Consider the following 50,131-nt stretch of genomic DNA (forward strand, 5'->3'; position numbering starts at 1 on the left):
TTTTTTGAAGCAATTTAATAACTTCGTCCCTAATGATTTTTTTCATTCTTAAAGGCTGGTTTGATGCTTGGTCGCTTCAAAATTCAGCCTTTTTGTTTTACATAGCAATTATCTTCGGGTACAGTAGCACAATTCATTTTGTTATATAAAATTTCAAGCGGTTCTTTGCATTCTTTTGTTTTGTTGACTTTGTAAATGTTTGAATAAATTCCTGCTAATTGTTCTATCTTATGTTCATTGTTTGTCTTGTTTACGATTTCAAATAATAGTTTATAGTCGCCACTTTTGTAGTTAGAAACCAAAATTTCTAAATAGTCAATTGGATTTTTAACGGTTTGTATTTTGTCCATAGCAAAGTTTCTAATCTCCTTGCTTGTCAACTGTTTTAATGCGTCAATTGCGTTTTCAACTATTCTGTTATTACTTGTCCGCTTTTGTTTTGCTAAATCTAAAATTATTTGACTGTCGTATGGAAATTTGTAAAAGTCAAAAATGTCTAATAGTTTTTCGATGTTAGATTTGTTGGTTTCGTCAATCAGTTGTTTAGCTACTTGATTTATTTCTTCGTCAGTTAAATTTCTTTTTTTTCTAAATGAAATAAAAGGTTTACTGTTCAATACTTCGTCAATAATGTCTTTGTATTTTGTAGACTTGGTTCTGTGATTTCCTTGACTTGCCTTTGTTCGTTTTATGTTATCAAGATAAATATGGATGAACTTGTTCGTCTCGGCTTTCTTTTTAAGTTCTTCAGAAACCTTTATTTTTTTGTTTTCTTCTTGAAAACGTTTGATTATCCAATCGTCTTGCCAATCGTCAGGATTTTGTTCAATGTGTTTTCCAAACTTTTCGGCAACGTAAAACAATCCATTCAGTCCGTCAAGTTCTAATATTTCATAGGCACCAACCCAATCAGAACCTTCAATCGTATTGTTTAAAAATCTGTCGTAAATCGCTTGTTTTACTTCGGTGTCGTTTTGTTGAGCGTAAAGTTTTGCAAGTGCAAATAAATGTGTCAAATTCCAAGTGTCATCTTGTTCAGTTGCCAAACCTTGTAAAACAGCTTTGCGAATTTTGTCTTGATGGTTTGATATAGAAATTATGTCAAAAATATATTTAGCTCTGTCGCCTTCACTTTGTCCGTCATAAGCATAAATATTCAAAACACCCTTAATAGTGTGGTTTGAAAAGTCAATTTTTGGATTTTCTCTCACTAATAGATACGCTTCGCCTGTCCCACGTTTTAGTGAGTTTAAAAATTGTCGTTTTATGTTTGCTGTGTCGGTCATTTAAAATGGCAGGTAACATCTGTATATACGCTATTTACAGCGTATATACCTCCAAAAGGAAGGGTATACACCACCGCCTACCCTCAAATATAAAAAAACAGCCGGCTGTTTCCAACCGGCTGTCCTTAAAACGTAGTAGATTCCTACGGAATGATAAAAGTACCTTAGCGCTTCTCGCCCGACATTTGTCCCGTCTTGGTGGCGGGGGTGGTGGCGGGTGCGTTTTTCACGTATTTGTCCAACCAGCCGTTCATTTCGTACAGCATGTGCAGGAGCGATTCTTTGGCGGTGTAGCCGTGGCTTTCGTAGGGCAAAAACACCAACTTGGCCGTGGCACCCATGCCTTTGAGTGCGTTGTAATACCGCTCCGACTGAATCGGGAAGGTACCTGTGTTGTTGTCGGCTTCTCCGTGGGTCATCAGGAGCGGGGTTTTTACCTTGTCCACGTTCATAAACGGCGACATTTTATTGTACACATCTGGTGCTTGCCAGTAAGTACGCTGCTCGTTTTGGAAGCCAAACGGTGTCAAAGTACGGTTGTAAGCGCCCGAGCGCGCAATGCCCGCTCTGAATAAGTTGCTATGCGACAATAGGTTGGCCGTCATAAATGCGCCGTACGAGTGGCCGCCTACGCCTACGCGGCTGGCATCTACCACGCCAAGGCGTACGCCTTCGTCGATGGCGGCTTTGGCACTCGCCACCAACTGCTCTACGTAAGTATCGTTAGGCTCTTTGTCGCCTTCGCCCACGATGGGGATGGAGGCGTTTTCCAATACGGCGTAGCCCATGGTCACAAAGGCAGCGCCTGTCCAATAGCTGATGCGGTTAAACTGGTATGGCGAGCCGTTGACCTGTCCGGCGGCGGCGGCGTTCTTAAATTCGGCAGGATACGCCCACAGGAACGTCGGTAGCGGACCGTCTTCTTTTTTATAGCCGGGAGGCAGCAGCAACATGGCCGTCAAATCCACGCCGTCGGGGCGTTTGTAGCGCAGTTGTTGCTTCTGAATGCCTTTAAATTGCGGGTACGGATGCGGGAAAAACGTCACTTGCGTCAAAGCGGGTTCGGCCGCTTTTTTGCCCTTTTTGGGCGCAGGTTTCAGGTTACGGATAAAATAGTTCGGCTGCTCTTCCTGCGACTCGCGCGAAGTGAGAATCAAACCTTTTTCGGCGTTCAGAATGCTGATGGGGCGCTCAAAAAACGGTGCTTCTGAGCGGAACAAACGCTTGGCCTGCTTGGTGGTGAGGCTATACACATCTACAAACGGACGGTCGCCTTCGGGAGAGGCACCTTGGCCCGTGAGGTAGATTTCGTTGGCAGCCGTGATGTCAAGCACGTATTCTCCGTAGGCATTTTTCTTCAACTCGGGCGTGCCGGGGTTGTTGTAACGGTCTTCCGACGAGCGGTCAAACAATACGACAGGATTGGCAGGATTGCTTGGATTGACCAATTTGGTGATGATTTTGCGGGTGGCGTTCCAACGCTCCGAAAACAAAGCCGTTTGGTCATTGCCCCAGGTCACGCCGCCAAAACGATTGGCCGCCGCGTAGATTTCTTTGGCTTCGCCATTGAAAGGCGCGTCCAACGTGTACACCACGTCGCGAATGGCAATTTTGCGCTTGGGGTCGCCGCCGTCTTTGGCTTCTACCCAATACACCGTTGCGGGCGCGTCGTTGCGCCAGTTGTGGTTGCGTTGTCCCGATGGGGCGGCATCCTGTCCCCAAGGCACATTTTCCTGCAACGGAATGTCCGTCAGGGTTTTCACCAATGCGCCAGCGGCGTCAAAAATGTCTATTTTAGAAGGAAAACGGTTGACCGTTACCAGATAAGAAAACGGACGGTGAATGCTCTCAATCATGACATAACGACCGTCGGGCGAAGGGGCGGCGGTGGCGATGAGGCCCATATTGCCGATTTTTTGCACGCTGCCATCGAGTCCAAGCTTCATTGTTTGGGCCGTGGCGTAGTATTCAAATTGCTTTTCGTCGGCGGGGCTTTTCAATAAGTCCTGATAAGTAGCGGCTTGGGCCTTGGTGCCGAGGTTTTCCTGAACGGTCGGCCCTGAAGGTACGCGGCTGATTTCGGGAGCAGCACCACGCTCGGCGGGTATTCCTCTGACGATGAACGATTTGCTGTCGGAAAGCCACTGGTACGGCACGCCCAATACGGCGTTGAGGGCCACATCGCTTACTTTGGTGGCCACGGCGGTGGCTACATCGACTACGTACAGCTGAATTTTGGTGTCGGTCGTGTGCGTAAAAGCGATTTTGCTGTCATCCGGCGACCATTGAATCGAGGAAATTTGCGCATTGGCGGGCAAGCCCGTTACCTGAACGTCGGTGGCATTGGCCGAAACCTGACGTAATTTAAGGTTGTTGACGTACACCGCCCGGCTTGGGCCGTTGGTGGCGGGGTTGATGCGCAAACCAGCGATTCGGTACTCGGGTTGTGAAAGTTCGGCAATGGTCGTAGTGGCGGTGTTTCGTTCTGAAATCAGCATCCATTGACCTTTGCTGTCCACGCTCACCGTTGGGGTAGGCGGGGCGGTGACCAAATCGGCTAGGGGTTTGGGGGGCGTCTGGTAGCCGTCTTGCGCAAACGTAGCGTAGGCACAAAGGCACCAGATAAACAGGAGTGGTTTTCTCATTGATTTTAGTTGGTTAGAAGTGTGAAATTATTAGAAATGTGAATGGAAATAAGACTCAAAGGATAATTGTATAAATTGTTGTTGAGCTTCAGGTAATTGGTTTGTAATTAATGACTTAAATGATTGAGGGCTTTCCATGATTGTCTTCCTCAAAAGCGTAAAAGGGCGTTCATTGCTATGCTTTTCTTTTTCCAAATCTTCAAAAATTGCATAGATCAACTCTATAAATTGTGGCTTTGAAATTGTTTGCTTGGATAGTAAGCTAAAGGCCAATTTGAAATGTTTTAAAATTGGGAAGATTACAGCTTCCTGCCTTTTACGTAGCAATTCTTCTCGATTTAGATTGCAAATTCTAATTGTTTCCTCTCCTCGTTTGTTGGAGCCATCTAAGCCTGTTAGAGCAATTCCGCGTTTTTTTTCATCTATTTGAAAACTTAAATACTCTTTTGGCTCGTCAATTTCGGGATGTAATAAATAGGGTTCTTCATTGATTAATGGTGTATTGCGGGCTACGCATTTTTCTAAGTCAAGTACTTGGTCTGTATAGCAATCGGGTAACCTAACGTGTTGGTTCTTAATCGGAAATTCGAAAGATTTAGATTTATTACACCCGTGACAACTCGGTATCAAGTTAGACCATTCATAACACAACCAAAAGTAGCCACCATGCTTGGGGAAGTACATAGTACGACTCTTGGGACGGTAATGCTCAATTTCGGTAGAGGTAAAATCCTCACAATAAGCACATTTGCCGTTATATATTGCTTCGAGTGCTTCAACAACTTCTTCTTTATGTAGCGTTCCATCGTCGTTCCTGATTTTTCCCCGATAAATATCGCTGTTTATCAGGTTTTTATCGGTTTCAATGGCCTTCAAAAGGTCAGCTAATTCAGGTAAAGTCAAAGAAGCAGGCTTCTGTACTAAGTCTTTGTCTACTTTTCTCATTACTTTTTGAGCAGACTAAGCAGTTCATTTTTGTTTTCTTCCGTAAGGTATTCATCAATTTGCTTATCCAATTGATCATTCAACAGTACCTCCTGATAGGTCTGCTCACTTCGTATCATGGTATCGTCTGATTTACTTTCGGGAATCAGTTCCTGAAAGCCGAAAATTGGCGACGTCAAAATGGCATTTGGAGTCAAAACGCTGAAATCAACGTCCAGTTTTTCCACTTCAATCCCTTTTTCACGGCTTCGGGTAACGTGTAAAATCACCGTTTCGGGTGGTGCTCCCAACAACGGAATCGGGCTGTGGGTAGAAGCAATGAATTGAATTTTGGGAAACAATTCGGTCAGTTTTTGCACAAACAGTTTTTGATAATTGGGGTGTAAGTGCAATTCTAATTCGTCAATGATGACAATGCCTTCTAAATCAGAAAGTTTTGCAACGTCCTGTTTGGTTGAAAGGCGGTAAATCATGTCCCCAATCATGGCAATGATGTTGCGGTAACCCGCCGCCAACTGCGTAAAGGTTACGCCTTCATTGACGAAGTTGCCTTCATCGTCTTTTTCAAAGTATTTGACTTGAACGGTCTTATTCGACGTTTCTATTTCAATCTTGGCCAAATTGGGCATCAACGTTTGAAAAACATCCACAATTTGCTTGAACTCATCTGGGAAATAGGCTTTTGTATCTTTGAGGCGTTGTTCTACATCTAGTAAAACTGAATCGGTATTGAACAGGCTATATGAAGACGAGCTTTGCTTTTCTATATCTTCTTTGGTGGTAAGGGCAGAAATTTGAAGCCGAGAGGAACCGTAAGTGGCGAACTGCAAACTATAAATTTGAAGGTTTTTTACAGGTTCATTAGTTATTTTTGCTTTGTAATTTCCTTCCCAATATTTCAATTCCCATAAAGTATCTGAGATAAATAGGGATAGGCGAATGTAAGATACTTCTGGAATTAATTGGTTTATCAATCTATCGTAACGACCATTTAATCCTGCTGCAATTGCCTGTAAAATAGAAGTTTTGCCAAAACCATTTTCTCCAGTCAAAAAAATCCAACGGGTGTTTCTAGGAAGGTTTTCAATCAAAATATGCTTTACTCCTTTGAAGTTTTTGACTTCCAAGCTATTAAGTGAAATAGGTATCTCGTTGATAGTGCTCATTTTGATTGCTTTCAGGAGTGCAATTTACGAAAATGATAAGATTAGGGCCTTTTTTTAAGTTCTTTACTGGTTCGCCCAAAAAAGCCAAATTGCTTGCCGAGTTGTTCTTCCATGTCGCTTAGTTCGATTTTGAGGGCGTGGATAGACAACGAAATCTCCCAGATTGACAAACTCAGCGCGCCGATTTGTAACAATAACGCCACGAAAAATAATACCTGCGCCACAGATTGATACTGTAAATAGATGAAAAGCATCGAAACCGCGCTCAACAGCAGGCTCGTCACGATGATAAATTGAATATTTCGGATAATATGCACCCGCCGATGAAGGTGTTTGATTTGCTCGACGTAGTTCTCATCGGGGCTTATCCGAAATTTATCGTGCAATTCACGAATCAAACTGGCGATGGCCAAGTAGCGGTTGGTGAAGGCAATCATCATCAACGAAACAGTCGAAAATAAAATAGCGGGAGTACTGATAGCGAGTTCCATACCGAAAATGGGAGTTAATAAAGCACGATAATAACGACTTTTTGCGGATAGTGTGCCTTCTTTGTGTACTTTGCACTAAAAAAATACCCACTGTTAGCTTCTGCAATTGTTATGCTCGAAAACGTCTTTGATTCTCACAAATTTAACCTTTGGAAAGCCAATTTGTTAAAAAACGGCCTTGAAATTCACCACATTGAGGAAAAATTTACCCGCCACAATGGCCACGGCGATGCGCTTTTTTCGCTGTTGATGCTGGACGCCACCACGCCCGAGGGCGACAAAATTCCCCCCATTTGCTTCTTGAAGGGCGAGGTATTGTGCGTGTTGGTGTGTTTGATTGACGAAGAAACCCGCGAAAAATACTTGTTGCTGGTCCGTCAACGCCGTATATGCGACGGCTCGCTGACCTACGAGCACCCTGCCGGAATGCTTGACAGTGAGTCGGATGCGGTCAAAGTGGCCGCCAAAGAGGTATTTGAAGAAACGGGGATGACGGTTGAAAAAAATCAATTAATTCGCTTGTTAGATTACCCTGTCTACCCTTCTACTGGCACGAGCGACGAAACCATGTACTATTTTTATTGCGAGCTCACACTCCCCAAAGAAAAAATCATGAGCTACGATGACTTGTTTATGGGAGAAGCCTCTGAACATGAGCGCATTGTGACGGTGGTGTTGCCTTTTACCGAAGGGCATCGCCTCATCAACAATGCCAACGGTATTTTGCTCAATTTTCTCTATCTCAAAGCCGTTGGAGATTGGGATTTATTGAAAAAACTGTAGACGATGGCATGGTTATTTAGGGATAATTTGTAAATTGTTATGTCCTTTTGGGCGAGTCAACACCATTTGGCGATTAGAAACAAAAAAAGAAGCATGAAAAAGATTAAAGAAATAGCCTCAAAATACAACGTAAGCGAAGAAACCGTTTCTTCATTATTGGCAGGACTCAAGCTGTCGGGCGGTCGTCAGGTACAATTCAATATCCCCGAATTGGGCGGTATGGGCCAATGGCAGGGTGGAATGGTCATGATTGGCGATATGTTTAACAATAGCCTAAAGGCCAAAGTGGCTGAGTTGTGTGCTGAGCTTGCACCGCTCTCGCAGACGTTGGCCGAAGAAGAAAAGGCCGCCGCTCCCAAGAAAGGCAAGACCGATAAAAAAGCCGAGAAGGAATATTCGTCGCCCGCGTTTAGTGGTAGCCAAAACGGCAGTAAATACGCTTACTTCGCGGCTGAAAATGTGCTCGTTGTTGAATTGGAGCAGGACGGTAAAATCACCAAATACAGCACCAAAGGATTTCCGCTCACGGGCGTGCAGCAATCGCAGGACAACGGCGGTCGTAGCCTCAGTTTTACCTATCCCGGTGGAACCGTTACGGTAAAAGATTTGAAAAAGATCAAGTAAAAAGCGCCCTCAAGCCAGCCGCCCCGAAGGTTGGGATTTTGCCCAACTTCTCGGGGCGGTTTTTGCATAAACCAAGGTGGATTTGCTATACTTGCATTCGGTTGCTCCATGCGGCAGCCCAACGACACAATGGCAGCAAAATATCCGGGGCTTTTCTTTAGCGATTATTCCCTTCTTTGGCAACAGATCAAACGAATCATCGGGGCGCACAAACATTGGCTCTACGTGGCTGATGAACAAAGCGTGAGCAGCGTGAAAGAATTTTTCGAGGTTGAATTGGTTGATAATGAAGGAGATGTTGTTTCGTCAGGAGAGTTTTTTTTGCGGGAACAAGTCGTGCGCGCAAAACCCGTAGTGAAAGCATTACAGGCCCACATCAGCGCCATCCCCGCAGAAGTGCAAGCGGATTCGGTCTTCTTTTTTGAAATGACGTGGGCGGTCAGAACGCCCTCGGGCGATATTTATTTGCGAGAACTGCACGAAGCCTTTCAGGAACTGTTGGTTTCGTACCCCGTCACCATCGTGTGCGTCTACAACGAGTCGGTGTTGTTGGACGAACAACTGCTTTTGGGCTTGTTTTCTCATCCCGAAATTTACACCCACGAGGGACTCAAAGCGAATCCGTATTATTTGCCACCCCGCATTATTAGAAAAAATCAACTCAAACCGCGCTTCAACTACTGGCTTTCCACCATTGATACGCATCAGGTGGTGGATGAAGTACAGGTGGCGGTGGAGACAAACGACGAAAAACAGGCGTACCCTTTGGAGCGGCCTTTCCAAACCATGACCGCCCAAACCAACGAAGGGCGCTGGAAAATCAGGTGTTTGGGAGAAGTTCGGATTTACCGCGAAAACGGCCAATTGATTGACTGGAACACCAAAGCGGGTGCTACGCGCAAATTAAAAACCCTGTTTGCTTTTTTGTTGATTCGCGGCGAAAAAGGGGCTAATACGGAAGAATTGGCCGATTTGCTCTGGTCGGAAGCCGACAGCACCGAGCAGTCACTGAATCGTTTGTACCACGCCATCCGTTTTTTGCGGCTCGTACTTAACGGCCACGATGATGCCTCAAAACAGTCTTCTTTTATCGTGCATCAAGGCTCAATGTATTATTTACGATTGCCGTACGACAGTTGGATTGACCTGCCGATGTTTCAGGAGTTGTGTTTCAAAGGCAATCAGCACCTGAAAGAAGGCAATTTGGAGCAATGTAAGATTTGCTACGAGTCGGCGGAGCGGCTTTATACAGGCGACCTTTTTATGGACATTCCGCTCAAGTACGTAGAGAACAATGAAAATGATTGGTGCTGGAGCAAACGCACGTGGTACCGCGAGATGTACTACAAACTTCTATACAGTTTAGCAAAAATTCACCGGCAAATGGGGAATCTTTCGCTGGCGATAAACTACTGCGATAAAGCCCTCGGCGAAAATCCCAATCTGGAAGAAGCCCACAAGGAAAAATTGCTGGCATTGGCCGAATCAAAGCGATTTGACGCCCTGCACCGACAGTACCGAATCTATACTGAATCGCTCAAAAAATTCAATATCGGAGCACCTTCGGAGGAAATCAGACAATTATATTTGAATCTTTCTAAAAAGAATTAAAATACTACTAAAAAAACCAAAGAAAAACCAAAGGATTGTTTTCTACATTTGGGTATGTTTTGAAAGTCAACACAAAAAACAGTTCCCAATGAGCACCTGTCCCTATCACAAAATAAGCGAAGAATTCAAGCCTTTTGACCTCACAAATCCTTTTCCCTTTTACAAGAAATCGAGGGACGAGCAGCCCGTATTTTACAGCCAAGAATTAGGGTACTACGTCGTGACCCGTTACGAAGATATCAAGGCGGTGTTTAGCAATTGGAAAACCTACACCTCCGAAAATGCACAATCGCCGTTTAAACCGATTGCGCCGAAAGCCAAAAAATTAATGGAAGACCAAGGCATGATTGGTCTGTCGGGCCTGTCGGGACGCATCCCACCCGACCACACACGTATACGCCGCATCGTTAGCATGGCTTTCAACCTGAGTCGCTTCAAAAAGCTCGAACCGGGCATCAGGGCGTTGGCCATTGAGATGATCGAAAAGTTTGAAAACGAAGGCCACGCCGAAATCGTGAAGCAGTTGGCGTATGATTTGCCCGCCTTGGTGATATTTATGTTGTTGGGGGTGCCCAACGAAGATGTGCAGCAGGTAAAAAGCTGGGCTGAGAGCCGCTTGTTGATTACTTGGGGCGATTTGACGGAAGAAGAGCAGTTGGTTCACGCACAAAATATGGTGAGGTACTGGGAATATTGCCAAAACTTGGTAGCACTGCGCAAAGAAAATCCCACCGACGATTTGCCAGGAGATTTGGTGCGGTTGCAAGCCGAAGGTCACGAAATCAGCGACCGCGAGATTGCGGCGATTTGCTACAGTCAGCTGTTTGCGGGCCACGAAACCACCACTTCGTTGATGGGCAATGGCATCCGCGAATTGCTGCTCCATCCCGAAAGTTGGAAAGCCATCTGCGAGAATCCAAGCCTGATTCCCAACGCGATTGAAGAAATCCTGCGGTTTTCGCCGTCGATTGTTTCGTGGCGCCGAAAATCACTGGAAGACAGCGAAATCGGGGGCGTGACCATCCCAGCGGGTTCCAATTTATTGTTGGTGATGGGCTCCGCAAATCGCGACGAAGCCAATTTTGAAAACGGAGAAACCTTTGATATTCAACGGCCTAACGCCAAAGAGCACCTATCGTTTGGCTACGGCATCCATTTTTGTTTGGGTTCGCCCTTGGCAAAACTCGAATTTAAGATTGTGTTGGAAGAACTGACCCGCAAGATTCCGCACCTCACCATTAAAGAAAATCAAGCCTTTCAATTTGCCCTAAATACCTCATTCAGAGCGCCCGTGGCCTTGGAAGTGGAGTGGTAAAAAAGCAGTCAAAACCCTTTTCGTAAAATGAAATACACGTTGTTTTTTAAAGAAGCTTTGCCCGAAGAATATTATTTGTTGGGTGGCAAAGGGGCAAGTTTGGCCAGCATGAGTGCCGCTGATTTGCCAGTTCCCGTTGGTTTTTGCATTACTACCCACGCTTACGCTGACTTTTTGCACGGTTCGGCGCTTGCCGAGGCTATTTACGAAAAAGTAAACGGCATTGATTGCGCCAACGTGGCCGAATTGGATAAGATATCGGAAGAAGTGCGCGGCTTATTGTTGGTAAGTCCGTTGCCTTCCGAAATGGAGCAGAGCATCAAAGCTTCGTATCACCAACTTTGTACCCTTGCAGGAGCCACCAATGACCTGCCCGTGGCGGTTCGGTCGAGTGCCACCGCCGAAGACCTGCCCGATGCGAGTTTTGCGGGACAGCAGGATACGTATCTGTGGGTGGTGGGAGAGGAGGAAGTCATCGAACACGTGCGCCGCTGCTGGGCGAGTTTGTACACCTCGCGTGCCATCAACTACCGTCGCAATCAGCAAATCAAAGAAGACGAAGTGCTGATGAGTGTGGTGATTCAAAAAATGGTCAACGCCCGCACCGCTGGCGTAGCCATGACGCTCAATCCGACCAACGGCGACCGCTCCAAAATCGTCATTGACGCTTCTTGGGGGCTGGGTGAGGCGGTGGTTTCGGGAGAAGTAACGCCCGATAACTTCTTGGTAGACAAGGTGATGATGGAAATTCTTGCGTCAAATATTCAAAATAAACATATCGAACACGTCCCCGATAAAATAAACCGTCGGGTGCTGACGCGCGAGATTGTGGACGAGCGAGCCACGCAGCCCAGCTTGAGCGAGGAGGAAGTGAAAATCGTGTGTCGGATGGCAAAAATTATCGAAAAACACTACCGTTGTCCACAGGACATTGAATGGGCGATTGATGCCGATTTGCCCGCTGGTCAGAATTTTACGCTTCTTCAAAGCCGCCCTGAAACCGTCTGGTCGCAGAAAAAAGCCCCCGCCGCTTCCTCCGTCAAAACGGGAATGGAGGGCATTTTGAACACCCTTATGAACCCTTTAGCAAGTAAAAAATAAACCGCGCTGACGAATCGAGCCGTTGGAAATTCGTCCGTAACTGTTCACTTTAACCTTTAATCATTCGTAATTATGCCTTCTCAAAAATTCATCAGTCCTTACGACCACAAAGCGCCCGAAGGAGCCGAAGGTTGGAAGGAATTGTACCCCTACTACATGGTATTTCAGGATAACCTGAAACAAAACGAAGAAGCTAAATTTTTCTTTTGCGATTCGCAGCACTGGCCCAATGTGTTTAAGCCTTTTGATGCCATTACCGTCGAATTTGCCGTAAAATGCCTGAGTCAGTACAACACGCGCCAGTGGTTGATACCGCCCGCCAACGGAATTGACTTTAAAATTCACAACGGATATTGTTACATGAGCCCCGTGGGCGTAGCGCCCGAATTAATCGGTGACCGCGTGCCGCAATTTTTGGAACGCGCAGGGTATTATTTCATGAATTGGAATGATTTGCTCCAAAATTGGCATAAAAAAGTAAAGGGTGTTATTGATGAAATGGAAGCCGTAAAATTTGAGACGCTTCCAGAAGTGATTGATATGGAATGGGTTAAGGGTGGTGTTGGGCTTGACCCAACTTACTACCTGATTCAGAATTACGATAAAATGATTGATTTGTGTTACAAAACATGGATGTATCACTTCGAATTTCTGAACTTAGGCTACGCGGCTTACCTCGATTTTTTTGGTTTTTGTAAAGAAACTTTTCCAGGCATTCCTGATTTGTCGATTGCTAAAATGGTGCAGGGCGTGGAAGTAGATTTGTTCCGTCCCGACGAAGAATTGCGCAAATTAGCCAAATTGGCGCTTGAATTGGGCGTGGATGAGGTGGTCGCCAATCAAGAATTGACGGCGGCGTTGGAAGTGTTGAAAGCAACCGAAAACGGCCAAAAATGGCTGGATGCTTGGGAGTTGGCCAAATATCCGTGGTTTAATTTTACGACGGGTAACGGATTTTACTCGACCGATAAATACTGGATTGAGCACCTTGAGATTCCTTTTGGCTACATTCAAGATTATCTGAAACGTTTGCAAAAAGGCGAAATTATTGACCGTCCGACGGAGGCAATAGCCGCCGAAAGAGACCGAATCACGGAAGAATACCGTGACTCTATTGCCGACGAAGAAGGTCAAGCAGCTTTTGATGCCAAAATCGGCTTGGCGCGGGTGGTATTTCCGTACGTCGAAAACCACAATTTCTACATTGAACACTGGGCAATGTGCGTTTTCTGGCGCAAAATGCGCGAACTAAGCGCGGTGTTTGTGCAAGCAGGGTTTTTCAGCGATATCAACGATATGTTCTATTTCCGTCGCGAAGAAATTCACCAACTTCTGTTTGACTACGGTCGGGGTTGGGCCATGGGCGTGCCTTCCATCGGTCCCGATTATATTCCGACCGAAGTGGCGCGTCGTAAAAAAATCATTGATGCCCTTTCGACCGCCGCGCCTAAGCCCGCTTTCAATGAGCCGCCCGCCTTGGTGACCGAACCCTTCACGATTATGCTTTGGGGAATTACGTCCGAAAGTGTGCAGGGATGGTTGCAAAGTGGCGAAACCACCAATCACCTCAAAGGAATGGCGGCTTCGGCGGGCAAAGTGGAAGGCATTGCGCGGGTCATCAACAGCCCCGACGAACTGGGCCTTTTGGAGCAGGATGAAATCTTGGTGACGCGCGTAACGGCGCCGAGTTGGGCCCCTGTTTTTGGTAAAATCAAAGCCACCGTGACCGACATCGGCGGCATGATGTCGCACGCGGCCATCGTTTGTCGTGAGTACGCTCTCCCAGCCGTAACGGGTACAGGTTCCGCCACTACCACCATCAAAACGGGCGACAGAATCATGGTCAATGGGTCAACGGGAGAAGTAATCATCCTTGAAGCTGCCTGATTTTAATCTTTAATCTATTTTATAAGAATGTTGATTGTGAAGGTGTTAGGTGATAAAAGATGCGTCGTAATATCCGACACAGTTAACATTCTATTTTTACCGCTATTTCTTATCTTAACGTATTAATGAACAACTACGCACATATTCTCAAAGCGGCCGAAAAGTACATGCGGGTACGAAAAAACGACGTTCATATCCCGATTTCTTTTCACTACGCGATGAAACTGGCCGAAAGCTACCCAAACGCCGACCGCGAAGTGGTGGCGGCGGGAATCATTTTGCATGACATTGGCTGGTTTTCGATTGACGAAGATGATATTTTCAAAAAAGGCTTTCAGACCGAAAATTACCTTCAAAGCGACGTGCGGTATTTGCACGAATCGGAAGGCGTGCGGCTGTCGGCAGAAGTGCTGAGGCCCTTGGGTTATTCGGAAGACTTTATTAAAAAAGTGCAAACTATTATCGACGGTCACGACACGCGGGGGTTTGCGCGGTCGGCCGAAGATGAGATTGTGCGGGATGCCGATAAGCTGTGGCGGTTTACGGTCACGGGCGTGAGTATTGCCTCCGATTGGTTCAAACAGACCCCTAGTCAATACTGTGCGCGTTTGCTCACCGATGTGGTGCCGCAGTTGCACCTGCCCGAGTCGATTGAAATGGCGAAGACCGACTTGGTCGAAACCGAAAAAATGCTTTGTTGCGACGTAATCTAAACGAATGGAAAATTATATAAACGGGAAATGGGTAAAACCGCATTCGGCCCAATACGCCGATGTGCTCAATCCTAGCACAGGCGCTGTTATCGAAAGGTTTGCGTGCAGCAATCCTGAAGATGTCAATGAGGCACTGGAATCGGCAAAAGTGGCGTTTAAATCTTGGAAAAAGACGCCCGTTGCTCACCGGGCCAAGTTGCAGCACCAAGCCGCGCAATTGATGCGCCAACACGCCGACGAACTCGCCCGAACCATTGCCAACGAACTCGGCAGGCCGCTGGCGGGCTGCCTGACGGAAATCAGCCGCAGCGCCGATTTGTTTGATTTTTACGCCGAAGAAGGACTTCGCTTGAGAGGAGAAGTGCCATTGCATAACCTCGAAGGCGAAAAAGCGCTGATTGTGCGTGAGCCCGTTGGCGTGGTGGTGGCCATTACGCCGTTCAATTACCCGATTACGCTGCTGACCATGAAATTGGGCGCGGCGCTGATGGCGGGCTGTACGGTGGTGTCCAAACCCTCAGAAGATACGCCGCTTTCGACGCTGAAACTGGCCGAGATTTTTACCGAAGCAGGCTATCCCGAAGGGGTTTTTAATGTTATCACTGGCTACGGTTATGACATTGGAAATGCGCTCATTGAGCACTCAATAACGGCCAAAATCGCCTTTACGGGCGGTACGGGTACGGGGATGCGCATCGGGGCGTTGGCGGCGGCGCACAATAAACGCGCTACGCTTGAATTGGGCGGTCAGTCGCCGGCTATTGTGTGTGCCGATGCGGATTTGGCCGTGGCCACCCCCGCCATTGTGCGCCACGCTTTTGCCAACAGCGGTCAGTTTTGCTACCGCGTCAATCGTCTGTACGTGCATGAGTCCATTTATGCCGATTTTCTGGGTCAAATGGTAGCGTTGACCGAAAAACTAACCGTGGGGCATCCGTTTTCGGGCTGCGACATGGGGCCGATGGTGAATCAAAAAATTTACCAAAACAGTGAAAATCAGGTGCAAGACGCCTTGCAGAAAGGCGCACTTTTGAAAACAGGCGGCCACCGATTGACGGGTGAACAGTACGACAAAGGTTGGTTTTTTCCACCCACGATTTTGGCCGATACCAACCACTCTATGCACATCATGACCCAAGAAACCTTTGGGCCCGTGGTAGGTGTGATGCCTTTTCAGACCAACGAACAGGCCGTTGGATGGGCCAACGATTCGGATTTTGGATTGGCAGCTTATGTGTTTTCGGAACAACTCGGCACGGGACTGCGCATGGCAGAGTCGCTCGAAGCGGGCTCGGTTTGGATCAACAACATTCACCGTTCGTACCACGATGTGCCGTTTGGTGGGGTAAAACAAAGCGGAATCGGGCGTGAAAAAGGCCGCTACGGCATCGAGGCGTATACCGAATTAAAAACCATTTACCTGAATTACTAGATGTTGCGCCCTCAAGACATCCCGCTTTGGGAAGTAGCCAAAATCCATCTGAACGTTCGTAACAACGACGAACATACGCTGTTTGCGTACGTGCTGGTGACCCAATTGCTGGAAAAATACCCAGAAGCCAATCCAGATGTGGTGTTGCCAGCCATTCTTTTTCACGATACGGGCTGGTCTAAAATACCGAAAGACAAGATTTTACACGCGTTTGGCCCCAATAATAAATACCCCGAATTGACGCGTCAACATGAGTTGGAAAGTGTCGCAATTGCACAAAAAGAACTGCCCGTTTTAGGGTTTCATCAACCACAAATAAACGAAATCATCGCGCTCATTGACGGGCACGATACCACCAAACAGGCCCGCTCAGTCAACGATGCGGTGCACAAAGACGCTGATAAGCTCTGGCGGTATACGCCGCATGGCAACCGCATCATTGGCGAGTGGTTTGGCATTGGGCAGGCCGAAGTACTGGAGATTTTGGAAAATTTTGTATGGCCAACGTTCCTAACCGACGAAGGAAAAAGGCTTTCTGGTCTGCTGTTGGAGTTGGCAAAATTGGACTTGAACTTAAAAAAATACGTAGCCCATGTTTGAGCTAAAAGATAAAATAGTTGTCATTACGGGTGCGGCGGGTGGACTCGGTCGGGCCTTTGCGCAGGCCTTTGTTGCCCAAGGAGCCAAGGTCGTTGTTTGTGATAAAAACTACGCAGGAGCGCAAGAAACGGTACAAATGCTAGGTGGAATGGCCCTTGAAGTGGACGTAACCAGTGAGCAATCCGTGGAAAAAATGGCGAATGAAGTGCTGGCTACCTTTGGTAAAATTGACATTTTGGTCAACAACGCCGCCATCTATGCCACCATTCAACGTAAGCCTTTTTATGAACTGACGGAAGCCGAATGGGACTTGGTGCTTGACGTCAATTTGAAAGGCGTCTGGCTGGTGTCAAAAGCCGTTTGTCGGTCGATGCGCGCCAGTAAATACGGAAAAATTATCAACATTTCTTCGGCAACCGTTATGAGTGGGTCGCCCAATTGGTCGCATTACGTGGCCTCCAAGGGGGGCGTCATAGGCCTGACGCGCTCGATGGCCAAAGAACTGGGTGATTTCAACATCAACGTCAACGCCATTGCGCCCGGCTTTACACTCACCGAAGCCAGCTTGGGCCTGATGGAAAATGCCGCCAACTACGGGGTAGACCGAGGAGCCATCAAACGCCCGTCAACGATGGAAGACATTGTGGGCACGGCCCTCTATTTGGCTTCCTCTGCCGCTGATTTCGTAACGGGCCAAACCATCGTTGTAGACGGTGGTAAGCAGTTTATTTAGCCAACGGCCCTGTCCATAAAATATTCTTTAATGAAATTTATTTACCGTAACTATCTGTAATACAATGCCAAAAGTAATTTATATCGAAAACAACGGAACGGAGCACCAAGTGGATTTGCCGTTGGGGGCTACCTTGATGGAAGGCGCCGTTCAGAACGACATCAAAGGAATTGTGGCCGAATGTGGCGGCTCGTGCATGTGCGCCACCTGTCATATTTACGTGGATGAACAATTTATGGGGCTTTTGCCTGACATGGAAGAAGAAGAAAACGAAATGCTCGAAGGCGCGACCTCCGAGCGCATGTCCAACAGTCGTTTGGGGTGTCAAGTACGTATTTCCAACAAATTGGACGGGGTCATTGTCCGTATTCCTGAAAAACAATGAGTGCAAAAGTCGTCATCATCGGTGCCGGGCACGGGGGGTTGCAGGCGGCCGCGTCGTTGCGGGAAGAAGGATTTGAGGGGGAAATGGTGTTGATTTCGGAAGAAAATGACCTGCCCTACCAGAAACCGCCGCTGTCCAAAGGCTATTTGCAGGGAAAGCAGTCGGAAGAAGCCATTTTGTTTCGTTCCTCGCATTTTTTTCAAAACCACCAGATTGACCTTCGGTTGGGGGTCAATATCGCTCAACTCGATACGGTGGGGCAGTTGGTGATTACGAAAGAAGGTGAGACCATCGACTACACGCATTTGATTTTAGCGACGGGGGCCACCAACCGCAAATTGACGATGGAAGGAGCCGCCGACGTGCTTTACCTGCGTACCTTAGCCGATGCCAAAGCCATTGCGCACCGACTCGAAACGGCGCGTAAAGTCGCCATCATTGGCGGTGGGTTTATTGGCCTCGAATTGGCCGCGTTGGCGCAGGAGAAAGACAAAGAAGTGAGTGTTATTGAGGCGCAGTCGCGTTTGATGGAACGGGTGCTACCCGCGGTTATCTCTGATGTTTTCCAAAAAACACACGAGCAAAACGGGGTTCAAGTACACCTGAACACTCTGACAAAATCCATTGATAATCATTGTGTTATGTCCAAAGATGGTAAAAAGATTGAGGCCGATTTGATACTGGCGGGCATTGGGGTTATACCCGAAACATCGTTGGCGGAGGAGGCGGGAATTGCTTGTGAAAATGGCATTTTGGTAAACGAATTCCAACAAACTTCGGTCGCCAATATTTACGCCATCGGCGATTGTGCCAATCATTACAACGCTTTTGCCCAAAAAAGACTGCGGTTAGAATCGGTTCAGAATGCCGTTGACCAAGCCAAAACGGCCGTAAATCACGTATTGGGCAAAGCCCAACCTTACCATGCGGTGCCGTGGTTTTGGACCAATCAATACCATTTGAAACTCCAAATGGCGGGAATTTCGGCAGGATTTGACCGCTATGTACTGAGGGGCGATGTCGACGCCGACAAGTTTTCGGTCTATTATTTCCAAGAAAATCGGTTGATTGCCGTTGATTCGCTCAACCGTCCCGCCGACCACCTCAATGCGCGTAAATTATTGGCGGCCCAAATAAGTCCTACCGACGCACAAATCGGCGACTTGAATGTGAACCTGAATCAATTGTTGGGTTAAACTCGCAGGCTCATTATTTAGGGTAAAACCTGCTTAATTTTTTCTAAACTCGCTCGGAGCTACTCCTGTGTATTTTTTAAACAAACGCGTGAAATAGGCGGGGTCTTTGAAGTTTAGAAAGTAAGAAACCTCTGATATTGAGTAGGTTGTGTTGAGTAAATATTTTTTTGCTTCGTTGATTAAATATTCGTGTACCACTTGCAGGGCAGATTTTTGTACCAAATTTTGACAAATTCGATTGAGGTGAACGGCCGTAATGTTCAACTCTTTGGCGTACTGATTGATGGATTTTGACTCTTGCAACGACTGTTTGATGCTCTTCTGAAACCCCTGAAAATACTGCAACGTTCGATTGTCAGAAGTGGTCATGGGGCTGCTTTGGGTGAGGGCCTGTCGGTAAATCGTCAGGAATAATAATTGAAAAAGGGATTGCAAAACCGCCTGTTTTTCGGGGTTTTCTTCGAGTAATTCCTTCATAATCTCCGTTTTTAGGAATAAAATTCGGTTAAATGCCGAATCGTCATCGGCAAAAGATAGCTGTTTTAAGCGACTGATTTCGAGGCCGATTTTGGGGGAGTTTTTGAAAAGACTTTCTAAAAATGACTCCGAAAACGTAATGACCTCGCCCACAATTTCTGGCTGAAACATAAACCCATGCAACGTATTGGCGGGAATGGTAATCAGACAGGGGCTTGCAATCGCAAATTCTTTGTTTTCAGACCTCAAAACCCCACTTCCCAATTGAATGATAAATACCTGATACAAATCGGTATGCAGGTGCTCGTGAATTTCCCAATCATAGATTTTACTCCTGGTTTCCAATAATTCATGGTGGATAAAATTGGGCACCAACGGCGAGCGATTGTCGCCGTATAAACCTTTAAAATTGACAAGCCCTTTTGGATTCATGTTATGTTCTGAAAATGCAAGAATAAATATAGACTATTATCTTAGAAAATGCATCTTGTAAATGATATAAACTTGATAAAATGTTGTTTTTTAGATATTTGTAATGCAATTTCTCTTTTTGCCTAATAAAATTTGTTCGTATAAAATGTTTGTTTTATACAAGTAATATTTTAATTAATCCAAGAATTTATTTAACATGACCCATACCTTTGTTGGACTGAAAAAAGAAACTACCTCCTCAAAATTGTACTGCAATGAGCCAACTCATTTATAATACTTTCGATTATGAAGTCCAGCCGCCTCGGCTTGCTCCCGATTATAAATCGACCGTACTGCGTGCGCCTAGCAAGCCGTTAGTCGTCGTAAAACAGTCACTTTCGGAGTTGACAGGGCCTGTTTTCGGAGATTTTAACTTGGGCGAATTTGACCATGACCTGACCAAAAATTCCATTAAAAATGGCGAGCCGATGGGCGAACGCATCGTGGTGCATGGCAAAGTGATGAATGAAAACGGGCGGCCGATTCCTAATACATTGATTGAGATTTGGCAAGCCAACGCGGCGGGCCGGTACGTCCATAAAGTAGACCAACACGACGCACCGCTCGACCCTAATTTTCTGGGCGCGGGGCGGTGTATGACGGATTCGGAAGGAAACTATCGGTTTTATACCATCAAGCCTGGGGCGTATCCTTGGGGCAACCACCCCAACGCTTGGCGGCCCAACCACATCCATTTTTCGTTGTTTGGGGCCAATATCACCAACCGTTTGGTGACCCAAATGTACTTTCCCGGCGACCCGTTGTTGCAGTACGATCCCATTTTTCTGGGCGTGCCGCCCAAAGGACGTGAGTTGTTGATTTCAACTTTTGATTTGAGCATCACCGAGCCCAATTTTGCGCTGGGATACCGTTTCGACTTTGTTTTAAGGGGGCATCAGGCCACCCCGTTTGAAAATGTATAATGAATTTAACGCAACAATTGTCATGCTACAAACGCCTTCCCAAACCGTTGGGCCCTATTTCGCGTACGGACTCACGCCCGAACAATATTTATATGATTTTAAAAGCTTGTCCAATAATGAATTAGCCAAACCTCTCAACGAAGCCAACGTCGTTACCGTGGTGGGTAAAGTTTTTGATGGCAACGGCGACGTGATTCCCGATGCCATGATTGAGATTTGGGATACGCAGCACCAACGTTTTGGGCGCTTCGGCACGGGCACCGACCCGCAAAATCGGTTTATTTTTCATACATTTAAACCCACGTCGGTCGGTGGACAGGCGCCGCACCTGAGCGTGATAGTGTTTATGCGTGGGCAGCTAATCCACTCTTATACACGCATTTACTTTGAAGATGAGGAGGAACTTAACGCGCAAGACGAAATTTTAAACGCCGTTCCAGCCGACCGACGAAATACGCTCATCGCCTCCAAAAATGCGGCCGGTTATGAATTCAATATTTACATGCAGGGCGAAAACGAAACGGTATTTTTTGAGATTTAACCACCCCTAAGATGGGCTTATACAGCGAATTATTTTATTCGGACGACATCAATGAGCTCTTTTCGGAGAGGAATACCATTGGGCAAATGCTCCGTGTGGAGGCCGAATTAGCGCGGGCGCAGGAAGCGGCAGGGGTGATTCCTGCGGGAGTAGCCGACCTTATTGCACTATGTTGTCAGCCCGATTTGATGGATATGCCGCGCATTAAATCTGAAATAAAATTGGGGGGCAATGCCGCGATTCCGTTGGTGAAACAGTTGACCCGTATCGTAAAAAACAATGATGTAGAAGCCTCAAAATACGTACACTTAGGCGCTACTAGTCAGGATGTTGTGGATACGGCCACCGTTTTGCAAATGCAGGAATTTGGTCAATGGTTGGTGCAAAAATTAGAAGTACTCGTCCGTCATTTAGTAGAAAAAACCAGCAGTTATCGAAGTACGCCCATGATTGGCCGGACGCTGCTACAGCAGGCGCGACCGATTACGTTTGGCCTGAAAACGACGGGGTGGCTTGAGAGCATCGGCCGAACGCAGGAGCGCATTGACGAAGTCAAAAAACGTCTTTTGGTGTTTCAGTTGGCGGGTGCGGTAGGGAGTGGTAACGCGCAGATTTCGAGCGAGGTACAGCAACTTTTTGCCCAAAATTTAGGGCTAAAACCCGCGTTTTCGTGGCAGTCAAACCGCGACAATTTCGCCGAATGGGCGAGTGTGTTGGGGATTTTGACGGGCACGTTGGGTAAAATTGCTAAGGATGTGTCGCTGCTGATGCAAACCGAAGTGGGAGAGGTGTATGAAGGTGCGGCGGAAGGCAAAGGCGGGTCGAGTACCATGCCGCACAAACGCAACCCCGTCACCTGCGCGGCCATACTAGCCAATGCCGCTCGGATGCCGCACTTGGTGGCTACGGTGTTTTCGGCCATGCCGCAGGAGCACGAGCGTTCGGCTGGGTTGTGGCATTCAGAATGGGAAGTGTTGACCCAAATCATGACCCTGACGGCGGGCACTTTAGAACGAGCCATTGAGTTGCTGGAAGGATTGGAAGTGGATGAAAAGCGGATGTTGGCGAATCTAGAACTGACCCAAGGGTTGATTTATGCCGAAAATGTATCGTTGGCTTTGGCTCCTAAAATGGGTAAAAATCAGGCCCACGAATGGGTCGAAAAGGCCTGTAAAACCGCGATTGCGCAGCAAAAACATTTAAAAGAAGTGCTGCTAGAATTGAAAATAGACGTACCCTCAGTGGACGAACTGTTTAAACCCGAAAACGCGCTGGGGCTGAGTTTAGAAATGATTGATAAGGTATTGAAGAAATTTGGACGCTAAGATGAAAACCAACTATAAACTTCAGGGAACCCCCAACAGCCCCGTGTTGATTTTTTCTAACTCGCTGGGGTCAGAAATGATGATGTGGGATGAACTCGTTCCGCATCTCTTGCCCTACTTTCGGGTGTTGCAATACGACACCCGAGGCCACGGCGGCAGCCATGTAGAATCGTCCTCGGCCGAATCATACACCATTGGCCTATTGGGCCAAGACGTCATTGATTTGATGGACAGCCTCGGCATCGAAACCGCCTGTTACTGCGGGCTTTCTATGGGTGGATTGATTGGCCAATGGCTGGGGATTCATTACCCAAATCGTTTCAAAAAGATTGTTTTGAGCAATACGGGTGCTAAAATTGGGAATGATGAGCGTTGGAATTCCCGCATCGAAACCATCACCCAACAGGGAATGCAGGCCATTGTGGACGATACCATGGAGCGGTGGTTTACGGAATTGTTTCGGGAGCAAAATCCCCAACGCGTGGCCGAGACCAAAGCCATGTTTTTGCGTAGCCATGTGGCGGGATACGCCGCTTGTTGCGGTGCCATCCGTGATGCTGATTTTAGAGAAACATTGACGCAGCTATCGGTTGAAACACTGGTGATTACGGGTGATGAAGACCCCGTAACGAATGTTGAGCAGGCGGAGTTTTTGGCAAAGCGTATTCCTCATGCCACCTTGAAAGTGCTACACGCCCGGCACCTAGCGAGTACCGAATTGCCGCAGGAATACGCCCAAATACTCATTGATTTTCTGGTTGGCGACACGGCCTTTGAGAAGGGAATGCACGTTCGGCGGTCGGTATTGGGTGAAGCGCACGTTGACAAAGCAAACGCTAATATCAACCCATTTAATGCTGATTTTCAGTCTTTTATTACCAACTACGCTTGGGGTGAAATCTGGACACGCCCTGATTTGTCGAAGCATAACCGTAGTCTTATCACCTTGGCGATGTTGATTGCGCTCAACCGAAAAGCGGAATTTAAAATGCACGTTCGGGCGGCGTTTAACAACGGCGTGACGGTGGCTGAAATCAAAGAAATCATCATGCATTCGTCCCTTTACTGCGGCTTGCCAGCGGCCAATGAAGCCTTTCATACGGCGCAGGAAGTCATCAATGAACTAAACATAACTACCTAAAAATGAAAACAATAAAAACACAAGTTGGCATCATTGGAGCGGGGCCAGCTGGCTTGACCCTTGCCCATTGGCTCAAAAAACACGGAATTGAAGCGGTCATCATTGAGCACCGTAGCCGAGAATATATTCAAGGACGGGTGCGGGCGGGCCTTTTGGAACAAAATACGGTCGATATTCTTAAAAAATTGGGCTTGGCCGACCGCTTGGTAAAAGAAGGACAGGAGCACCACGGAGTCTATTTGAACTTTGATGGCAAGCGCGTAAGAGTGCCTTTTGGACAACTTACGGGCGGACGCAACATCACGATTTATGGTCAGCAGGAAGTCGTCAAAGACCTGACGGAGGCTTGGTTGGCACAGAGTGGTCAATTGTTGTTTGAAGCCCCTGCTCTTGAACTGGAAGGCATCGAAACCGACAGCCCCAAAATACATTTTGAACACAACGGTGAAAAAGGAATTGTTGAATGCGACTTCATTGCCGCCTGCGACGGTTTTCACGGTTTGGGTCGTAAATCAATGCCCAAAGACGCCTATAAAGAATATTCGGTCACGTATCCGTTCAGTTGGCTGGGGATTTTGGCCCACGTGGCGCCCTCTTCCGAAGAACTGATTTATGCCTATCATGAGCGCGGATTTGCGTTGCATAGTTTGCGTTCAGAAAAAGTAAGTCGATTGTACATCCAAGTGGAAAACGACGACCACGTTGATAACTGGTCGGATGAGCAAATTTGGGAAGAGCTTTCGGTGCGTTTGGGTACCGAAGGTTGGAAGCTGAATTCTGGGCCGATTTTTGAAAGAAGTATTACGCCCATGCGCAGTTATTTCATTGATAATATGCAACATGGGCGTTTGTTTTTGGCGGGTGACGCCGCCCATATTGTGCCTCCTACGGGCGGAAAAGGACTCAATCTGGCCGTGGCGGATGTAAAACATTTGGTGGATGGATTTAGAGATTTCTACGAAAAAGCATCGATGCAAGTGCTGGATAATTATTCGACCATTGCCCTGAAACGCATTTGGCGCGCGCAAGATTTCTCCAATTTTATGACCACCCTTTTTCACAAACAATACGAACACGGGTCGTTTCATTATCAATTGCAAAAGGCAAAATTTGATTATATCCAACTGTCGGAAGCGTACGCAACGACCATCGCCGAAAACTACGTGGGCCTACCTTTTGAGTCCTTTGATGCGTTGGATTAGTGTTTTTTTATTGATTTTTACCCATTCTTTTTGAATACTTTATTAATCAAAAATGAAAGAAGTTCCAATTATAGATGTAGCGACCGCCGCCCAAATGGTCAAAGACGGCGACACAATTTTGCAGGGTGGCTTCGGCATGACTGGAAATCCCGTTCACCTCATGCACGCCTTGGCCGAAACGGGCACTAAAAACCTCACTTTTATCGGTAACAACGTGGGAGAAGTGGGCATTGGCGGGGGGCGTTTGCTCCAAAATGGGCAGATTAAAAAGATGATTGGCTCGTTTTTTACGTCCAATCCCGACGCCGTCAAAGCCGCCCAAAGCGGTCAGGTCGCGTATGAATTGTTGCCACAGGGCACGTTGGCCGAGGCCATTCGGGCGGGTGGTGCGGGTATCGGAGGTTTTTACACGCCCACGTCGGCGGGGACGCTCATTGCACAAGGCCGTGAAACCAAAATCATTGACGGAGCCGAGCAGGTATTCATCAAAGGAATTCGGGGAAATGTGGCCTTTATTCGGGCGTGGCGGGCTGATACAGCGGGCAATTTACAGTACCGCATGACCGAACAAAACTTTAACAAAGCCATGGCCACGGCCGCCGATTTGGTCATTGCCGAAGTCGAAGAAATTGTACCCGTGGGAGAAATTGCCCCTGAGCACGTGCATACCCAGGGCTGTTTTGTCAATTATCTGGTACAGGCCACGTTGACCTTGGAAGATTTGGGTTCGTCGGCGTCGGTTTCGTCTTCCAAAAAAGTGGATGAAAGCCGCATGAATATGGCCAAACGGGCGTTGGCGGAGCTAAAAAAAGGCGATGTTGTTAATCTTGGCATCGGCATTCCTACCCTCGTGGCCGATTTGATTACGGAAGAGCACGGCATTATTTTGCACACTGAAAACGGAATGTTGGGGGTAGGCCCCGTGCCTACGGATGGGGGCGGTGCCATGAATTACCCCGTAAATGCGGGTAAAATTCCCGTGACGGCACTCAAAGGAAGCAGTTATTTCGACAGTGCCGATTCCTTTGCCATGATTCGCGGCCGACACATCGATGCCGCCATTATGGGCGGTTTGGAAGTAGATGAAGCGGCCAACTTAGCCAACTGGGCCGTGCCCGGAAAGCCGCTCTTGGGCGTGGGCGGGGCGATGGATTTGGCCAAAGGTGCCAAACGACTCATCATCACCATGACGCACACCAATCCCGATGGCTCGTCCAAGATTGTTCCTGCCTGTACGTTGCCGTTGACGGCTTCGGGCGTGGTAGATTTGGTGATTACCGATCTGGCCGTGTTTGCTTTTCCAGAAAATAAATTGACGCTTATCGAACTGATGCCCGGCGCGACGTTGGATGAAGTAAAAGCCAAAACAAGTGCTTCCTTTGTGGAGCAACTTGCCTGAAATTGAATTCATTCTATTGAATATATACCATGAAACAAGCCTATATCATTGATGCCGTCCGGACGCCAATCGGGGGTTTTGGCGGCAGTTTGTCCAACGTCCGCGCGGATGACTTGGCGGCTATTCCAATTCGGGAACTCATCAAACGTACGCCTTCAATTCCGTTGGATGCCATCGAAGATGTGATTTTGGGCTGTCATAATCAGGCGGGAGAAGACAACCGTAACGTAGCGCGGATGGCGCTGCTGTTGGCGGGTTTGCCGTATACCGTGCCGGGCGAAACCGTCAATCGGTTGTGCTCTTCAGGGATGTCGGCGGTTATTCACGCCAACCGCGCCATCAAAGCCGACGACGGCGATGTATTTATCGCGGGTGGCATGGAGCACATGACGCGCGGTCCGTGGGTGATTTCAAAAACGTCCAAACCTTTCGGAAACGACGCCCAAATGTTTGATTCTAGCTTCGGATGGCGATTTATTAATCCCCAGATGCAGAAACTTTACGGCACCGATGCCATGGGCGTAACGGCTGAAAACCTCGCCGACATGTACCAAATCAGTCGCGAAGACCAAGACTTATTTGCGTACAATTCGCAGAAAAAAGCCTTTGCGGCCCAGCAAAGCGGAATTTTAAATGAAGAAATTGTGGCGGTAGAATGGGCCGACAAAAAAGGAAATGTGACGGTTTTTGACAAAGATGAATTTATCAAAGGAAACTCAACCCTTGAAAAATTAGCCCAACTGAAACCCGCATTCAAGAAGGAAAACGGAACCGTGACCGCAGGTAACTCGTCGGGACTCAACGACGGGGCGGCGGCCATGTTTATTGCTTCAGAAGAGGCAATAAAGCGTTTTGATTTAACGCCTAAGGCGCGTATTGTCAGCTCGGCGGTGGTAGGCGTTGAGCCGCGTATTATGGGCATCGGCCCGCTGCCAGCTTCGCAAAAAGCCCTTCAAAAGGCGGGCTTAACCCTTGCCGAAATGGACGTGATTGAGTTTAACGAAGCTTTTGCGGCCCAGTGTCTGGCCGTTACACGGAATCTAGGACTCGCCGACGATGACCCCAGAATCAACCCCAACGGCGGAGCCATTGCGTTGGGTCACCCGCTGGGTATGTCGGGTACGCGTATTATCCAAGCGGCAGTTAATCAATTGATAAGAACCCAAAAACGTTACGCGCTCGTGTCGATGTGCGTAGGCGTAGGCATGGGCTACGCCGTGATAGTAGAGCGAGTATAATTTTAACGTCGGTGAGGTTCTAGTCCTCGCCGACGTTATTAAACCTCCACAACGTCCAATTCCTCCGTCTCAATTGGCGTATCGGTCGTCATGATTCTTTTGCGGTGTTGCGCGCCCCATTCTTTCATCTCCATCAGCACTTTCTTCAACGAATGGCCGTAGGGAGCCATTTCGTACTCAACGGTTACAGGGACGGTATCATACACTGTTCGCTTTACCAATTGGTTGATTTCCAGCTCCCTCAATTCTTTGGATAACATTCGGGGCGTGATATTGGGAATTGAACGTTCGAGTTCCTTAAATCGTTTTTTTCCTTCCATCAAAGCGCCTAAAATCGGTAACTTCCATTTACCGCTGAGGATGTCCAAACAATCCCGTATGGGTATTACAAAGGCCGAACATTCTGTTTTGTTATGCATACTTTTTATTGGATTGATAAAGAGTTGCTATACCAAAGTATATCGGTATACTTTGGTATAGTGGTTACTTTTGTATAGCAAAGATAGCTACCTTTGACCAATCAAAAAACAATTTTAGTCAAAAAACTTATTACCATGATTTTAGTAACAGCAGCGACTGGACATTTAGGAAAAGGGGTTATTGATTTTCTTCTCAAAGCCGTGCCAGCGCATCAAATTGTGGCGTTGGTGCGTGACCCCGCCAAAGCAGAAGAGCTGACGGACAAAGGAATAGCGATTCGTAAGGGAGATTATTTTGATGCCGCATCGCTCGTAAAAGCATTCGACGGTATTGAAACATTATTGCTGATTTCGTCGGGTTCATTGGAAGATAGAGTAGGGCAGCATACCAATGCCATCAACGCGGCTAAAGAGGCGGGGGTTAAACATTTAATTTACACCAGTGCTTTGAAAACCTCTTATCAAACCAAATTTACTCTGGGCGTCGACCACATCAAAACGGAAGAATATCTAAAATCGTCGGGAATTTCGTACACGATTTTTAGAAATACTTTTTACGCCGAAGTAGTGCCGATGCTGGTGGGGAATGCGCTAGAAACAGGCCAGTGGTTTTATCCTGCGGCTGAAGCAAAAGCAAACTTTGTGCTGCGCGCCGATATTGCCGAAGCATTGGCCAAGGTGCTTGTGGCTCCTGAAAAGCACCTTAACCAAACTTACGAAATTACCTCTGCAAAATCGTATTCGTTTACTGAACTCGCGGAGCAATTAAGCGACGTAACGGGAAAAACCATCACATATACTGCTATTTCGACCGAATCTTTCAAGGCGGGACTGGGGCAGGCGGGTGTTCCGGAGGCGTTTATTCCGATGTTAGTGAGTATCAGCGAAGCACTGAAAGACGGAGAAATGGACGTAACCGATGCCGCGTTGGAACAGCTTCTCGGACGTAAGCCAACCGCTTTGAGTTTGTATTTTCAAGCTAATTATACTGCTTGATGCGCCGTTTGGAAACTAAATTAACCTTTTTTCTCATTCTCTAAAACCCTCATACACAATGAAAATAGCCCTCTGGATTGTTCAGGGATTACTTGCCCTGATGTTTGCCTTTGCTGGATTTACCAAAATGACGACCCCCATTAGCGAACTGGCCCCCCAAATGCCTTGGGTGAATGATTTTTCAGAAAGCATGGTACGTTTTGTGGGGGCAGTTGAGCTTTTAGGAGCGATTGGTTTATTGCTCCCCGCGCTTTTAAGAATAAAACCACTCCTGACGCCATTGGCTGCGCTGGGCTTGGCTGTTACGATGCTTTTTGCGGCGGTCTATCACCTAACCAAAGCCGAATATTCAGGCATTGGCATCAACGCAGTTTTGGGTGGCTTGGCGTTGTTTGTGGCGTGGGGAAGGTATAAAAAAGAACCCATTTTGGCGAAATAATGCCCTTTGATTTGTTCATGTTGAGTACTGATTGGGCTTTTTAAGTACATGTCAGACCGAGAGCCATTTCTCGGTCTGACGTTTTTTTGATATGCATAAAGTGTTTTTTCGATAGAGTATCAGGAACATAATTGCGAGTGTCGGTGTTTTTTTTTCATGGATATACTCTACCGTTACCTTCGGCCTCACTGGAAACTTATTTTTGTAGCCCTCTCGCTGGCAGCAGTCAATCAAATTTTTTCACTGCTCGACCCCTACATTTACCGCTTGGTCATTGACCGTTACGCCACCAACTTCAAGCGTTTTACCGAAAACGAATACATTTTGGGTACGCTAAAGTTTGTCGGACTGGCCATTGGCGCGGCAATGGTGTCGCGCATTGCCAAAAACTTTCAGGATTACTTTATCAGCGTCATTACCCAGCGTGTCGGTACTAAAATATATACCGATGGCATCAAACATTCGTTGGCGTTGCCGTATCAGGTTTTTGAAGACCAACGCAGCGGACAGACCCTCGGCGTGCTTCAAAAAGTGAAAACCGATACCGAGCGCATGATTACGTCGGTGGTCAACGTGGTTTTTCAGTCGTTGATTGGGATTACGTTTGTGATTATTTATGCATGGACCATTTACTGGCCCATTGCTCCCGTTTACTTCCTAACCATCCCCGTGATTGCGTGGTTGAGTTCGGTATTAAGCAAAAGAATCAAAAAAATTCAGACCAAAATCGTGGCTGAAACCACTGCATTGGCGGGCAGTACCACGGAGTCGCTGCGCAACATTGAATTGGTCAAAAGCCTCGGATTGACCGATCAGGAGATCAAACGCCTGAACGGAAATACCGAGAAGATTCTTGGATTAGAACTACGTAAAGTGAAGTTTGTCAGAACCTTAGGTTTTGTGCAAGGTACTACCATCAACTTCCTGCGCAGTTGTATCGTAGCGCTGATGCTGTGGCTTATTTTTAAGGAAGTGCTCACCATCGGCCAATATTTCTCGCTGTTGCTTTACTCTTTTTTCATCTTTGGCCCGTTGCAGGAGCTTGGCAATGTCATACAGTTATACCGTGAGGCGGAGGTTTCGCTCAACAACTTTCGGGATATTATGAGTAGACCCAAGGAAGCCAAACCCGCCAATCCCGTGGCGTTGACTCGGATTGAAAATGTTGTTTTCAAAAATGTCGTTTTCAAACACTTGACCGCCGCGCGCGCTGCTTTATTAAACGTCAATTTTGAGGTGAAAAAAGGGGAAACCATTGCCTTTGCGGGTCCGTCGGGCAGTGGAAAAACGACCCTGATTAAGTTGTTAGTGGGTTTGTATGACCCCGAAGAAGGAAGTATTGCGTACAACGGCATTGATAGCCGACAGATAGACAAGGATGAACTGCGGGAGCAAATCGGTTTTGTGGCGCAAGATGCACAGTTGTTTTCGGGAACCATTCGCGAAAATCTTCTCTTTGTAAAACCCACCGCGACCGACGAAGAATGCCTCGACGTACTCAAAAAAGCGGCGGCTTACTCATTGATTAACCGGGCCGACAATGGCTTGGACACGGTCATTGGCGAAGGAGGAATGAAAGTGTCGGGGGGAGAGAAACAACGTTTATCCATTGCCCGTGCGCTGCTGAGAACCCCAAATTTGTTAATTTTCGACGAAGCCACTTCGGCGCTTGACTCATTGACGGAAGAAGAAATTACGCAAACAATTCGCGAGATTTCCAACAACGAGCAACACATTACGGTGCTGATTGCGCACCGACTAAGCACCATTATGCACGCCGACCGGATTGTGGTATTGGAGAAGGGTAAAATAGTTGAGTCAGGAAATCACGAGGATTTACTGACTCAAAAAGGCTTGTATTACGCCATGTGGCGGCAGCAGGTTGGTGAAAGCGAAACCGTTACCAGTGCGTAGAATTATTTCTTGCCAGTAATGGTTACGAGCAACTTGCTGTCAGGGTCAACAAAAGAAAGACTTAATACGCTGTTGCTATAAGTGCCAATTTTGGTGGTTCCGCTGTAGGCTTCGATTTCGCCAGTGGCAGCTTTCTTTAGGGTAGCTTCGCCGAGGCTGGTTTTGTCTTCGGTTACTTTGCCCGCTTTATCGGTATCGATAAAAGTGATGGAAGCGGTTGCTTTGTCATCGGCTACTTTGGCGATTTCAATCTTGCCAGAAGACTTAACCCCGCTACTTGGATCGGTATAAGGATAGTCAATGCCCAACGGGCCCAACGACACTTTGGTAAGTGTATAGGTTCCAGCTACTTGGTCGCCCATTGCTGGTTCGGGTTCTTCTTTTTTGCTGCATGATATAATCACAAAAGCCATCAAAATGACTAGCAGAGCGGATGAAAAACGTGTGTGTTTCATAAGTACAGGTGAAAATTAAGTTGGATGTTAGATTTGACGGATTGTACACTAATTGCTGTAAATAAACTATACCAATCCGGTACAAATGTAATTAAAGGAAAAATACTAAGTTGGTAACTTTACATAAAATGAATGTCCTGTTTTATTAAACGGTTGAGGATTTGATTTTTTGAAAGCCTCTTTGTAGTATTGTAAGGCCGCATCACCAAATCAAATTATTCCTAAACAATGTTTAACCGACGCCAATTTCTAGGGTCGCTCGGCACTGCTGCTGGTGCCTTGACCCTTCCACCCTTTTTAGCCCCTGCCGAAGCCCAAAACTTTGAAACGCTCAATCGTCAGGTAGCGCATCTTGCACCGTTGGAAGCTGCTCAAAATGAAGACTTTTGGGCTTTTGTAAAGACCGAATATACCGTTTCTCCCAATTTGTTGAATCTCAACAACGGGGGCGTGTGCCCGCAGCCGCGCTCAGTGCAGGATGCTCACATTCGTTTTTATCAATATTGCAACGAAGCCCCTAGCTACTATATGTGGCGAATTTTGGACCAAGGCCGTGAGTCGCTGCGGAGCAAATTAGCAGATTTGGCAGGTTGTTCTGCCGAAGAAGTAGCCATCAACCGAAACGCTACCGAAGGACTGAATACGGTCATTTTTGGCTTGGATTTAAAGCCCGGCGACGAGGTGGTATTGACCAAACAGGATTATCCCAACATGATAAATGCTTGGAAACAGCGCGAAAAACGGGATGGAATCAAGCTGGTTTGGATAAATCTCGACCTGCCGCAGGAAAACGATGCGTATTTTGTGGACAAATACGTCAGTGCGTTTACGTCACGTACCAAAGTTGTACACGTGACGCACATGATTAACTGGATTGGACAGACCGTTCCCGTTCGTAAAATTGCCGATGAAGCCCACAAACGCGGCATTGAAGTCATTGCCGATGGAGCCCATACGTTTGCTTTATTGGATTTTAAAATTCCAGATTTAGGCTGCGATTACTACGCCACCAGCCTCCACAAATGGCTGGGTGCGCCGTTTGGCAGTGGGTTGATGTATGTCAAAAAAGACAAAATTTCGAAAGTATGGGCACTTTTGTCCAACAACGAACCCGATGGGCCCGATATTCGCAAATTTGAAAGTTTAGGAACGCGCTCGTTTGCCTCCGAAATGGCGATTGGAACGGCGGTTGACTTTCAATTATCGCTCGGTGCGGCCCGTAAACAGGCCCGGGCGCACTATCTTCAGCGGTACTGGACAGACAAAGCCCGTCAAATACCGGGTGTGAAAATCCATACATCGCCCAATCCCAATTATGCCTGTGCCATTGCGCTGGTTTCGGTTGAGGGCCTAAAAACCTCCGAAGTGGATAGTCAATTGTACAATAAATTCAAAATTCACACTACGGGTATCGAATGGGAAAACATCAAAGGGGTGCGCGTCACTCCACACGTATATCATACTCCGAAAGACCTCGACCGTTTGGTGAATGGATTGGACGAGATAGCTTCTGCTTCTAGGCGGAAGAGCTAATTAATTTGTCAAACAAAAAGTGCTTCTATAGCGTGGGTAAGTCTCAAAAAAAATGAGGCTTACCCTTTTTTGTGGGATAAATTTTTGATGGCTTGAATTATCCACTTTCTATTCACCAATTGGCTAAAATTTGTATATTAGGGATATTTTTCGGCTGCTTAAATTTGAATAATTTTTAAGGCTTTTCAATTGATTCACAACGATTAAACGCCCCTTTTCTACGTTTGAATACATACTTCCTACGCTTCCCTTTGTTTCATTTTTTAGTTGGGTTTTCAGAGGGAATCTTTGCGGCAATGCTGACCCAATCCAATAAAATTCATTTCGTTCCTCTTTTGATAACCTAACACTAAAAAAACATGAATCCATTTTATATCATTTTGTCTGTTGCCGCACTTCTGCTGATTGGAGGCATTGCCATCTACAACGGCCTTGTCAGTGGCCGGGCCTTGGTAGATGAGGCTTGGAGTGGCATATCGGTGCAGTTGAAGCGCCGTTTCGACTTGATTCCCAACTTGGTGACGACCGTAAAAGGCTACGCTAAACACGAAAGCGAAACCCTCGAAAAAGTGATTCAGTTGCGAAATGCGGCCGTTTATGCCTCCCCGCTCGACGTAAGTGCGCAGGCACAGGCCAGCGCGGCCCTGTCGCAAGGGCTGCGGTCGGTATTTGCCCTTGCCGAAAACTATCCCGATTTGAAAGCAAACCAAAATTTTGCCGATTTACAGGCCGCCGTAGAAAAAATAGAGGATGATTTGCAAAACAGTCGACGCTATTACAATGCCACCGTACGCGATTACAACACAAAATGCGATTCATTCCCGTCCAATCTGGTGGCGGGACTTTTTCATTTTACCAAAAAAACGTTCTTTGAATTGACGAATCCAGAAGAGTCGCAAAATGTAAAAATCTCCTTTTAATCAGCGTTGTTCAATCATGGTATCCCTTAAAAAAAAATATCTTTTCTTTCTGGTTTTGTGGAGCGTTGGCTTTCAGGTGTGCGCGCAGGGTTTTGTGATTAAGCACTTTGACATTGATTTGACCGTTCGGGCAAATGGTGCGCTTAAGATTAAAGAAACCATCGACGTATTTTTTACCGAAGCCAAACACGGCATCTATAAAGACATTCCGACGCGTTATAACATTGAATTTCAGACGGGCCTTGAAAGTGCAACCTACAAATTGCTGCGCAACAATATGCTCATAATGCCAATTCGCAATATTAGGGTACAGCCTGCCACGTATTCACTTGAACCAGAAGAGAATTATTTAAGGATAAAAATCGGTGATGTAAATGAAAAAGTAGAAGGCTCTCAACGTTATATTATTGAATATGAGGTTGATAATATTGCAGCCTATTACAGTGACCACGTCGAAATCAACTGGAATTTGATTGGGGATCAATGGAATGCACGCATTGAAAAAGCAACCTATACTGTGCATTTGCCCCAGCCCCAATCTACCTATAATCCTGTTTTGTTTGCCACTTTTACGGGCGCTTCGGGGAGTACCTCCAACGCGTCTCAATCCCAATGGGTTGATAACCAGACGCTCAAGGGTGCGATTTCTCAACCCCTCGAATTGAATCAGTCTTGGACCGTAAACTTAAGGTTCCCGAAAGACAACATTCGCTACGAAGCGGGTGACGAATCGTTTCTCGCCAAAAAATTCTTTCTTCAACACTACGATACACACTATGCCATTCAGAAGGATGGCTCAACCGAAGTAACCATCAAAGCCGACCTAAAATTTGTCAACACCGTCAATAGTTTGTGGGTTTCCATTGATAATTTTGTTTCGGAAAGAGTCTTTGGGCTATCGGGTCGGTGGTTGGATAGCCATACGTATTATACAATTGAAAATGTGCAGTGGAAAGGGACCGTTCAGGATAAAGAGGAGCCTTTCAAAATACATTTTACCGATGTCAAAGCAGGGGATGAGCGGAGGGTTGAGTTGCGCTATACCCTCAAAGGCAACGTGGCCAATGATGTCCAAAATGTCGGGTATTCGCGGGTCTTTTTCAGGCACAAAAACTACTTTTTAGACGAGCCCATCCTTGCTTCAAAAACCGTGATTACCCTGCCCATTTCGGTGGCAGAAGCCAAGTGGCGCGCCGATGAGTCGCCAGATTTCAATTCGGAGTTGCTCACTTCCCGTACCGATGGCCAAAACATTATTATTGAATCTACTAAGCCTATTTCTTCCGATGATTATTTTTATCAGCCTGCCGTGAGTGTTCCTTCCGGGGTGTTGGCTTCTTCATCGGGCGTGGCTTGGAAGCGTTGGTGGACCAATAATCAATGGGTTTTTTATTCCCTCCTTCCGCTCATTTTTGTGTTTTGGTTTTGGCATAAAAAAGGCCGCGACAAGCCCATTACGATTGTTCCACAGTACTATCCACCCTCAAATATGACGCCTGCCGAAGCGGGTGTTCTGATTGATGATAAATTGCACGACCACGATATTATTTCCTTGATTCCCTACTGGGCGTCGCAGGGGTTGATTAAAATTGAAGAAATAGAAACGGTTGTACTGCTTGGCTTATTGAAAAATACCGACTACAAATTGACCCGTCTAAACTCCCTGCCCGAGACGGCGACATCCTACGAAAAGCGCTTGTTTGACGGACTTTTCAGCGGACAAAATTCGGTCTTGCTATCTTCGTTGCGGCTTACTTTTTATAAAACAATGGAGAAAGTCACCGAATTGCTGAAGGATAAAATAAAGGCGAATCGCCATTATGAAGGAAGCGGAATTGGCGCAGGTTCGGCCATGAAAATCGTTGGTTATGCGGTGTTCTTTTTGGCGTTTATTCTGTTTGCTTTGTCATTTGAAGGTTTTTTTGGTATTGGTTTTATCTCGGTCGAAACGGGTGCCGGGGCGCTGCTCCTTGGGCTGGTGATGGTGGTGCTTAGCCGAAAAATGCCCAAAAAATCGCTTTTAGGGGTTGAAATGTATCGTCAATTGGCAGGGTATCGAATGTTTATGCAAACCGTAGAACAGCCTCGCCTTCAGCAACTCATCCGCGAAGACCCGCATTATTTTGACAAGACACTGCCCTACGCGATGGTTTTTAACCTGACCGATAATTGGTCCCAAAAATTTGAGGCGCTCAATGTTCCTCCCCCCAGTTGGTATTCTTCCAACGTCAACGGATTTACTACCTCACAGTTTGCTCGTCGTTTTCAGGATGCTTCCCAAACCATGAGCAATACCCTCACGAGCGCTCCTTCCAAGAGTGGTAGTAGCGGTGGCGGTGGTTCGAGCGGCGGCGGTTTTGGCGGCGGTGGCGGCGGCAGTTGGTAAGGTGGTATATGGCCAAATGAGCGTTGCGCGGCATTTTATTGCACTTTTTATTTTCTTTTTTCTGTAACAAATCCCGCTTTCTGCGACTTATTGTAGAAAAATGAGTGCATGAACGAAGCAGAATTTCTGGAGGTGTTACGTGCTAACCAAGGTATTTTGGTGAAAGTGTGCACCATGTATTGTTCGGATTTCGAAGCGCAGCGTGACTTATATCAGGAAATTGTCCTTCAATTGTGGCGGTCTTTTCCTAATTTCAGAAAGCAGGCCAAACTCAGCACGTGGATGTATCAGGTGGCGCTCAATACCGCCATTACGGATTACCGGCGCAGTCGCAAACAAGGGCAGCGCGTTGAGCTTTCAGAACAGTTTACGCAAATTCCAGAGACTTCTTCTACGGTGGAGAGGCAAGAAAAATTGCAGTGGCTTTACCGAGCCGTTGAGACGCTTTCGGATGCCGAAAAAGCCATAGTAATGCTTTATTTGGATGAAAAGAGTTATGACGAGATTGCGGAAATTGTGGGGATTACGCCCGGAAATGTGCGGGTAAAAATGCACCGAATTCAGGAAAAATTACGCAAACTCAAAACCGACTGAACTATGGAATGGGAAGAGTTGAAAAATACGTGGAAAGAGGTTACGGATGCTGAAACTCCGCGCTTTGAGGTGTCAGAAAAAGCCCTGGCCCAACTCATAAGTCAGCGTTCGCGCAGCTTGACGGATAAGATGTTGAGAAGTTTTTACGGAGAGATTCTGATGGTGGCGCTGTGTTTTCTGTTGGTGGCGTTTGTGCCTTTTCCTTGGTATTTTAGGGTGGCAAGCTCACTGATAATGACATTGTTTTTGCTTCCTTTTTTCAAGCCTTTTTTGAAGTTTTATCGTTTCCTGAAAAATTTTCACCAACGTCCAATTGAGGATTTGCACCGTACCCTTCAGGGGCAGATAACGATGTTGCGGGATTACCTTCGTTGGTACCGACGAATCAATTTGATGCTGACCCCCGTGGCGGCTTTTGGCGTTATTTGGGGGCTCATGTACGTATTTGTGGAAGAAAAAATTATCCCTGAACGCTCAAATTTTGTTTTATTGGTCACCTTTGTGGTGTCGGTAGCCTACGCTTTAACCTCCATTCCGTTCGTGAATTGGTACGTTAAACGCTTATATGGGCAATATTTAGAGCGACTTGAGGTTTGTTTGAGAGAGTTGGAAGAAAAAAATAACCAAGATTTGTAACATTTGGATTGTACTTGCGACTTATTCCCCAAACTAACAAATCAAACAGCATGGAATGGATTAGAAAAACCACCAAAACCTTTGACCTCACCGATAATGGTCAAGTTTTGGGAACGCTTCACAATGAACCTCAAGCAACTACGTGGGAAGCTGCGGGTAAATTTTATCGCTTTGAACTCAAAAACAGTTGGAAACAACGGTATCAGTTGATTGGCCCCGACGGCGAAATTTTGGGAGAGATGCGTCCCAAAAATTGGTACGGTTCCTCTTCCATTATTTCTTTGGAGGGGGCTCAGTATCGCCTTACCTTTACCAATAATCCCTTAGCCGCCGTTCAGTTGTTGGACGAACAAAACCAACGCTTGGTGCAGGCTCGTTTGGTGACGGTCGAAGGGCGCGTTCAAACGGAATTTAGCATGGATGAGGCGTTTAAATCAACTCCGTACGCTTTTTGGCTGGCGGGTATCGTCTGGAATTATTTCTATCCGATGGCCCAAAGTGAGGGGGGAGACATTGACGCGGCCGCGTTTATTTTATTAGCAACTGCTTAACAACCCATACATTAACAACCATGAAAACAATTCAATTTCTCGTATTTTGTTTTTTCGTCCAGTGGGGTTACGCCCAAGAAAAATCCCTTTTGTGGGAGGTGTCGGGCAATGGCCTGACGAAGCCGTCGTACGTTTACGGAACCATCCACATGATTTGTCCCAATGATTATTTTCTGACCGATTCGACCAAAGCGGCCTTTCAAAAGGCGGAGCAGGTTTACCTCGAACTGGATATGGATGACCCAACCCTGATGTCGAAGATGATGCAGTTGATGATGCTCACCAACGGCAAAAAAATGAAAGACTATCTCAAGCCCGAGGAGTATACGCTATTGAGCGACTATTTTAAAGCCAAAATGGGGGCAAGTCTTGACCAGATGGGTGGGATGAAGCCATTTGCGCTTATGTCGATGCTGTACACGACCCTGCTGAGTTGCCAGCCGCAATCTTACGAATTGGTGTTTACCCAGATGGCTTCTAGTGCCAAAAAAGAATTGCTCGGACTCGAAACGGTGGAACTTCAAATGGGTGTTTTTGACCAAATTCCCTATGAAAAACAGGCGGGATTATTGGCGGATATGGTTCGAAAAAAAGATGAATCCTCCAAAGAATTTGGCGATATGGTGGCGCTCTACAAAAAGCAAGATTTGGAAGGGCTTCTCAAATTGATGGACAATAGCGAATGGGATTTTAACGGCTACGAAGATATTTTATTGGCCAACCGAAATACGGCTTGGGTACCCACCATGGAAAAGGCCATGATGTCAAAATCCACTTTTTTTGCGGTAGGTGCAGGGCATTTGGGAGGAACAAAAGGAGTATTGCAACTGCTTAAAAAACAAGGATATACGGTAAAGCCCATATTATAATTAAAGATTTTATATCATTATGGTAGTGCTTTTTTCGTATATATAATGGTGGAATAACGTTTTAGTCATCGTTAAGTAGTATTAGGTAGCTAGACGGTTAGACCTATTTATTACAAAATATCTCGCAAATTAACGGAAGAAGAATGAACACAATCAAATCAATGGTGCTTGTTGCGTTGGGGTTAATGGCAGTGGCGGTGAGGGCGCAAACTCCCGATGAAGTTGTGAATGGTTACTTAAATCAAACGGGTGGCAAAGACAAATTATCGACCATTAAATCCCTTCGAATGGAAGGGAAAATCAAAATGCAGTCGGTGGAAATTCCCGTAACGATACTTCAAGAAAAGGGTGGAAAACTAAAAATGGTTACGGTAGTCAACGGAGTCGAGTTTGTTCAGACGGCGTATGATGGAAAAGCCGCGTGGTCAACCAATGCCGTGACAAAACTTCCCGAAATCATGTCGGAGGAGGATACGTATAATATCCAGCAAGAAGCAGATGCCGATTTTCCTAATCCTTTTCTAGATTACAAGTCCAAAGGCTACACACTAGAGGCGCAAGGACGGGAAAAAGTGGGTAATTTGGATTGTATTAAGCTTAAACTGACCAAAAAAGCCCTAAAGCGTAATAAAAAAGTGGAAGAAAACAGCATGGTTTACTACTTTGACGCTCAAAATTTCAACCTTTTAATGTCGCGTGGTTTGATAAATAATGGACCCGTAAGGGGTATCCCGCAGGAAATCATGTACAATAACTTCCAAAAAGTAGATGGAATAATGTTCCCTTTTGAAATGCGTTATCGAATAAGTGGACAAGAAGGGCAGACGATTATCATCGAGAAAATAGCCATTAATCCCACGTTGGATAATAAAGTGTTTGTTTTTCCAGAAGGGAAATAAATAGGGAGATGGCTACATTTTTTGTAGCCATGCGGCCAAATCCATCATCCATGCCACACCCACGTGTACGATGATACCGCCCCAAATACTACGTGATTCTAGCGCTATTACGCCCAAGATATACCCGCCAAAAATGGAGCCGATGGTTTCGCCGAGGGGCTTGCCAAAATGCAGTGCAGCATAGCATACTACCATGGGAATGATGGCACCTCTGCCCAATAAATGGGCCATTCCGATGACCATAACCCCCCTGAACATCAGCTCGGTAGACACAAAGTCAAACGCATACAACAACTCATAAAGCAAGGTCGTAACCCAGCGCGACACCCCGAAATATTCGTCGGCGTTGGAGTCAAAATAAGTGGGATAGGAGCGTAAAAAATCAGGTTGAAAAGAGGCCCACGCAATCAGTGGAAGCATCAACGAAACAAGTATAAAGTAAGGCTTTAACTTGGTCCATTTGGGTTGAAGTCCGTAAAAATGATGGCGCTGATTATCGACAAAATAATAAAATAGAGCCAATGGTAGAAAAACGGTCAACGCCGAAGATACATTGGTGAAGCAATGAAACAGATAGCTGTATACCGCGCCATCAAAGAGGGTTCGACTCAGGGAATTGTACCCGTAAAAGCCTCCGTCAAGCCCCAAAACGGCCAAAATAAACAGGCTATAGAGCCAAAATCTGGGATTTTTGATGCGCCACCATTCTTTGGTAAAACCCAGATAAATCAATAAACCCCCGTAATACGCAAAACAGTAGAGCAGAAAATACCAGACAATACGTAGCGGATTGCCCCGGTAGCTATCAATGATGGCACGTTCGAGATTGACCGAGTAATTGAACGTTATTAACAAAACTAAAAACAAGGCAAGGGTTCCGTAAAGCTCCCAACGGAAGTCTTGCCGCAGGTGTTTGCGAAGCGCGTCCCAAATCGGTCTCATTTTTAGCTCTTTCTGCCCGCTTCTACGGCATTGCGTACGCTTCCGTGGGCTTCTAGCAGCGTCTGCGCTTCTTCTGCGCTTAGGTGAGGAAGCTCTTCTCTGACCATGCGGATGGCCCGTTGCACCAATTTATAGTTGGTCATTTGCATATCGACCATTTTATTGCCTTTCACGCGCCCCAGCTGAATCATCACCGAGGTTGAAATCATGTTCAACGCCAGTTTTTGGGCGGTTCCTGATTTCATGCGCGTACTGCCCGTGACAAACTCTGGGCCTACGACAATTTCGACGGGATACTCTGCGGCGGAAGCTACCGCCGAACCCGTATTGCACACGATACAACCCGTCAGAATGCCAGATTCGCGGGCTTTCTGCAATCCACCAATCACGTAAGGGGTTCGACCAGAGGCCGCAATGCCTACCAGTGAGTCCAATTCATCAATTTCGTAGGCTTTTAGGTCAATCCATGCCTGTTCGGGGTCGTCTTCGGCATTTTCAACCGCCCGCCGAATGGCTTGGTCGCCCCCAGCCATCAACCCGATGACCAAATCAAAAGGAACACCGTAAGTAGGCGGACATTCTGATGCATCTACTACCCCTAATCTACCGCTTGTGCCTGCCCCAATGTAGAAAAGACGTCCTCCTTGTTTCATCCGAATCACAATTTGTTCGACCAAATCCTCAATCTGTGGAATGGCCTTTTCGACGGCGTAGGGTACGGTTTTGTCTTCGTTATTGATGTTGATGAGCAGTTCCCGAACACTCATTTGGTCAAGATTTTCGTAACGAGAAGTAGATTCAGTCGTAGAAGTTGATAGCATAGTTTGTTTAGGTAATGCGTATGATGAAACAAAGGCAACAACACTTATTTTAATTCGGCCAACACGGTAATTCCGCCCTTCGTTTTATCTTCTAAATTGACAAGTATTTTGGCGTCTAAGGGTAAGTAAAGGTCTACCCGTGAGCCAAATTTAATAAAGCCCATTTCGGAGCCTTGGGCTACTTGTTGCCCTTCTTTTACGTACCACACAATTCGTTTGGCCAATGCGCCGGCAATTTGCCTAAAAAGTACTTCTACGCCGTTAGGAGCTTTGATAACGGTGGTAGTGCGCTCGTTTTCGGTACTGGATTTTGGGTGCCAAGCCACTAAGTATTTGCCAGGATGGTACTTAAAATAACTGACAACCCCCGCAATGGGATTCCAGTTGATGTGTACATTGATGGGTGACATAAAAATCGACACCTGACGGCGTGGCCCTTTGAAATATTCAGTTTCAATGACCTCTTCAATGACGACCACTTTTCCATCACACGGGGCAATGACGTGTTTTGAATTGATAGAAAAAACACGGGCTGGTTTTCGGAAAAACTGAAGGATGATAAAGAAAAATATAAGGGAAGCGACCAGCCAAGCCGTGGTCAACCAATCTAATTCTCCCCAGAAATAGCGGACCAATCCGTTGGTTATCAGTACAAAAAGAGCCGCTAATCCGATGCTGGCTGTGCCTTCTTTATGAATAGTCATGTTTACGTATAGGTAAAATAAAAAATGCGAGGGATAGGTTTGAGCCTATCGCCTCGCAAAAATAACAATCTTCTCACTACTCGCTACTCACAGCGCATTACTTTATTAGTAACCACCACGGAATTTGTAAGTGCTGGCCACTTTGTCGATGGCCACAATGTAAGCCGCCAAGCGCATATTTACTTTGTATTTTTGAGAGGTAGCGTATACATTTTCAAAGGCATCCTTCATGATACGGTCTGAGCGGCGGTTGATGCGTTCCAAATTCCATTTGTAACCGATGCGGTTTTGAACCCATTCAAAGTACGAAACAGTTACCCCGCCCGCGTTGGCCAGAATGTCGGGCACAACCATGATTCCCTTGTTGTTGATAATGGCGTCGGCGCTGGCTGAAGTTGGGCCGTTGGCACCTTCCACAATCATTTTTGCCTGTATATCGGCGGCATTCTCGTGGGTGATTACGTCTTCTTTGGCCGCAGGAACGAGCACATCTACGGGCAGAGAAAGTAATTCTTCATTGGTGATTTTTTCGGCTCCTGTGTATCCTTCCAACATTCCACCGTTGGCATTTCGGTAGGCCATGGCTGCTTCAATGTCGATTCCGTTGGAATTATAATACCCCCCCGAAATATCACTGATGGCCTGTACGCTTACACCGCGTTCGTGGAGTAGAGCTGCCGCGTACATACCCACGTTGCCGAATCCTTGAATGGCGGCGGTGGCGCGGTACGGATTGATACGCATCTTTTCCATCGCCGAAAGCGCCGAAACGGTTACGCCGCGTCCGGTAGCTTCGGTTCGGCCGAGCGAGCCGCCCAATACCAGCGGTTTGCCCGTTACAACTCCCTGCACGGTCATGCCTTTGGCTTTGGAGTATTCGTCCATCAACCAAGCCATTTCGCGCGGGCCAGTGCCCATGTCGGGGGCGGGGATGTCTTCGTCGGGACCGAATACGTTGAGCATGGCGGTGGTATAAGCACGCATTAGTCGCTCAATCTCTCCCGCCGACATTTCGCGTGGGTTGCAGGCAATTCCTCCCTTGGCACCTCCGTAAGGAATGTCAACCACGGCGCATTTCCACGTCATCCAAGCGGCTAAGGCCCTGATTTCGTCAATGTTTACCCCCATGTCGAATCGAATTCCGCCTTTAGAAGGCCCCAGAATGGTAGAGTGAATAACGCGATACCCTTCAAAAACCTTGATTTGTCCGTTGTCCATCGTTACGGGTAGGCCCACGACGACTTGCTTTCGAGGCATTTTAAGGATATGGTACATTTCGTCGCTGATACCCAATAATTCGGCTGCTTTGTCAAAGCGCGACATCATAGACTCCAGTGGATTCTCCTTATCTTTTATCGGAGCTGGCTCAATGTAAGTCATCATTGTTTGTAAATTCTGATTGTTTGGAATATTCATTTGTTGATAAAAAAACACGCCCTATTGGCTGCGCTTAAAGGGGGAGTTTTCAGTTGCAAACTTAACAGGATTAAAACGAAAAAGGTAGAAATATAGTTTTGTCTTGGTATTGTACAATTTTTAAAAGAAGAAGGTTGTATTAACTATCTAACTGTGTGGCGAATAGTGTAGGGGGAAGGCCACTATTTCCCAAATAATCCATGGTGTTTGGGGGGATTTGTAGAATCAAAAAAAAATACCTTTTTATTAAACGGTAACATTAAATGGTTTGTAGGACAAGAATAAAGCGTATTTTTGCGCCTTAATTAACTTCCGCCGTTAAGTTTTTACCCCAAACCGGAATTTTTATATGACTGTACAGGAAGACAAAAAACGTTACTCTGAAGAAGAGCTGAAAGAGTTCGAAGGTATCATCAACCAAAAACTAGACGCAGCGCGCAATGAATTAGCGTACATCAAAGACACATTGAGCCGCAAAAATGACAGCGGAACCGACAACACTGGTGCCGCGACCAAATTGATGGAAGATGTGGATACGAGCGAACGCGAACAAATGAGCCAATCGGCGGCGCGCCTGCAAAAATTCATTACTCAACTTGAAAATGCCCTTGTGCGTATCAAAAATGGCACTTATGGTATTTGCATTGACACAGGTAAGTTGATTCCAAAAGAGCGTTTGCGGGCGGTACCACATACCCAGCAGACGATTGAAGCAAAACTGCGTCGTAAGTAGGTATACATCTACTAAAAGGCGGCAAAATCCAATTTCTTGTTTCTAAAAAGCAAGAACGTGGTTTTGTCGCCTTTTTATTTTCGATTTATGGCCTTTTAGGATTCTTTTTTACCCTCCTGCTTGCTGGCTCGGTTGGCGTTTTTAATTTGTGCTTCCAGCACATCCCACATCTCAGGCGTGACTTCGTGCAGAAAATTAAATTGGCCGCCGTTGAGCACTTCGCCGCCGTCGAGCGTAATCACTTCACCTGTCATATAGGCCGAGAAGTCAGACATCAGATAAGCGGCCAAATTAGCCAATTCCTGATGCTCTCCCGTGCGATTCAACGGAATGCGGTTTTCAAAGGCAAATTTTTCAGCCAATTCTTTCGGAAATAAACGGTCCCAAGCGCCTTTGGTCGGAAACGGCCCCGGGGCGATGGCATTGAGACGAATGCCGTACTTGCCCCACTCATAGGCCAGCGATTTAGTCATGGCAAGGGCACCCGCTTTGGCCATTGCCGACGGGACGACCCAGCCCGAGCCCGTCCATGCGTAGGTAGTGGAGATGTTGAGGATTGTTCCTTTGATTTGATTATCAATCCAATACTTACCGATGGCGAGCGTAAAATAATACGTGCCGCGCAGTACAATATCAACGACCGTGTCGATGGCTTTGTACGAAAGGCGCTCGGTAGGGCTGATAAAATTTCCGGCGGAGTTGTTGACCAACCCATGCACCGCGCCAAAACGAGCAATGGCCGCTTCAATGACGGCTTCTATTTGTTCGGGTTTGCGAACGTCGCACTCGGCAGGTAGTACTTGTCCACCTGTGGCTTCGGTTAGCTCTTGGGCGGTTGCTTCCAAAACGGCCAACCGGCGGCTACATATTACGACGTTGGCCCCCAATTCAAGAAAATATTTGGCCATGGATTTACCAAGGCCCGTGCCGCCGCCCGTTACGATGATGGTTTTGCCCGCAAGCGACCCGTCGCGCAGCATGGGTTGAGAAAAATTCATTGATTCAGGAGTTTTGAATGACGATTTTATAAATTTTGAAGTTCTGATTTCTTATTTCCTACCTCCAGTTTCTTACTTCTGGCGCTTTTCACCGAAACAAGGCATCGCGTTTTTGCATTTTGGCTTGAAAGGCTTCCGTGAGGTCGTCGGAGAGGAGCATGGCGGCATTCCAAGTGGCCATGTACTCCAATCCATCGGCCACGGAGTGGTCGCGGCTGTGGTTCAGGATGGCTTTGGTGCCCCGAATGGAAAGCGGAGATTTGGCGGCAATGACCTGAGCAATGTTCATGACTTCGGCCAGCATGGTGTCGGCATCCACAAAACTACGATTGGTCAGGCCGATTCGCTCGGCTTCCTGGCCCGATACGTTTCGTCCTGTGTAGGCCATTTCGCGCGCAATACCTGACGGGATAATTTTGGGCAGTCGCTGTAAAGTTCCCAAATCGGCTACCATGCCCATGTCGATTTCTTTGATGGTAAAAAAAGCGTCGTGGGTGCAGTAGCGCATGTCGCACGCACTGACGATGTCGACTCCGCCGCCGATGCACCCGCCGTGAATGGCCGCCAAAACGGGCTTGCTGCACTGCTCAATGGCATTGATGGGGGCTTGTAAATCAAGCACTTGTCGGCGAAGATTCTCTCGCTTCCGACCTTCACATTTTTGCGCTGATTGGGCCACTTGCATCAATAATTCCAAATCAATGCCCGCACAAAAATGTCGGCCGTTGCCCCTTAAAATGATTACTCTGACGTCCTCATTTTCGTCTAGTTCCTCAAAAATAGCCTTCATTTCTTGCCAGGCTTTTTGGTTGAGGGCATTGGCGCGTTCGGGACGGTTAAAAACCACTTGCGCAACGTAATTTTCGATGGTCAGGGAAAAGGTTTCAAAAGACATGAATCGGTTCTTTATATTACATTCTGAAAATAAATTTGCTGATGGCTGGGTAATTTATTCTGCTTGCATACTAATTGCAAACCTACACAACTAATTTTTGTTTCAAAAAGAATTGGTGTAAAATTGTGTTTAACCAATGAAAATAGAAATTTTTTCCAGAAAATGGCCCAACAGAAAACGGATAAACGGAAAATGGAGTTAGGAATAAAAAAGGCGCTAAACCTGATTCCACGGTACTTGCTGGATTTAACATATTAATGCCCAAAAATCTATGAATTTCGAAACACTTGCCATTCAGAGTACCCAATTTCATGACGCCAACGCGAGCGCGGTCGTGCCCCCTATTTATCTTTCTACGACCTTTGAGCGGGAGCCTGACAGCAGTATTCCGCACGGACATATTTACACCCGGGCCAGCAATCCCAACCGTAATGCCTTGGAAAAGGCCTACGCCGCGCTGGAAGGTGGACAGGTAGGAATGGCATTTGCGTCGGGACAGGCCGCAACGACCACCTTGTTTCAATGCCTGCTTCCGGGCGACCACGTCATCATTCCCGACGATGCGTATTATGGAACGCCCGCGTTGTTGCAGGATGTACTGAGTTTGTGGGGGCTTCAATTTTCGAAGGTCGATATGAGCGACTTCGTGGCGGTAGAAGGGGCATTTCAGCCCAATACGAAGTTGGTTTGGATGGAGACGCCCTCCAATCCTTTATTAAAAATTACGGATATAAAGGCAGTAGCTGAACTGGCGCGGGCCAAAGGGGCCTATTCTGCCTGCGACAATACGTGGGCTACTTCGGTGTTGCAACGCCCGCTTGATTTGGGGTGTGATGTGTCGATGCATTCGGCCACGAAGTATTTTGGTGGTCATAGCGATTTGTTGAGCGGGGCCTTGATTTTTAAGGACAATGGTGCATTGGCCGAAAAAGCCCGGATGATTCAGGCCTTGGGTGGGGCGGTACCGTCGCCTTTTGATTGTTGGCTGATTGTCCGAGGCATTAAAACCTTGGCCCTTCGGGTGCGACAGCAATCAGAAAATGCCGCTAAATTGGCTGAATATTTGAGCACCCATCCCAAATTAGAAGCCGTTCATTATCCTTTTTTGGAAAGCCACGCTGGGTACGAAGTGGCCAAGCGTCAGATGGCATCGGGTGGGGGGATGTTGTCGATTCAGGTAAAAGGTGGGGCGGAAGAAGCCTTGGCTATTAAAAGCAAAGTTAAGGTGTTTATCCGGGCCACGAGCTTGGGAGGCGTAGAAAGTTTGATTGAACACCGGGCCACGGCCGAGGGCGTTCATTCGGTTAGTCCAAAGAATTTGCTGCGTATTTCGGTCGGATTAGAGCACGTTGATGATTTAATTGCGGATTTAGCCCAGGCGCTTGGGTAAATATAAGTATTTGAGAATCAAAATATTGCTGTGTTAACGGTCTTAAAGCGAAGTTTTTTTACATTATTTTGTTATTTTTTTTGGTAAAAAGACTTGACAAGCCACGAAAAACAGCTACCTTTGCAGTCCCAAAACAATGGTTTTGGGAAGTTTTAGAGAGATGGCAGAGTGGTCGAATGCGGCGGTCTTGAAAACCGTTGACTGTTACAGGTCCGGGGGTTCGAATCCCTCTCTCTCTGCAAGTGGCTGTAAATCAACGATTTACAGCCTTTTTTTTGCCTATTATTTTCAATTTTTCTTATGACCGTTTGGTGGATGGCCTTTACCAGTAAAGCTGGTAATATTAATTTCTAAGCCAATATCTCTAATATGAAACTTTACTTAACTTTTCTGCTATTTATTGTAAAGGTTTCGCTTTTTGCTCAGCAAACAACAGACTCTTTATTATTGAATAAAATAAACATACTAGAGAAGGAAGCTTTAACAAAAGTTGAGTTTTCTAATAAATATGAAGACCTTGTAAAAAAACTAGATACTGAAGAAAAGATAAATGAAAAGACACTTGAAAGCATATCAAAACAACTAGATGCGGCAACTTATAACTTGACAGTTTTTGGGATATTATTTAGCATTGCTGCAATTTTTTTAGGTGTATATATAACTTTTACGGAAAGAAAAGTTGTTAAGATAGGAGAAGAAAATAGAGAACTTCTTTTAAAGAATCAGAAAATAAAGCAGGAAGTAGAAGATTTAAATAACTTAATCCAAAAGGATATTTTTGGATTATTTATTAAAATAAAAAATGAAGAAACATCACATCTTATTGACAGATTAGTGAAAGTTCCAAAAGATATAGTAAACTTACTTCCAATTTTAGTAACCCGAGAGATCAGTGTAGATCAATTTTCTAAATTTAAAATTGCCTATGGAAAGCTGAAATTGGATGATAAACAATATAAAGACTTGTATAATGTAGCTCTTTATCAGCATTTTATATATCCATTATTAAAAGATGGTGATTTAAGAGAAGAATTTTCCAAATATATCTCAATTGGAATTAAAGACTCTTTTGAAAATGATATTATAAAATCTACAAGTGACTTTGCTTCTGCTATTGTTGATTTTGGAATAAATAAATATAAAGTTGAAATAAATGAATATTTCAAAGGCCTTACCTCTTCTTCTCACAAAGATTTTTTAGAAGTTTACAAAACATTGTTTCAATATTTGCATACTAGAAAAAATCAATTTGAATTATTTTCATTATTAGATTCTACTCCAGAGGTTATTGATGCAAAAATTAATTATGGTAATTTATTAGTAGAAGAATATACTAATAAAAACCCTTCAGAATCAGAACAACTTGTTTTTAATGAAATAATTTTAATGAAAAATATGCAGTCTGAAAATGCTGAAAAATAAATTAAAATTTATATGTGAAATAGTTTGATATTTAAGATTTTTATTGCTTCGCTACTATTTCATTAAAATCATCATAAATCCCCTAGCAATCCAACGCATTCAACCAATTCCTCACCCCCTTTTTTATATCAAAACTTACACAGATTTCTACACATTTGGCTTTTTTTGAATTTTATCCCTTTTAGCTTCTTTCTTTTTTTGTAAAAACTCCTGATATTCTCTTTCGGTCTGCTTTACGTCACGCTTATTGAAAAGTTTGGGGGTAGCATCACCGCCAATGATTCTTTCATTTTCGGGCAATTTGGCCGTTGTTGGAGTCAACTTTTTGATTTTCATGCTTCTCAGGGGGGGACTAATTTAACTACCATTTGAACGTTAATTCAAAAAATATCTTGTTGGCCAATAACTCCTTTTTCTTTGTTGCTTCAGATGGGCTTTTTAGTGCAGGGCTTTCTCATAAAACTCTTTGTTGTGTCATAAATAGCATTAACGCGTTAAAATTATCGGCGAATTGATCAATCTGAGCAGCCATATTCTTTGCTTTTGTCCTTTTTAACAAATTGATAGTC

48 protein-coding genes and 1 tRNA gene are annotated in these 50,131 nt (G+C 46.1%); 34 read left to right on the plus strand and 15 right to left on the minus strand.

Annotation, left to right across the window (positions count from 1 at the left end; translation table 11 throughout):
* Positions 1 to 83 precede the first annotated feature (83 nt).
* The 5 genes from DVG78_RS28425 to DVG78_RS28445 form a co-directional block, all read right to left on the minus strand.
* Entirely contained in the window at positions 84 to 1,286 is a 1,203-nt protein-coding gene (locus tag DVG78_RS28425) for a hypothetical protein (protein ID WP_114464407.1), read from the minus strand.
* A gap of 164 nt (positions 1,287 to 1,450) precedes the next feature.
* Positions 1,451 to 3,931: a S9 family peptidase gene (locus tag DVG78_RS28430; RefSeq protein WP_114464408.1), complete on the minus strand. Its 2,481-nt coding sequence runs from the start codon at positions 3,929 to 3,931 to the stop codon at positions 1,451 to 1,453.
* A 30-nt stretch (positions 3,932 to 3,961) separates the two neighbouring features.
* Entirely contained in the window at positions 3,962 to 4,876 is a 915-nt protein-coding gene (locus DVG78_RS28435) for an HNH endonuclease family protein (protein WP_114464409.1), read from the minus strand.
* Positions 4,876 to 6,042 (minus strand): AAA family ATPase, encoded by a 1,167-nt coding sequence (locus DVG78_RS28440; RefSeq protein ID WP_114464410.1) that lies wholly within the window; start codon positions 6,040 to 6,042, stop codon positions 4,876 to 4,878. Before DVG78_RS28440 ends, DVG78_RS28435 begins: the two co-directional genes overlap by 1 nt.
* A 41-nt stretch (positions 6,043 to 6,083) precedes the next feature.
* Entirely contained in the window at positions 6,084 to 6,533 is a 450-nt protein-coding gene (locus DVG78_RS28445; protein ID WP_114464411.1) for a DUF2721 domain-containing protein, read from the minus strand.
* Positions 6,534 to 6,644: 111 nt separating this feature from the next.
* Between DVG78_RS28445 and DVG78_RS28450 the strand changes: the two genes are divergently transcribed.
* The 12 genes from DVG78_RS28450 (at position 6,645) to DVG78_RS28505 (ending at position 18,913) form a co-directional block, all read left to right on the plus strand.
* Entirely contained in the window at positions 6,645 to 7,316 is a 672-nt protein-coding gene (locus tag DVG78_RS28450; protein WP_114464450.1) for an NUDIX hydrolase, read from the plus strand.
* Positions 7,317 to 7,409: 93 nt separating this feature from the next.
* Complete coding sequence (locus DVG78_RS28455) at positions 7,410 to 7,940, plus strand: SHOCT domain-containing protein (protein WP_147277196.1); 531 nt, start codon at positions 7,410 to 7,412, stop codon at positions 7,938 to 7,940.
* 129 nt (positions 7,941 to 8,069) lie between these two features.
* Complete coding sequence (locus tag DVG78_RS28460) at positions 8,070 to 9,551, plus strand: AfsR/SARP family transcriptional regulator (RefSeq protein WP_114464451.1); 1,482 nt, start codon at positions 8,070 to 8,072, stop codon at positions 9,549 to 9,551.
* Positions 9,552 to 9,639: 88 nt separating this feature from the next.
* Entirely contained in the window at positions 9,640 to 10,866 is a 1,227-nt protein-coding gene (locus DVG78_RS28465; RefSeq protein WP_114464413.1) for a cytochrome P450, read from the plus strand.
* Between the two features lie 27 nt (positions 10,867 to 10,893).
* The gene (locus DVG78_RS28470) at positions 10,894 to 11,967 is read left to right on the plus strand and encodes a PEP/pyruvate-binding domain-containing protein (protein WP_114464414.1); all 1,074 of its coding nucleotides are present in this window, start codon (positions 10,894 to 10,896) and stop codon (positions 11,965 to 11,967) included.
* Between the two features lie 72 nt (positions 11,968 to 12,039).
* Positions 12,040 to 13,854 (plus strand): PEP-utilizing enzyme, encoded by a 1,815-nt coding sequence (locus DVG78_RS28475; protein ID WP_114464415.1) that lies wholly within the window; start codon positions 12,040 to 12,042, stop codon positions 13,852 to 13,854.
* Between the two features lie 125 nt (positions 13,855 to 13,979).
* Positions 13,980 to 14,567: an HD domain-containing protein gene (locus DVG78_RS28480; RefSeq protein WP_114464416.1), complete on the plus strand. Its 588-nt coding sequence runs from the start codon at positions 13,980 to 13,982 to the stop codon at positions 14,565 to 14,567.
* 4 nt (positions 14,568 to 14,571) lie between these two features.
* Positions 14,572 to 15,999 carry an aldehyde dehydrogenase family protein gene (locus DVG78_RS28485; protein WP_114464417.1) on the plus strand — a complete coding sequence of 476 codons (1,428 nt, stop codon included), beginning with the start codon at positions 14,572 to 14,574 and terminating at the stop codon, positions 15,997 to 15,999.
* Positions 16,000 to 16,599, plus strand: a complete 600-nt coding sequence (locus DVG78_RS28490) for an HD domain-containing protein (RefSeq protein ID WP_114464418.1) — start codon at positions 16,000 to 16,002, stop codon at positions 16,597 to 16,599. It abuts the gene before it with no gap.
* Positions 16,592 to 17,332 carry an SDR family NAD(P)-dependent oxidoreductase gene (locus DVG78_RS28495; protein ID WP_114464419.1) on the plus strand — a complete coding sequence of 247 codons (741 nt, stop codon included), beginning with the start codon at positions 16,592 to 16,594 and terminating at the stop codon, positions 17,330 to 17,332. Before DVG78_RS28490 ends, DVG78_RS28495 begins: the two co-directional genes overlap by 8 nt.
* Before the next feature lie 64 nt (positions 17,333 to 17,396).
* Positions 17,397 to 17,717, plus strand: a complete 321-nt coding sequence (locus tag DVG78_RS28500; protein WP_114464420.1) for a 2Fe-2S iron-sulfur cluster-binding protein — start codon at positions 17,397 to 17,399, stop codon at positions 17,715 to 17,717.
* The gene (locus DVG78_RS28505; protein ID WP_114464421.1) at positions 17,714 to 18,913 is read left to right on the plus strand and encodes an NAD(P)/FAD-dependent oxidoreductase; all 1,200 of its coding nucleotides are present in this window, start codon (positions 17,714 to 17,716) and stop codon (positions 18,911 to 18,913) included. The genes DVG78_RS28500 and DVG78_RS28505 overlap by 4 nt, the downstream gene beginning before the upstream one ends.
* Before the next feature lie 33 nt (positions 18,914 to 18,946).
* Here DVG78_RS28505 and DVG78_RS28510 read toward each other — a convergent pair whose 3' ends face one another.
* Positions 18,947 to 19,822 (minus strand): helix-turn-helix domain-containing protein, encoded by an 876-nt coding sequence (locus DVG78_RS28510; protein ID WP_114464422.1) that lies wholly within the window; start codon positions 19,820 to 19,822, stop codon positions 18,947 to 18,949.
* Positions 19,823 to 20,076: 254 nt separating this feature from the next.
* On the opposite strand from DVG78_RS28510, the gene pcaH reads away from it, so the two are divergent.
* Genes pcaH through pcaF form a run of 7 tightly spaced genes read left to right on the plus strand, consistent with a single transcriptional unit; the run spans position 20,077 to position 27,630 of the window.
* Positions 20,077 to 20,784, plus strand: a complete 708-nt coding sequence (gene pcaH / locus DVG78_RS28515; protein ID WP_114464423.1) for a protocatechuate 3,4-dioxygenase subunit beta — start codon at positions 20,077 to 20,079, stop codon at positions 20,782 to 20,784.
* Positions 20,785 to 20,806: 22 nt separating this feature from the next.
* Positions 20,807 to 21,325: a protocatechuate 3,4-dioxygenase subunit alpha gene (gene pcaG / locus DVG78_RS28520; protein ID WP_199563312.1), complete on the plus strand. Its 519-nt coding sequence runs from the start codon at positions 20,807 to 20,809 to the stop codon at positions 21,323 to 21,325.
* Between the two features lie 11 nt (positions 21,326 to 21,336).
* On the plus strand, positions 21,337 to 22,650 hold the full coding sequence (gene pcaB, locus DVG78_RS28525) for a 3-carboxy-cis,cis-muconate cycloisomerase (RefSeq protein ID WP_114464424.1): 1,314 nt from the start codon (positions 21,337 to 21,339) through the stop codon (positions 22,648 to 22,650).
* Position 22,651: 1 nt separating this feature from the next.
* Positions 22,652 to 23,791 (plus strand): bifunctional 3-oxoadipate enol-lactonase/4-carboxymuconolactone decarboxylase PcaDC, encoded by a 1,140-nt coding sequence (pcaDC, locus tag DVG78_RS28530; RefSeq protein ID WP_114464425.1) that lies wholly within the window; start codon positions 22,652 to 22,654, stop codon positions 23,789 to 23,791.
* Between the two features lie 2 nt (positions 23,792 to 23,793).
* Positions 23,794 to 24,993 carry a 4-hydroxybenzoate 3-monooxygenase gene (locus DVG78_RS28535; protein ID WP_114464426.1) on the plus strand — a complete coding sequence of 400 codons (1,200 nt, stop codon included), beginning with the start codon at positions 23,794 to 23,796 and terminating at the stop codon, positions 24,991 to 24,993.
* Between the two features lie 52 nt (positions 24,994 to 25,045).
* The gene (locus DVG78_RS28540) at positions 25,046 to 26,392 is read left to right on the plus strand and encodes a 3-oxoacid CoA-transferase (RefSeq protein WP_114464427.1); all 1,347 of its coding nucleotides are present in this window, start codon (positions 25,046 to 25,048) and stop codon (positions 26,390 to 26,392) included.
* Between the two features lie 29 nt (positions 26,393 to 26,421).
* Positions 26,422 to 27,630 carry a 3-oxoadipyl-CoA thiolase gene (pcaF, locus tag DVG78_RS28545; protein WP_114464428.1) on the plus strand — a complete coding sequence of 403 codons (1,209 nt, stop codon included), beginning with the start codon at positions 26,422 to 26,424 and terminating at the stop codon, positions 27,628 to 27,630.
* A 38-nt stretch (positions 27,631 to 27,668) separates the two neighbouring features.
* On the opposite strand, the gene DVG78_RS28550 is transcribed toward pcaF, so the two are convergent.
* Positions 27,669 to 28,049, minus strand: a complete 381-nt coding sequence (locus DVG78_RS28550) for a winged helix-turn-helix transcriptional regulator (protein ID WP_114464429.1) — start codon at positions 28,047 to 28,049, stop codon at positions 27,669 to 27,671.
* 135 nt (positions 28,050 to 28,184) lie between these two features.
* Here DVG78_RS28550 and DVG78_RS28555 point away from each other — a divergent pair, with 135 nt between their 5' ends.
* The 3 genes from DVG78_RS28555 to DVG78_RS28565 all read left to right on the plus strand — a co-directional run bounded on the left by DVG78_RS28555 (position 28,185) and on the right by DVG78_RS28565 (position 31,398).
* Positions 28,185 to 29,045 carry an SDR family oxidoreductase gene (locus DVG78_RS28555; protein ID WP_147277197.1) on the plus strand — a complete coding sequence of 287 codons (861 nt, stop codon included), beginning with the start codon at positions 28,185 to 28,187 and terminating at the stop codon, positions 29,043 to 29,045.
* A gap of 58 nt (positions 29,046 to 29,103) precedes the next feature.
* The gene (locus DVG78_RS28560; protein WP_114464431.1) at positions 29,104 to 29,484 is read left to right on the plus strand and encodes a DoxX family protein; all 381 of its coding nucleotides are present in this window, start codon (positions 29,104 to 29,106) and stop codon (positions 29,482 to 29,484) included.
* A 156-nt stretch (positions 29,485 to 29,640) separates the two neighbouring features.
* The gene (locus tag DVG78_RS28565) at positions 29,641 to 31,398 is read left to right on the plus strand and encodes an ABC transporter ATP-binding protein (protein ID WP_114464432.1); all 1,758 of its coding nucleotides are present in this window, start codon (positions 29,641 to 29,643) and stop codon (positions 31,396 to 31,398) included.
* 2 nt (positions 31,399 to 31,400) lie between these two features.
* Here DVG78_RS28565 and DVG78_RS28570 read toward each other — a convergent pair whose 3' ends face one another.
* Positions 31,401 to 31,853: a hypothetical protein gene (locus DVG78_RS28570; RefSeq protein WP_147277198.1), complete on the minus strand. Its 453-nt coding sequence runs from the start codon at positions 31,851 to 31,853 to the stop codon at positions 31,401 to 31,403.
* A 228-nt stretch (positions 31,854 to 32,081) separates the two neighbouring features.
* Between DVG78_RS28570 and DVG78_RS28575 the strand changes: the two genes are divergently transcribed.
* From DVG78_RS28575 to DVG78_RS28610, 8 genes are all read left to right on the plus strand, one after another.
* Positions 32,082 to 33,386 carry an aminotransferase class V-fold PLP-dependent enzyme gene (locus DVG78_RS28575; protein ID WP_114464434.1) on the plus strand — a complete coding sequence of 435 codons (1,305 nt, stop codon included), beginning with the start codon at positions 32,082 to 32,084 and terminating at the stop codon, positions 33,384 to 33,386.
* A gap of 359 nt (positions 33,387 to 33,745) precedes the next feature.
* On the plus strand, positions 33,746 to 34,306 hold the full coding sequence (locus DVG78_RS28580) for a LemA family protein (protein WP_114464435.1): 561 nt from the start codon (positions 33,746 to 33,748) through the stop codon (positions 34,304 to 34,306).
* Between the two features lie 16 nt (positions 34,307 to 34,322).
* Entirely contained in the window at positions 34,323 to 36,692 is a 2,370-nt protein-coding gene (locus tag DVG78_RS28585; RefSeq protein WP_114464436.1) for a DUF2207 domain-containing protein, read from the plus strand.
* Positions 36,693 to 36,800: 108 nt separating this feature from the next.
* On the plus strand, positions 36,801 to 37,286 hold the full coding sequence (locus tag DVG78_RS28590; RefSeq protein WP_114464437.1) for an RNA polymerase sigma factor: 486 nt from the start codon (positions 36,801 to 36,803) through the stop codon (positions 37,284 to 37,286).
* A 3-nt stretch (positions 37,287 to 37,289) separates the two neighbouring features.
* Entirely contained in the window at positions 37,290 to 37,922 is a 633-nt protein-coding gene (locus DVG78_RS28595; protein WP_114464438.1) for a DUF8845 family protein, read from the plus strand.
* Positions 37,923 to 37,972: 50 nt separating this feature from the next.
* A complete protein-coding gene (locus DVG78_RS28600) occupies positions 37,973 to 38,473 on the plus strand; it encodes a hypothetical protein (protein WP_114464439.1) in 501 nt (166 codons plus the stop codon).
* A 20-nt stretch (positions 38,474 to 38,493) separates the two neighbouring features.
* On the plus strand, positions 38,494 to 39,342 hold the full coding sequence (locus tag DVG78_RS28605; protein ID WP_114464440.1) for a TraB/GumN family protein: 849 nt from the start codon (positions 38,494 to 38,496) through the stop codon (positions 39,340 to 39,342).
* Between the two features lie 143 nt (positions 39,343 to 39,485).
* The gene (locus tag DVG78_RS28610) at positions 39,486 to 40,241 is read left to right on the plus strand and encodes a hypothetical protein (RefSeq protein WP_114464441.1); all 756 of its coding nucleotides are present in this window, start codon (positions 39,486 to 39,488) and stop codon (positions 40,239 to 40,241) included.
* 12 nt (positions 40,242 to 40,253) lie between these two features.
* Here the strand turns inward: DVG78_RS28610 and DVG78_RS28615 are convergent, their stop codons facing one another.
* The 4 genes from DVG78_RS28615 to DVG78_RS28630 form a co-directional block, all read right to left on the minus strand.
* Positions 40,254 to 41,183: a CPBP family intramembrane glutamic endopeptidase gene (locus DVG78_RS28615; protein ID WP_114464442.1), complete on the minus strand. Its 930-nt coding sequence runs from the start codon at positions 41,181 to 41,183 to the stop codon at positions 40,254 to 40,256.
* A 2-nt stretch (positions 41,184 to 41,185) separates the two neighbouring features.
* A complete protein-coding gene (murQ, locus tag DVG78_RS28620) occupies positions 41,186 to 42,004 on the minus strand; it encodes an N-acetylmuramic acid 6-phosphate etherase (protein WP_114464443.1) in 819 nt (272 codons plus the stop codon).
* Positions 42,005 to 42,048: 44 nt separating this feature from the next.
* Positions 42,049 to 42,708, minus strand: coding sequence for a phosphatidylserine decarboxylase family protein (locus tag DVG78_RS28625; RefSeq protein WP_114464444.1), 660 nt, complete (start codon positions 42,706 to 42,708; stop codon positions 42,049 to 42,051).
* A 105-nt stretch (positions 42,709 to 42,813) separates the two neighbouring features.
* Entirely contained in the window at positions 42,814 to 44,088 is a 1,275-nt protein-coding gene (locus DVG78_RS28630) for a Glu/Leu/Phe/Val family dehydrogenase (protein WP_114464453.1), read from the minus strand.
* Between the two features lie 385 nt (positions 44,089 to 44,473).
* On the opposite strand from DVG78_RS28630, the gene DVG78_RS28635 reads away from it, so the two are divergent.
* A complete protein-coding gene (locus DVG78_RS28635) occupies positions 44,474 to 44,857 on the plus strand; it encodes a TraR/DksA family transcriptional regulator (RefSeq protein ID WP_114065904.1) in 384 nt (127 codons plus the stop codon).
* 95 nt (positions 44,858 to 44,952) lie between these two features.
* Here the strand turns inward: DVG78_RS28635 and DVG78_RS28640 are convergent, their stop codons facing one another.
* Both DVG78_RS28640 and DVG78_RS28645 read right to left on the minus strand, forming a co-directional pair.
* On the minus strand, positions 44,953 to 45,855 hold the full coding sequence (locus DVG78_RS28640) for an SDR family oxidoreductase (RefSeq protein WP_114464445.1): 903 nt from the start codon (positions 45,853 to 45,855) through the stop codon (positions 44,953 to 44,955).
* Positions 45,856 to 45,943: 88 nt separating this feature from the next.
* Complete coding sequence (locus DVG78_RS28645) at positions 45,944 to 46,750, minus strand: crotonase/enoyl-CoA hydratase family protein (protein ID WP_114464446.1); 807 nt, start codon at positions 46,748 to 46,750, stop codon at positions 45,944 to 45,946.
* A gap of 271 nt (positions 46,751 to 47,021) precedes the next feature.
* Between DVG78_RS28645 and DVG78_RS28650 the strand changes: the two genes are divergently transcribed.
* From DVG78_RS28650 to DVG78_RS28660, 3 genes are all read left to right on the plus strand, one after another.
* On the plus strand, positions 47,022 to 48,140 hold the full coding sequence (locus DVG78_RS28650; RefSeq protein WP_114464447.1) for a trans-sulfuration enzyme family protein: 1,119 nt from the start codon (positions 47,022 to 47,024) through the stop codon (positions 48,138 to 48,140).
* Positions 48,141 to 48,294: 154 nt separating this feature from the next.
* A tRNA-Ser gene (locus DVG78_RS28655) sits at positions 48,295 to 48,379 on the plus strand.
* 130 nt (positions 48,380 to 48,509) lie between these two features.
* Entirely contained in the window at positions 48,510 to 49,562 is a 1,053-nt protein-coding gene (locus tag DVG78_RS28660) for a hypothetical protein (protein WP_114464448.1), read from the plus strand.
* 147 nt (positions 49,563 to 49,709) lie between these two features.
* On the opposite strand, the gene DVG78_RS28665 is transcribed toward DVG78_RS28660, so the two are convergent.
* The gene (locus DVG78_RS28665; RefSeq protein WP_114464449.1) at positions 49,710 to 49,898 is read right to left on the minus strand and encodes a hypothetical protein; all 189 of its coding nucleotides are present in this window, start codon (positions 49,896 to 49,898) and stop codon (positions 49,710 to 49,712) included.
* Positions 49,899 to 50,131 lie beyond the last annotated feature (233 nt).

The organism is Runella aurantiaca, assembly GCF_003339505.1.
GTDB lineage: Bacteria > Bacteroidota > Bacteroidia > Cytophagales > Spirosomataceae > Runella > Runella aurantiaca.

Excerpts from the sequence above, each read along its gene's own strand:
- DVG78_RS28580 (WP_114464435.1), top strand. The coding sequence starts at position 33,746 with ATGAATCCATTTTATATCATTTTGTCTGTTGCCGCACTTCTGCTGATT.
- DVG78_RS28500 (WP_114464420.1), top strand. The coding sequence starts at position 17,397 with ATGCCAAAAGTAATTTATATCGAAAACAACGGAACGGAGCACCAAGTG.
- DVG78_RS28465 (WP_114464413.1), top strand. The coding sequence starts at position 9,640 with ATGAGCACCTGTCCCTATCACAAAATAAGCGAAGAATTCAAGCCTTTT.
- DVG78_RS28480 (WP_114464416.1), top strand. The coding sequence starts at position 13,980 with ATGAACAACTACGCACATATTCTCAAAGCGGCCGAAAAGTACATGCGG.
- DVG78_RS28595 (WP_114464438.1), top strand. The coding sequence starts at position 37,290 with ATGGAATGGGAAGAGTTGAAAAATACGTGGAAAGAGGTTACGGATGCT.
- DVG78_RS28575 (WP_114464434.1), top strand. The coding sequence starts at position 32,082 with ATGTTTAACCGACGCCAATTTCTAGGGTCGCTCGGCACTGCTGCTGGT.
- DVG78_RS28660 (WP_114464448.1), top strand. The coding sequence starts at position 48,510 with ATGAAACTTTACTTAACTTTTCTGCTATTTATTGTAAAGGTTTCGCTT.
- DVG78_RS28435 (WP_114464409.1), bottom strand. The coding sequence starts at position 4,876 with ATGAGAAAAGTAGACAAAGACTTAGTACAGAAGCCTGCTTCTTTGACT.
- DVG78_RS28490 (WP_114464418.1), top strand. The coding sequence starts at position 16,000 with ATGTTGCGCCCTCAAGACATCCCGCTTTGGGAAGTAGCCAAAATCCAT.
- DVG78_RS28495 (WP_114464419.1), top strand. The coding sequence starts at position 16,592 with ATGTTTGAGCTAAAAGATAAAATAGTTGTCATTACGGGTGCGGCGGGT.
- DVG78_RS28510 (WP_114464422.1), bottom strand. The coding sequence starts at position 19,822 with ATGAATCCAAAAGGGCTTGTCAATTTTAAAGGTTTATACGGCGACAAT.
- DVG78_RS28455 (WP_147277196.1), top strand. The coding sequence starts at position 7,410 with ATGAAAAAGATTAAAGAAATAGCCTCAAAATACAACGTAAGCGAAGAA.
- DVG78_RS28470 (WP_114464414.1), top strand. The coding sequence starts at position 10,894 with ATGAAATACACGTTGTTTTTTAAAGAAGCTTTGCCCGAAGAATATTAT.
- DVG78_RS28585 (WP_114464436.1), top strand. The coding sequence starts at position 34,323 with ATGGTATCCCTTAAAAAAAAATATCTTTTCTTTCTGGTTTTGTGGAGC.
- DVG78_RS28650 (WP_114464447.1), top strand. The coding sequence starts at position 47,022 with ATGAATTTCGAAACACTTGCCATTCAGAGTACCCAATTTCATGACGCC.
- pcaF (WP_114464428.1), top strand. The coding sequence starts at position 26,422 with ATGAAACAAGCCTATATCATTGATGCCGTCCGGACGCCAATCGGGGGT.
- DVG78_RS28460 (WP_114464451.1), top strand. The coding sequence starts at position 8,070 with ATGGCAGCAAAATATCCGGGGCTTTTCTTTAGCGATTATTCCCTTCTT.
- DVG78_RS28485 (WP_114464417.1), top strand. The coding sequence starts at position 14,572 with ATGGAAAATTATATAAACGGGAAATGGGTAAAACCGCATTCGGCCCAA.
- DVG78_RS28625 (WP_114464444.1), bottom strand. The coding sequence starts at position 42,708 with ATGACTATTCATAAAGAAGGCACAGCCAGCATCGGATTAGCGGCTCTT.
- DVG78_RS28450 (WP_114464450.1), top strand. The coding sequence starts at position 6,645 with ATGCTCGAAAACGTCTTTGATTCTCACAAATTTAACCTTTGGAAAGCC.
- DVG78_RS28555 (WP_147277197.1), top strand. The coding sequence starts at position 28,185 with ATGATTTTAGTAACAGCAGCGACTGGACATTTAGGAAAAGGGGTTATT.
- murQ (WP_114464443.1), bottom strand. The coding sequence starts at position 42,004 with ATGCTATCAACTTCTACGACTGAATCTACTTCTCGTTACGAAAATCTT.
- DVG78_RS28610 (WP_114464441.1), top strand. The coding sequence starts at position 39,486 with ATGAACACAATCAAATCAATGGTGCTTGTTGCGTTGGGGTTAATGGCA.
- DVG78_RS28570 (WP_147277198.1), bottom strand. The coding sequence starts at position 31,853 with ATGAAACACACACGTTTTTCATCCGCTCTGCTAGTCATTTTGATGGCT.
- DVG78_RS28560 (WP_114464431.1), top strand. The coding sequence starts at position 29,104 with ATGAAAATAGCCCTCTGGATTGTTCAGGGATTACTTGCCCTGATGTTT.
- DVG78_RS28635 (WP_114065904.1), top strand. The coding sequence starts at position 44,474 with ATGACTGTACAGGAAGACAAAAAACGTTACTCTGAAGAAGAGCTGAAA.
- DVG78_RS28425 (WP_114464407.1), bottom strand. The coding sequence starts at position 1,286 with ATGACCGACACAGCAAACATAAAACGACAATTTTTAAACTCACTAAAA.
- pcaB (WP_114464424.1), top strand. The coding sequence starts at position 21,337 with ATGGGCTTATACAGCGAATTATTTTATTCGGACGACATCAATGAGCTC.
- DVG78_RS28645 (WP_114464446.1), bottom strand. The coding sequence starts at position 46,750 with ATGTCTTTTGAAACCTTTTCCCTGACCATCGAAAATTACGTTGCGCAA.
- DVG78_RS28615 (WP_114464442.1), bottom strand. The coding sequence starts at position 41,183 with ATGAGACCGATTTGGGACGCGCTTCGCAAACACCTGCGGCAAGACTTC.
- DVG78_RS28565 (WP_114464432.1), top strand. The coding sequence starts at position 29,641 with ATGGATATACTCTACCGTTACCTTCGGCCTCACTGGAAACTTATTTTT.
- DVG78_RS28600 (WP_114464439.1), top strand. The coding sequence starts at position 37,973 with ATGGAATGGATTAGAAAAACCACCAAAACCTTTGACCTCACCGATAAT.
- DVG78_RS28590 (WP_114464437.1), top strand. The coding sequence starts at position 36,801 with ATGAACGAAGCAGAATTTCTGGAGGTGTTACGTGCTAACCAAGGTATT.
- DVG78_RS28505 (WP_114464421.1), top strand. The coding sequence starts at position 17,714 with ATGAGTGCAAAAGTCGTCATCATCGGTGCCGGGCACGGGGGGTTGCAG.
- pcaG (WP_199563312.1), top strand. The coding sequence starts at position 20,807 with ATGCTACAAACGCCTTCCCAAACCGTTGGGCCCTATTTCGCGTACGGA.
- DVG78_RS28475 (WP_114464415.1), top strand. The coding sequence starts at position 12,040 with ATGCCTTCTCAAAAATTCATCAGTCCTTACGACCACAAAGCGCCCGAA.
- DVG78_RS28550 (WP_114464429.1), bottom strand. The coding sequence starts at position 28,049 with ATGCATAACAAAACAGAATGTTCGGCCTTTGTAATACCCATACGGGAT.
- DVG78_RS28430 (WP_114464408.1), bottom strand. The coding sequence starts at position 3,931 with ATGAGAAAACCACTCCTGTTTATCTGGTGCCTTTGTGCCTACGCTACG.
- DVG78_RS28535 (WP_114464426.1), top strand. The coding sequence starts at position 23,794 with ATGAAAACAATAAAAACACAAGTTGGCATCATTGGAGCGGGGCCAGCT.
- DVG78_RS28445 (WP_114464411.1), bottom strand. The coding sequence starts at position 6,533 with ATGGAACTCGCTATCAGTACTCCCGCTATTTTATTTTCGACTGTTTCG.
- pcaH (WP_114464423.1), top strand. The coding sequence starts at position 20,077 with ATGAGCCAACTCATTTATAATACTTTCGATTATGAAGTCCAGCCGCCT.
- DVG78_RS28605 (WP_114464440.1), top strand. The coding sequence starts at position 38,494 with ATGAAAACAATTCAATTTCTCGTATTTTGTTTTTTCGTCCAGTGGGGT.
- DVG78_RS28540 (WP_114464427.1), top strand. The coding sequence starts at position 25,046 with ATGAAAGAAGTTCCAATTATAGATGTAGCGACCGCCGCCCAAATGGTC.
- DVG78_RS28440 (WP_114464410.1), bottom strand. The coding sequence starts at position 6,042 with ATGAGCACTATCAACGAGATACCTATTTCACTTAATAGCTTGGAAGTC.
- DVG78_RS28630 (WP_114464453.1), bottom strand. The coding sequence starts at position 44,088 with ATGACTTACATTGAGCCAGCTCCGATAAAAGATAAGGAGAATCCACTG.
- pcaDC (WP_114464425.1), top strand. The coding sequence starts at position 22,652 with ATGAAAACCAACTATAAACTTCAGGGAACCCCCAACAGCCCCGTGTTG.
- DVG78_RS28640 (WP_114464445.1), bottom strand. The coding sequence starts at position 45,855 with ATGAATTTTTCTCAACCCATGCTGCGCGACGGGTCGCTTGCGGGCAAA.
- DVG78_RS28665 (WP_114464449.1), bottom strand. The coding sequence starts at position 49,898 with ATGAAAATCAAAAAGTTGACTCCAACAACGGCCAAATTGCCCGAAAAT.